33 protein-coding genes (2 of these 33 cut by a window edge) are annotated in these 57,671 nt (G+C 53.9%); 10 read left to right on the top strand and 23 right to left on the bottom strand.

The genetic code is table 11. The annotated features are described in order from the left end of the window. The 3 genes in view from Q4E93_RS31495 to Q4E93_RS31485 are tightly spaced (at most 46 nt apart) and all read right to left on the bottom strand, a layout consistent with a single transcriptional unit that may run on beyond the window. Positions 1-1,361 carry the 5' portion of a DUF1501 domain-containing protein gene (locus Q4E93_RS31495; protein ID WP_303591926.1) on the bottom strand. The gene continues 85 nt to the left of window position 1, outside the view, so only the first 1,361 of its 1,446 coding nucleotides appear in the window; the start codon lies at positions 1,359-1,361; its stop codon lies off the left edge, out of view. Positions 1,362-1,369: 8 nt separating this feature from the next. Then, the gene (locus Q4E93_RS31490) at positions 1,370-3,697 is read right to left on the bottom strand and encodes a PSD1 and planctomycete cytochrome C domain-containing protein (protein ID WP_303591925.1); all 2,328 of its coding nucleotides are present in this window, start codon (positions 3,695-3,697) and stop codon (positions 1,370-1,372) included. Between the two features lie 46 nt (positions 3,698-3,743). Continuing rightward, positions 3,744-6,575, bottom strand: coding sequence for a DUF8487 domain-containing protein (locus tag Q4E93_RS31485; RefSeq protein ID WP_303591924.1), 2,832 nt, complete (start codon positions 6,573-6,575; stop codon positions 3,744-3,746). A gap of 242 nt (positions 6,576-6,817) precedes the next feature. Between Q4E93_RS31485 and Q4E93_RS31480 the strand changes: the two genes are divergently transcribed. After that, positions 6,818-9,160 carry an ABC transporter permease gene (locus Q4E93_RS31480; protein WP_303591923.1) on the top strand — a complete coding sequence of 781 codons (2,343 nt, stop codon included), beginning with the start codon at positions 6,818-6,820 and terminating at the stop codon, positions 9,158-9,160. Here the strand turns inward: Q4E93_RS31480 and Q4E93_RS31475 are convergent. The 7 genes from Q4E93_RS31475 to Q4E93_RS31445 form a co-directional block, all read right to left on the bottom strand. After that, positions 9,114-10,139 (bottom strand): GlxA family transcriptional regulator, encoded by a 1,026-nt coding sequence (locus Q4E93_RS31475; RefSeq protein ID WP_303591922.1) that lies wholly within the window; start codon positions 10,137-10,139, stop codon positions 9,114-9,116. The genes Q4E93_RS31480 and Q4E93_RS31475 overlap by 47 nt on opposite strands. 203 nt (positions 10,140-10,342) lie before the next feature. Continuing rightward, positions 10,343-11,794, bottom strand: a complete 1,452-nt coding sequence (locus tag Q4E93_RS31470) for an alpha-L-fucosidase (RefSeq protein WP_303591921.1) — start codon at positions 11,792-11,794, stop codon at positions 10,343-10,345. Further along, positions 11,784-14,963, bottom strand: a complete 3,180-nt coding sequence (gene lacZ / locus Q4E93_RS31465; RefSeq protein WP_303591920.1) for a beta-galactosidase, LacZ type — start codon at positions 14,961-14,963, stop codon at positions 11,784-11,786. Before lacZ ends, Q4E93_RS31470 begins: the two co-directional genes overlap by 11 nt. Position 14,964: 1 nt before the next feature. Then, positions 14,965-16,644, bottom strand: coding sequence for a RagB/SusD family nutrient uptake outer membrane protein (locus Q4E93_RS31460; RefSeq protein ID WP_303591919.1), 1,680 nt, complete (start codon positions 16,642-16,644; stop codon positions 14,965-14,967). Positions 16,645-16,666: 22 nt separating this feature from the next. Continuing rightward, the gene (locus Q4E93_RS31455) at positions 16,667-20,155 is read right to left on the bottom strand and encodes a TonB-dependent receptor (protein ID WP_303591918.1); all 3,489 of its coding nucleotides are present in this window, start codon (positions 20,153-20,155) and stop codon (positions 16,667-16,669) included. A gap of 148 nt (positions 20,156-20,303) precedes the next feature. After that, positions 20,304-21,596, bottom strand: a complete 1,293-nt coding sequence (locus Q4E93_RS31450; RefSeq protein WP_303591917.1) for a FecR family protein — start codon at positions 21,594-21,596, stop codon at positions 20,304-20,306. 122 nt (positions 21,597-21,718) lie between these two features. After that, on the bottom strand, positions 21,719-22,318 hold the full coding sequence (locus Q4E93_RS31445; protein ID WP_303591916.1) for an RNA polymerase sigma factor: 600 nt from the start codon (positions 22,316-22,318) through the stop codon (positions 21,719-21,721). Positions 22,319-22,612: 294 nt separating this feature from the next. Here Q4E93_RS31445 and Q4E93_RS31440 point away from each other — a divergent pair, with 294 nt between their 5' ends. Then, positions 22,613-23,635, top strand: coding sequence for a hypothetical protein (locus Q4E93_RS31440; protein ID WP_303591915.1), 1,023 nt, complete (start codon positions 22,613-22,615; stop codon positions 23,633-23,635). Between the two features lie 33 nt (positions 23,636-23,668). On the opposite strand, the gene Q4E93_RS31435 is transcribed toward Q4E93_RS31440, so the two are convergent. From Q4E93_RS31435 to Q4E93_RS31410, 6 genes are all read right to left on the bottom strand, one after another. Beyond that, a complete protein-coding gene (locus Q4E93_RS31435) occupies positions 23,669-25,045 on the bottom strand; it encodes a DUF4302 domain-containing protein (protein WP_303591914.1) in 1,377 nt (458 codons plus the stop codon). A gap of 20 nt (positions 25,046-25,065) precedes the next feature. Then, the gene (locus Q4E93_RS31430) at positions 25,066-25,971 is read right to left on the bottom strand and encodes a putative zinc-binding metallopeptidase (protein WP_303591913.1); all 906 of its coding nucleotides are present in this window, start codon (positions 25,969-25,971) and stop codon (positions 25,066-25,068) included. 43 nt (positions 25,972-26,014) lie between these two features. Next, positions 26,015-27,502, bottom strand: a complete 1,488-nt coding sequence (locus tag Q4E93_RS31425) for a RagB/SusD family nutrient uptake outer membrane protein (RefSeq protein ID WP_303591912.1) — start codon at positions 27,500-27,502, stop codon at positions 26,015-26,017. A 2-nt stretch (positions 27,503-27,504) separates the two neighbouring features. After that, positions 27,505-30,864: a SusC/RagA family TonB-linked outer membrane protein gene (locus tag Q4E93_RS31420; protein ID WP_303591911.1), complete on the bottom strand. Its 3,360-nt coding sequence runs from the start codon at positions 30,862-30,864 to the stop codon at positions 27,505-27,507. 91 nt (positions 30,865-30,955) lie between these two features. Next, the gene (locus Q4E93_RS31415) at positions 30,956-31,549 is read right to left on the bottom strand and encodes a hypothetical protein (protein WP_303591910.1); all 594 of its coding nucleotides are present in this window, start codon (positions 31,547-31,549) and stop codon (positions 30,956-30,958) included. A gap of 210 nt (positions 31,550-31,759) precedes the next feature. Beyond that, the gene (locus tag Q4E93_RS31410) at positions 31,760-33,079 is read right to left on the bottom strand and encodes a M24 family metallopeptidase (protein ID WP_303591909.1); all 1,320 of its coding nucleotides are present in this window, start codon (positions 33,077-33,079) and stop codon (positions 31,760-31,762) included. Between the two features lie 85 nt (positions 33,080-33,164). Between Q4E93_RS31410 and Q4E93_RS31405 the strand changes: the two genes are divergently transcribed. The 4 genes from Q4E93_RS31405 to Q4E93_RS31390 all read left to right on the top strand — a co-directional run bounded on the left by Q4E93_RS31405 (position 33,165) and on the right by Q4E93_RS31390 (position 42,483). Further along, a complete protein-coding gene (locus tag Q4E93_RS31405) occupies positions 33,165-36,137 on the top strand; it encodes a sensor histidine kinase (RefSeq protein WP_303591908.1) in 2,973 nt (990 codons plus the stop codon). Between the two features lie 2 nt (positions 36,138-36,139). Next, positions 36,140-39,109 carry a sensor histidine kinase gene (locus tag Q4E93_RS31400; protein ID WP_303591907.1) on the top strand — a complete coding sequence of 990 codons (2,970 nt, stop codon included), beginning with the start codon at positions 36,140-36,142 and terminating at the stop codon, positions 39,107-39,109. Positions 39,110-39,119: 10 nt separating this feature from the next. Beyond that, positions 39,120-39,875 carry a LytR/AlgR family response regulator transcription factor gene (locus tag Q4E93_RS31395; RefSeq protein WP_303591906.1) on the top strand — a complete coding sequence of 252 codons (756 nt, stop codon included), beginning with the start codon at positions 39,120-39,122 and terminating at the stop codon, positions 39,873-39,875. 109 nt (positions 39,876-39,984) lie between these two features. Then, positions 39,985-42,483: a choice-of-anchor Q domain-containing protein gene (locus tag Q4E93_RS31390; RefSeq protein ID WP_303591905.1), complete on the top strand. Its 2,499-nt coding sequence runs from the start codon at positions 39,985-39,987 to the stop codon at positions 42,481-42,483. Here the strand turns inward: Q4E93_RS31390 and Q4E93_RS31385 are convergent. Together Q4E93_RS31385 and Q4E93_RS31380 are read right to left on the bottom strand one after the other, a co-directional pair. Further along, positions 42,434-43,294, bottom strand: a complete 861-nt coding sequence (locus tag Q4E93_RS31385; RefSeq protein WP_303591904.1) for a 5'-methylthioadenosine/adenosylhomocysteine nucleosidase — start codon at positions 43,292-43,294, stop codon at positions 42,434-42,436. The two genes, Q4E93_RS31390 and Q4E93_RS31385, sit on opposite strands and share 50 nt — an antisense overlap. A gap of 1 nt (position 43,295) precedes the next feature. Beyond that, a complete protein-coding gene (locus tag Q4E93_RS31380) occupies positions 43,296-44,582 on the bottom strand; it encodes an NCS2 family permease (RefSeq protein WP_303591903.1) in 1,287 nt (428 codons plus the stop codon). 68 nt (positions 44,583-44,650) lie between these two features. Between Q4E93_RS31380 and Q4E93_RS31375 the strand changes: the two genes are divergently transcribed. After that, positions 44,651-45,745 carry a hypothetical protein gene (locus Q4E93_RS31375; RefSeq protein WP_303591902.1) on the top strand — a complete coding sequence of 365 codons (1,095 nt, stop codon included), beginning with the start codon at positions 44,651-44,653 and terminating at the stop codon, positions 45,743-45,745. A 46-nt stretch (positions 45,746-45,791) separates the two neighbouring features. Here the strand turns inward: Q4E93_RS31375 and Q4E93_RS31370 are convergent, their stop codons facing one another. Beyond that, positions 45,792-48,161 (bottom strand): ABC transporter permease, encoded by a 2,370-nt coding sequence (locus Q4E93_RS31370; protein WP_303591901.1) that lies wholly within the window; start codon positions 48,159-48,161, stop codon positions 45,792-45,794. Between the two features lie 167 nt (positions 48,162-48,328). On the opposite strand from Q4E93_RS31370, the gene Q4E93_RS31365 reads away from it, so the two are divergent. Continuing rightward, positions 48,329-51,565, top strand: coding sequence for a S41 family peptidase (locus tag Q4E93_RS31365; RefSeq protein ID WP_303591900.1), 3,237 nt, complete (start codon positions 48,329-48,331; stop codon positions 51,563-51,565). Here Q4E93_RS31365 and Q4E93_RS31360 read toward each other — a convergent pair. Continuing rightward, positions 51,552-51,953 (bottom strand): winged helix-turn-helix transcriptional regulator, encoded by a 402-nt coding sequence (locus Q4E93_RS31360; protein ID WP_303591899.1) that lies wholly within the window; start codon positions 51,951-51,953, stop codon positions 51,552-51,554. The two genes, Q4E93_RS31365 and Q4E93_RS31360, sit on opposite strands and share 14 nt — an antisense overlap. 90 nt (positions 51,954-52,043) lie before the next feature. Between Q4E93_RS31360 and Q4E93_RS31355 the strand changes: the two genes are divergently transcribed. Both Q4E93_RS31355 and Q4E93_RS31350 read left to right on the top strand, forming a co-directional pair. Next, positions 52,044-53,021 carry a quinone oxidoreductase family protein gene (locus tag Q4E93_RS31355; protein WP_303591898.1) on the top strand — a complete coding sequence of 326 codons (978 nt, stop codon included), beginning with the start codon at positions 52,044-52,046 and terminating at the stop codon, positions 53,019-53,021. A 12-nt stretch (positions 53,022-53,033) separates the two neighbouring features. Then, a complete protein-coding gene (locus Q4E93_RS31350) occupies positions 53,034-54,026 on the top strand; it encodes a quinone oxidoreductase family protein (protein ID WP_303591897.1) in 993 nt (330 codons plus the stop codon). 22 nt (positions 54,027-54,048) lie between these two features. Here Q4E93_RS31350 and Q4E93_RS31345 read toward each other — a convergent pair whose 3' ends face one another. The 3 genes from Q4E93_RS31345 to Q4E93_RS31335 all read right to left on the bottom strand — a co-directional run. Then, positions 54,049-54,459 (bottom strand): nuclear transport factor 2 family protein, encoded by a 411-nt coding sequence (locus Q4E93_RS31345; RefSeq protein WP_303591896.1) that lies wholly within the window; start codon positions 54,457-54,459, stop codon positions 54,049-54,051. 112 nt (positions 54,460-54,571) lie between these two features. Continuing rightward, entirely contained in the window at positions 54,572-56,224 is a 1,653-nt protein-coding gene (locus Q4E93_RS31340) for a SusD/RagB family nutrient-binding outer membrane lipoprotein (protein ID WP_303591895.1), read from the bottom strand. Positions 56,225-56,261: 37 nt separating this feature from the next. Beyond that, positions 56,262-57,671, bottom strand: the 3' portion of a protein-coding gene (locus tag Q4E93_RS31335) for a SusC/RagA family TonB-linked outer membrane protein (RefSeq protein ID WP_303591894.1). 1,962 nt of this gene lie beyond the right edge of the window; only the last 1,410 of its 3,372 coding nucleotides appear in the window; the start codon falls outside the window, past its right edge — the gene reads right to left on this strand; its stop codon occupies positions 56,262-56,264.

Here is a 57,671-nt window from a genome sequence, read left to right as displayed (position 1 = left end):
TGGTCCAATCCCATTAAATAGAGAATGGTTGCGTGAAAATCATGTACGTGAACGGGGTCTTTGGCGATGTTGTAACCGAAATCATCGGTCTCGCCGTATACGCCGGGCCGCACGCCTCCGCCGGCCATCCAGACCGTGAAACAGCGGGGATGATGGTCACGGCCATAACTATCCTTTGTCAGCTTACCCTGGCAATAATTCGTCCTTCCGAACTCTCCGCCCCAGATGATCAATGTCTCATCCAGCAAACCCCGTTGCTTGAGGTCGGTGATCAACGCGGCGGAAGCCTGGTCCACATCTTTGGCCTGCCCCTTTATCTCCCCGGGAAGGTTGTTGTGTCCATCCCATCCCTGGTGGTAGAGCTGAACGAATCGAACACCGCTCTCGGATAGTTTCCTTGCCAGCAGGCAATTGGCTGCAAAGGTGCCTGGCACCAGGCATTCGGGTCCGTAAAGCTTCAGCGTATCTTCAGGTTCTTTGGATGTGTCTGTGATCTCAGGCACGATGGTCTGCATCCGGTAAGCCATTTCATACTGCTGGATCTTGGTGGCGATCTCGGGGTCGCCGAATGCTTTATAGGACTGATCGTTCAGCGCGGCGATCTGGTCGAGCATCTTTCTCCTGTCCTGCCGGGTAATGGAAGCGGGGTCATTCAGGTACAGTACTGGATTTTCCCCGCTGCTGAACTGGACGCCCTGGTAGATGGAATCTAAGAATCCATTTGACCATAGTTTGGAATATACCCCCTGGCCATTCCCTTTTCCTTTTGAAAGCAGCACGCAAAAAGAGGGGAGGTTCTTATTTTCGCTGCCGAGACCGTAGCTAAGCCAGGAGCCCATGCTGGGACGATTGCCCTGCTGCGCTCCTGTCTGGAAAAATGTCAGCGCGGGATCATGGTTGATGGCCTCGGTGTACATGGTTTTTATGAAACAGATGTCGTCCACCACCCGGGCAGTATGGGGTAAAAGCTCGCTAAGCCATGCCCTTGATTGTCCATACTGAGAAAATTGAAACACCGTACCTGCCAACGGGAACTTCGCCTGGTCGGCCGTCATGCCCGTGAGCCGCTGACCCTGCCGGATGGAGGCAGGCAGGTCTTCTCCCTGCATCTTCTGGAGCAGGGGCTTATAATCAAAGAGGTCCAGTTGTGACGGCGCCCCGTTCTGAAAAAGATAGATGATGCGTTTAGCACGGGGAGCGAAATGGGGAAGGCCTGTGATAGCAGCCTCTTCCTCTCCGCCCTTGAACAGATCGGGGATAAGCAGGGAGCCCAGGGCAATGCTGCCGATGCCAAGGCTCAGCCTGGACAGGAACTTGCGTCGGTTGATATGAAGGGCGTGCTCTATGATCTCTTTTTCCATATGCACTGTCAGGTTTTTGTGATGGTTTCCTCCAGGTTGTATAATACGGTGGCGACTTTCATCAGGGCCGCCGCGCTGTGCTCATCGATATGCTGCTCCTGTCTGTATTCCCCCACGTCCAATGTTTTGCGGGCATCCAGTTTCCGGCTGGTGAATTCCTGCAGTTGTTGGTCGTAATAATCGAGTAAGGTCTTTAATTCCTGGTCTGCAGGCGTGCGGCAAAGGATCAGCCGGAAAGCCTTTGTTATTTTTTCCTTCGGCGCTGACTGCTCCAATGACAATCGTTCTGCCAGCACCCGGGCGGCTTCCAGCACCGTGGGATCGTTCAGCATGATCAAAGCCTGCAGGGGTGTATTGGTCTTCAATCTTTTTACTTCGCATTGATCCCGGTTGCTGGCATCGAACATGACCATGGAGGGCGGCGGGACGGTGAGCTTTATAAATGTATACATACCGCGCCGGTAGAGAGAATCCTGGTGGTCCTGCCGGTAGGTGGCGAGCACTCCCCGGCCTGAAGTGGCCCCTTCCCAAAGTCCGTCGGGTTGATAAGGCTTTACGCTGGGTCCGCCCACCGTACGCACCAGGAGCCCGCTGCTGGATAAGACAAGGTCTCTTATGAATTCGGCCGGCAGCCTGTTGCGCGGTCCTCTCGACAAATAAATATTTTCCGGGTCCCGGGTCAGTTTTTCAGGTGTTATTTGTGCAGATTGCCGGTAGGTCGCCGACAAGACGATCTGTTTCACCAGCCTTTTTATGTTCCATCCATGATCCATGAAGTCCACTGCCAGCCAGTCCAGCAAGGCCGGATGCGTGGGCAGCTCGCCCTGCATGCCGAAATCTCCCGTGGTCTTTACGATCCCTCTGCCAAAGCATTCCTGCCACAGCTGATTGACAAAGACCCTTGCCGTCAGGGGATTGTTCCTGCTGACGGTCCATTTTGCAAGCCCCAGCCTGTTGCGCGGGTACTGGCTCGTGTCGAACTTCATGACGGCAGGTAAGGCGTTGGGTTGTACCTCGGCGCCGGGCGCATCATAGCGGCCCCTGTTCAGCAAATAGGTTTTCCGGAGCGTGTCCCGCTCGCCCATCACGGAGACCGACAGGGTCGACGTATCTTTATTGTACATGAACGACAGGATATTCTTCCTGTCGTTGCTGTCTATGGACAGCTTTGGCATCTTGGCGGGTTTCGATACGCCGACGTCGCCTTCATAGCCGACCTCTTTGGTATTGTTGAAGAAAGCCAGCAGGCTGTAATAATCCTTTTGCTTAAAAGGATCATATTTGTGGTCGTGACATTGCGCGCATTCGATGGTAACGCCGAGCATGCCTTTCCCGTATGTCTTGGTCTTGTCGACCAGGTATTCGATGCGGTATTCTTCGGGGACGACCCCACCCTCTTCCGTGTATTTGTGGTTGCGGAAAAAGCCGGTGGCCAGTATTTGCTCCTTCGTCGCATTGGGCAACATATCGCCTGCGATCTGCCATGACACGAATTGATCGTAGGGAAGATTTTCGTTGAATGCATGGATCACCCAGTCCCGCCAGGGCCATTGTGTCCGTATATTGTCGTCCTGGTAGCCGTAGCTGTCCGCATAGCGCGCGACATCCAGCCAATGCACGGCCATTTTTTCACCGTATTGAGCTGTGTTCAGCAAACTGTCGACTATTTTTTCGTAAGCATGCTCATCCTGTCCGGACAGGAAACGGTCCATCAATTCAAGGGAGGGAGGAAGGCCGGTGATATCCAGGCAAAGCCTTTTGAGCAGGCGTTCCTTGTCGGCCTGCGGGTTCGGCGTGAGTCCCTCCGATTCCATCCGGTGGAGGATAAAATAGTCGATCTCGTTCTTTGGCCATGTCTTGTCGCGCACTTCCGGGAGAGGCGTCGCGGAAGGGGGCGTAAAGGCCCAATGCCTTTCATATTTGGCGCCCTGCTCTATCCATTTGGTAAATAGCTTTTTCTCAAAGTCAGTCAGCATCCCCAGATGTGCATCGGGAGGGGGCATCATATAGGTCAGGTCGGTGGAGGTGACTCTTTTCACCAGTTCTGACCGGCCGGGTTTACCGGGTACGATGGCAAATAACCCTTTCGAATTTTTCAGCGGCGCATACGCGCTGTCGGCGATGTCCAGCCGAAGGCTCGCCTGCCGGTGACTGGCATCAGGGCCGTGACACTTGAAGCACTTGTCGGAGAGAATGGGGCGGATGTTGAAATTATAGCTTACGATGTCCGGTAAGGACTCGGTATGTTGTATATTTTTGTCACTGTGCAGGCACGAGGAAGCGATGCAGATTGCTACCGCTATGATGGCAAGTATCGTTAGTCTTCTGGAAGGCATGTTCTATTGTATGAACATGACGAATATAGTGAAAATTCAGCAATTATCAGCGGGGTGCAGGAACACGGCTGACGAGCCGCTCCAGCTGCCCGGCGCTCAGCTCGACGGCGGGATGGAAAGCATCTCCGCGCATGTATCGTTCCAGGCTATACCGCAGCTGTCTTGCTTCCGGCCTGCGTTCCAGGTCATGCGATATATCGGCGGACACGAGGACGAGCCTTCCTTTGCCCACTTTGGCTTCTATCACTTCGGCCATCTTCCTGTTCTTAAAAAAATTATCGATCACTCTTACGATGGGATCGATGACGGGCAGCGAGTCCAGTATAATCGTCTTTGAGGAGGTGACCAGGTCCCACCATTGCCAGTCGGAGTACGACCGGGTGGGAAAATCCTTCAGGGCAGGATGGCCGGGATCGCATAAGAGGCCCATGGTACCGGGCTGGTTGGGAAAATGCACGGGGCTCCAGAACACGGGCGCAAATCTGCCCGTGACGCCATTGACGACAGCCGTGTCGGGATTGAGCAATACATTTTTCCCTTCCTGCAGGTGTCGGAGCGCGTCGTCCAGTGTGGTGTCGAATACGACCGGTGGTTCAGCGGCGCCGGGTCGGGCAAGATCGGCGGTCAGGGCCAGCCTGGCCGGGTATACCCAAATGTTCCATTTGTTCTTATAGGGAGTCCCTTTCAGCTGCAGCGTGATGGTCAATTCGGTGGCCTGCCGTAAGGTTCCCAGCGCCACGGAAAAAGCGCCCAGTTGACGGCCATTGCCTGTGGCAATATCCTGGCGGGGCAGGACCCCACCGGCGACACGTCGACCTGCCTGGTCCTCCACCATCCATTCCGGGATCACGCCCTTCAGCACACCCTTGCTGAAATTGGCGACCTCCGCCATAGCCGTAAACTTTTCGTTGCTGGTATAGACGGCTTTTTCAAAGCGGATCAGCGGCGCCACGGCCGAGCAGTACATCCGATGCTCTTCCGGCGTCACCAGTCCCTTGCTATCCCAGAAAGCATCCAGGATGCCGATGAGCGCCGTACCCTGCCCGGGGAAATCATGCAGGTCCAGCAGCTGGAAACCACTGGTCCCGGGTGTTCGCAAAACTCTTTCTATCTCCTCTTTATAAAGGCGTGCGGCAAATTTTCCGCTGGCTTGCGTAAAGGAGGACGACAGGCGCAGCATATCCTTATGTTCCAGGTCCCTGCGGATGGCCTTAAAGTTCAGTGGGTCCAGCACGCCCGTATATTTATCTATCTCCCGCATGTCGGGATAAACGGAATACTGTCCCATCTCATGGACGATCAGGGGCACCGGCAGACTGTCTACCGCCGTAGTATAGTCGCTTTTAAAGTCGGGCGGATAGGTATTGAAGATCCCCTGTCCTCTCACCCACCCTTTCTTCGTGTATTGCGTGATATAAAAATCATCCCCCGGCTCGGGCCACTTCCCATGACCGGCCTGAAAGCTGAAAGAGGTGGCCGTATACAGATGACGGGGATCGGCCTGTTTTAAAGTGCTTACCATGCCGTTGAGCCAACCGAAGTCGCCTTCCAGCTCGTTGCCCATCGACCAAAGGCAGAAAGAAGGATGATTGCCGTATACGTTGCTGATACGATGAGCTTCTTCTTCCAGGAACCTGTCCATGGCCGTATCCCTGCCGGCATTCTTATTCCAGAAAGGCAGCTCCACCTGGAGATAGAACCCCATGGAGTCGGCCACTTCGAAGGCCGCCGCCGGCGGGCACCAGGAATGGAAACGGAGGTGGTTGAGGCCATAATTTTTTGCGGTGACGAATTCTTTCAGCCAGCCTTTCTTATCCATGGGGGGATGGCCGGTCAGCGGGAAGATATTGCATTCCAGCGTACCCCGCAGGAACAGGCGATGACCGTTGATCCACAGGACACCGTTGCCATTGCCGGATGAAGCTCCCGGGTCCGTGGAGATTTCCTTTTCGATGCCCAGCTGTCGCATGCCCCATGTGACGGAAGCTTCATCTGCTCCCCCGGCAGTCACCAGCCTGGCGCGTACCTTATACAGGCGGGGAGTAAATTCGTCCCATTCCTTACTTGCGGGAAGGGAGATCGTACAGGATTGTTTAGATCCTCCGGCAGCGAGGGCTACCGTCATTTGCCGGGTGGCCACGAGGTTTTGGAGGTTGTCGAGCACCTGGAGGAGCAGGGTGCCCTTGGCGGGAGCTCCGGATGGATGGATCAGCGTGGTGGTCACCGAGATCTTTTTATCCTTCACCGACGGATACACCTGCACCGCATCTATATGGTCCGGGCTCCGGGCTATCAGCTGCAGACTTCCGATGATGCCGTTCCACACTATTTGGGTACCCTCCGTATAAGCATGCGCCATATCCAGGTGGGAGATGTCGTATTTTTTGCTGTTGTCCACCTGGATGGCAATGATATGCCTGCCCGGTGTCAGCCATTGTGCCAGCTCGTAAACATGGGGAGCAGAGAGGCTTTCGCAGGCTCCGGCCTCCTGCCCATCCACCCATACCCGGGTGGTCCATAGGACCCTTTCCAGGAAGAGCGAGATACTTTTCCCTTTCCAGCTTTGTGGAATATTCACCTCCCTGGTATACCATGCGTATCCTATATACGTATGCTTGCGGGTAAGATGCAGCAGCACGTCCCTGGTCAGCCGTTCATCCGTCAGCGCGGGTGGCGTGCCGATGCCCGCGTCATCCAGCGTCCCTGGCAAATGGATCTTCCTTTCAAAGGTCTGCTTGTACCATTGCTCCCGCTGCCCTGTCTTTTGCTCGTCCAGCCGGACGCCCCACTGTCCCGCCAGCGACATCGCCTGTTGCGCATAGGGCTGAAGGCTTCGGGTGAAGAGATAGACCAGCAAGCATGCTATTTTGGTTTTCATACCGCAAAATAGGCAATCTGTATCCTATAGAAAGTGCTGTCAGGATGGAGATTTTTATGAATTTGCTGGACAATATTATTGCAGCGACAGGATGATTGTGAACACACGGTGTATCGAAACTGTACAGTCATCGAGTGTGATGTGTCTGTTATATTACTGGTTTTAAATCACTTAATACTCTGGCACTCTCTTGGCGCCTTTGGCTCAACACCCTCTACAAACAAAACAGCACCTACAGATTTATGCTGAAGAACTACATCAAGCTCGCATGGCGCAACCTGGTACGCAACAGGGTCGCGTCCGTTATCAATATCGTCGGCTTATCTGTCGGACTGGCGACCAGCATTGTGATGATGCTTTGGATCGCCCGTGAGCTGGGCATGGATAAATTTCATGCCAACCTGCCTGCTATTCACCGGCTGATGCTGAACCAGGACCGGGGCGGGGACATCCATACGGGAGACAATGTTTGCGGACCGCTGGCGCCGATGCTGCGGCAGGAGATGCCCGAGCTGAAATACGTGGTGCGCACCACCGGCGAGACCCCCCAACTGATGCGGGTGGGTGACAAGAGCCTGTATGAGCGGGGCATGTATGCCGAACCGGACTATTTCAATATGATGACCTTTCCGGCCGTCGCGGGCAATCCGGTGACGGCGCTGCAGGATGCGGGGTCCGTGGTGATCACGCAATCTACTGCCCTCAAGCTTTTTGGCAATGAAGACCCCATAGGAAAGGTGCTGATCCACAATAATACGCACACGCTGAAGGTGGGTGCCGTCATTCGCGATGTGCCGGAGAACAGCACCAGCCGTTTTGGCATCATCCTCCCCTTCTCACTTTTTGAGAAAGAGAATGACTGGGTAAAGCGTTGGGATTATAATGCACTCGCCACCTGGATGCAGTGCAAGCCCGGCGTCAGCCTGACAGGATTGAATAAAAAATTGAAGGAGCTCTTGAAGCAGCACGGAGAAAATGGGACGGAGCTCTTTGCCTATCCCCTGGCTGACAAATACCTGCATAGCCAATTCAAGAACGGCCATCCACAAGGAGGAAAGATCATCCTCGTCGGGATCTTAGCCGCTGTCGGGCTTTTTGTCCTGTTGATAGCCTGCATCAATTTTATGAACCTTACCACGGCCCGCAGCGAATACAGGGCAAGGGAAGTGGGGGTACGGAAAACGCTGGGGGCGTCCCGGGGCCGCATCGTTCTCCAGTTCCTTAGTGAAGCGCTGTTAATGACCTTCCTGGCGCTGGTGCTGGCCTGTTCCCTTGCATCATGGGTCCTCCCCTATTTCTCTGGTTTTGTGGACGTGCATCTTTCTTTCGACGCCTCGAATTTCTCCACCTGGGGAAGCATTCTGGGTATGGGGCTGTTCACGGGCCTGGTGGCAGGCAGCTATCCCGCGCTTTTTCTCAGCAGCTTCCGGCCTGTGAAGGTTTTAAAGGGACCGGGCAACGCGCGAAAAGGCGGATCTCTGGTCCGTAAATCTTTGGTGACCTTCCAGTTCGTCATTTCCATTTTCCTGATCACCAGCATTCTCGTCGCTTACCTGCAGGTGAAGCATGTGGAAGATCGCCCTATCGGGTATGACAATACGAACCTTATCGAGCTGCCGGCGCGGGGAGACATGGCGGATAAATTCGACCTGGTGAAGCATGAACTGGTAAAGATCCCCGGCGTGGCCGATGTATCCGCGGGGAACGATAACCTGGTCCGTTTTAATGGTGCTACTGATGGCGTCGAATGGCCGGGAAAAACGCCGGACCAGAATTTCCTCATCAATATCAGCGCGGTGCGCTACGATTGGGTGCGTACGGCAGGGTTGCGGCTGGTGGAGGGAAGGGATTTCAGTCCGGCCTATGGAGCAGATACGAGTGCCTGTCTCCTGAACCAGGAGGCGGTGAGAAGGATGGGACTTAAGGGACCGGTGGCGGGCACCAAATTGGGAAGCTCCACCGTCATTGGCGTGTTGGAAGACTTTGTTTTCAACGACCCCAGCCGGTCTTACAAACCCTTGTTCATTTTTCTCAGCAAGGGTAGGATGGACCATTTCTTTGTGCGATTGCAAAACGATGCGCATTGGCATGAGAACCTTGACCGCATCGGACAGGCGATGAAAAAGATCGACCCCAACTACCCTTTTGAATTTCATTTTATAAAGGAAGAATACGAAAAAGAGTTCGAGGGCGCCCATTCCGCGAAGCTGATGCTGAACATCACCGGAACGTTTGCCATCTTTATCTCCTGTTTGGGGCTATTCGGTCTCTCCGCTTTTCTCACGGAGCGGCGTACAAAGGAGATCGGCATCCGCAAAGTGCTGGGCGCGACGGTGGCAAGGGTGTGGTTCCTCCTGACCAGGGAGTTCCTTCAGCCCGTGCTGCTGGCCTGCCTGATCGTGATCCCGATAGCTGCATGGGTGCTGCATGCCGTGCTGCAACAGTTGGATTATCGCATCGGGCTGGCCTGGTGGATGTTCGCGGCCGGTGGGCTGCTATCCATCCTCGTTGCCCTGGCCACCGTCAGCTTCCAGGGTATCAGGGCTGCCGTGGAGAATCCTGTAAAGGCGCTTCGGACAGAGTAAGCGACTGTCGTGTGGATGTCGTACGTAGGTTGTATTTATCCCGGTAGCTGCTGGGCGTCATGCCCACTGTCTTCTTGAACAATTGCCGGAAAGTTTTTTCATCATTATATCCCGAGGCGATCATGGATTCCAGGACGCCGCCGGAAGCCTGCTCCAGCACCCTTTTGGCCGCCTCGATCCTTGTCCGTTGTAAGTATTCGATAAAGGTCACGCCCGTGGCCTGTTTAAACCTGCGTGCGAGGTTGCGACGGCTGGAAGGGATGTCATTGATCAGCTCCTCGATGGTATTCACATCCGCATAGTCCTTACGGATACGCTGCTGCAGCTGGCTCACCAGCTCGTCATTGTGCGAAGGGGCGGGCCGGAAAGTGGCGAAGTAGGTCTGCTGCTCCCTGTCCATGTCGATGGCGAAATACTTCGCCGTACGGATGGCGATCTCCCGGCCGCAATATTTTTCGATCAGCAGCAACAGGAGGTGAAAGCTATTGGTGGAACCACCGCTGGTATAAATGTCCTGGTCCTGGGTCACTACGGCATGCGCCTGCAGCTTTACGGAAGGAAAGGAGGCTGCAAAAGAACCGGAAGCGTCTACATGGGTGGTAGCCGTCTTATGATCCAGCAGACCCGTGGCTGCCAGCAGGAATGCGCCGGTGCAGACACTGGCAATGGAGGCGCCCTGGCGGCGCTGGCCGCAAAGCCATTCTATATATTCCTTGTTATCCCGGATGGCTTTCCGCATATCGGTGCTGGCGAAGGCGGGGATGAGGATCAGGTCATAACAGACGCTGCCATCCAGCTTCTGCAGCTGATAGGCGCCGTAGGTGGAGGGGTGTGTGCCGTCATTGATCACATGGATCTTAAAAAAGGGGGCGCGGCCTTCCTCTTCATAAAAGCCGTTCACCGTCTCGAAGACATCCAATATGGCGGCCACACTCAACAGGCGGTGATACTGCGTCAATAAAACTCCCAGCTGTACCATCTCAATCGTTTTAGCAGTTTAAGCAATGAAACGTTATTCGTATTGCAATATAAACAATCCTGTCCCAAATACCCCCGAAACTCCCAATTCGTTATCAGGAGCATGACAATGGGATAGCTAAAAGGGTTGCATGAGATGGTAAGATTTCAACGGATCGGGCTTTTCACCCGGTGATTGAGGGCGTTCGGCGTATCAGCGTGACATCAATAGGGCTGCCGATAGATACCGAAAGTATGAATGGCCGGACATGCCTTACCGGCAGTGATCCGCAGCCGGACCTTGGTGGCTGTAACAGGCTTGCACCTGACAAGCCATTTATAGCCAATGGATTGTTTGCCTGTCGCCTCCGGAATAGGTGTCCAGGTCTTGCCATTGGTCGAATAATCCACTGACCAGCCTGTGGTGCGGTGGCCCAGCTCAATTACCTCCTGCAGCATCAGGACGTCGAACGTCTTTGCCCTGCCGAGGTTGAAGGTGATGGTATCCGTATGGAATGCATCCGTTGTTGCATAATAGGTCTGTTCAAGGCCGTCCACCATATTGGCAGCCGCATATTTTCCGCCGCGGGGATGCTGCGTCTTTATCGTCGCGCCGGCAGCCAGGTTGGTCCTGAAAGTACCATTGATCAGCTGGCGCAGGCTGTCGGCCCTTCGCGCATCGATATCCGGGATCAATCCCCGCTGGTCGGGGGGGAAATTCAGCAGCAGCACGCTGTTATGTCCTACCGAATTGAAATAAAGGTCCCATAGCTCAGCGACGGTCTTCACTTTTGCATCTTCTTCAGGGTGGTAGAACCAGCTGGGACGAATGGATACATCCACTTCCGCAGGAATGAAGGCCGTCCCATCGATCTCGCCCTTGTTCAGCTCGTTGATATGGGCCGATTCTTCCCGGATGGAGGACGGGTCGATCGTGGACCAGCAAGGGTCGCCCGCTATGCCCGACTCATTGCCTACCCAACGACAGTCGGCGAACTGGTAAGAGTTCTTTGTTCCGAAGATAACGCAGCCGGGCTGTAGCTTTCGTACGGTGTCCGCCCAGCGGGTATACATGGGGGTGGTGAGCTTATCCGCCCCTGCCCCATCCCACCAAATTTCCCAGATGGGACCATAATTCCTTAAAAGTTCCGATAGCTGACCGGCATAATAGTCGGCATACAGCGGCGTGCCATACCTGGCGTCATGCCTGTCATGGGGTCCCAGGTAGACGGCCGCCTTGATACCTGCGGCCCTGCAGGCATCCGTAAATTCTCTTACAATATCTCCCTGGCCATTTTTCCAGGGGCTGTTCTTCACCGAATAATTGGTATAGTATGATGGCCAGTTGCAAAAGCCATCCGCATGTTTGGCCACGAAGATGGCGCAGGGTATGCCCGCCTTTTTGAGGACGCCCGTCCATTGGTTGCAGTCCAGGGCCGTAGGATTGAATAGTGCCGGGCTCACCTTTCCTTCGCCTTCATTGACACCTTCAAAAGTATTCATGCCAAAATGAATAAAAGCGATGATCTCCCGGTGGTACCATTCCATCTGCCGGGCATTGGGTATGGGGCCCGAGGGGGCGGGTGCGTTTTGCGCATGGGCTGCAGTAAAAGTTCCAATGAAGGCCAGAAGCGTTAGTGATGTGCTTAATTTCGATACAAGCTTCTCAATTCTCATTATTCAACGTTTTTAATTTATAATGGGGGTGGCAGGGCTGCATGGTGAATGAGATCTCCGCAGGTGCATCCGGAATATAATATTGAGGCAAAGGGGTCGGTCCGCAGCTGGCGTTGCCGATCCCCAGCTGTCTGTAATCCAGGCTTAGTATGGTCTCTTCCCGCGGATGCAACTGGTATAAGTGCGGCGCCTGCCACAGGTCCTGGTCGGTGAAATGGAGCGCGGTGAAATTCATTTTACCGTGGGCGACGATCCGGATCCCTTCCTCCTCCTCATCCGTCACCCTGACCCATCGTACATCTTCCCGGTTAGCCATTCCCTGCGGCCGCTCATAAGGCTCCAGCATCCCCGTAACGGTCCTGCTATACTCCCCGAATGCAGCCGACTCCTTCCTGTCGGCGTAATTTTCATGGGGGCCTCTTCCGTACCACTGCACTTTTTCCAATCTGTGGTGAAGGGCCATCCGAATTCCCAGCCGGGGTATGTCCAGGTCGCTCTTACGGGGAGCAAACCGGGCGAGGACATCGATATACCCGTTGCCGTATACCGTATATTGCATGGTGACGTCCACACTGAACCCTGACCTCGTCCGGGCATCGGTGACGGTGGTCACGATCAGCGATTTGCTGCCGGCCGTATCCACCCTAAAGCTTTTCAACGTATATACAAGGCTGTCATATCCCGCCTTCATCCATTCGATGGCCGGGCCCCGCTCCTCTGTGCGATCGTTGTCCAGACGGGCCCGGTAGAGGTTGAACATGGGACCATCCGATGCACGGGTGATCACAGGGCGCCGGGCATATACCAGCGAGGAAATAGTCCCGGTCGTCTTATCGAAGCTGCAATCGAATGACTGGCTGTGGACGGCCAGCTCTTTATCATTTTGCGTCGTGTGCAGGTCCGGCAGATCTGCAACAGCCAGGGCGGGCTTCGGCGGCACCGTAAATGGAACGGCTACCTGTTCCCAGGCCACTATATGTCCTTGCTGCGCCCAAGCAGCATCTTCAGACAATTGAAATTCTACCCTCAGCCAGTATTCGGCGCCGGGAAAGATCTCCGGCTTATGGAAAGGAACGGTGATCTTTGCGGACCTGCCGGGTGCAAGGTCCAACGGCGGCATTGTCCCGGACTCCACGATCTCTCCATCACGCGCCAGCGTCCAGTGGAGGGTAAACTTGTCCAGGCTGGTAAACCCATACGTATTGGTGATATTGAGCGTGCCATGCAGCGGGTCTTCCGGGACGACCTTAATATATTGGTATACTTTTTTTACCTCTTCCAGTTCCGGCTTCACCTGCCTGTCAGACGTGACCAACCCCTTTATGCTGAAAGCGCCGTCATTCGGCAGATCTCCGAAGTCGCCGCCGTAGGCGAAAAAGGTCCTGCCTGTGGTATCGCCGGGTATGCGCTTGTTCACGCCTTGGTCGACCCACTCCCAGATGCAGCCGCCGATGAGGCGATCGTGGGTCCCGATGACATCCCAGTATTCCTTCAGATTGCCGACGGCATTGCCCATGGCATGGGCATACTCGCACATGAAGAAGGGCTTTGAAGAAGTTTTTTCTCCTTCGGCGATAAGCGTTTTGATCGAAGGATACATGCAGGACTCAATGTCCGCGATCTCATTATATCCTTCATAATGGATGGGCCGGGACTTGTCAAGCTGCAGTATCGCCGATCTTCCGGCGACAAAGTTCTCTCCTGCCCAGGATTCATTGCCCATTGACCAGATGATCACCGAAGGGTGGTTCTTATCCCTCTCTACGAGGCGCGTCTCTCTATCGACATATGCGGCCTTCCATGCAGGGTCTTTGGTAAGCCTGTCCCCCATCCCATGTGTCTCCAGGTTAGCCTCATCGATGACATACAGTCCATACTGGTCACAAAGCTTATACCACAGCGGATCATCCGGGTAATGGCAGGTACGCACCGTATTGATATTGTATTGCTTCATCAGCCGGATATCCCGGATCATGGTTGCGGGGGGCACCGTCTTTCCATATTGCGGATGAACTTCATGCCGATTGACACCCTTCAGCAATACGGGCCGGTGGTTGACATACAGCCGGCTGTCCCTGATCTCTATCTTCCTGAAGCCGAAGTCTGCTGACAGCCATTCCAGCGTCTTGCCTTTGCCATCCTTCAGGTGCAGGACCACTTTATACAGAGCCGGGTCTTCCGCGGACCACAAAGAAGGACGGTCAACGGAGATTGTCAACAGGCAGGATCTTTCCGATCCTGCATTGACAGTCGTTATTTCCTTTGCGTTGGGCATCTTATCGCTCAACCATCTTCCATCGGGCCCGTATACGCCGACTTCCAGCAGGCTGGCAGCGGACTTCTGCAGGCCATCGTTCTTCACATCCGCCCTGATCGACAATACGGCGGAGGAAAGGTCATCGGAAAGATGGGATTGCAGGAAGAAATCGCGGATGTGCAGCTTGGGCGCCGCATACAGGTATACACTGCGAAAGATCCCGCTGAAGCGGAACATGTCCTGGTCCTCCAGGTAACTGCCGTCGCTGAATTTATACACCTCCACGGCGATGAGGTTCCTGCCCGGCCTGAGGTATGGGGTAATGTCGAATTCAGCGGGGCTCATACTGTTCTCGCTGTATCCCACTTTTTGACCATTGATCCAGCAATAGAAGGCGCTTTGTACCCCGTCAAAATGAAGGAACGTCTCTTTCTCTTTCCATCCGGCCGGGAGATCGAAATACCTGCGATAGGAACCCACCGGGTTGGGTTCTTTATGCAAAGTCCAATCCGTGGGAACCTTTCCCATCACCCGGGGTGGGTCAGCTGTGAAAGGGTAAGTAATATTGGTATAGACAGGCGTCCCATAGCCCTGCATCTCCATATTGGAGGGCACGGGGATCGCCGGCCATTTCGAATCGTCGAAGCGTGTATTGAAGAAGTCAAGCGGTCTTTCGGATGGCTGTTTCACCCAATTGAATTTCCACTGACCGTCCATCGTCAGATAATAAGGCGATAACGACGCCTCGTCTTTCAATGCCTGTGCCATCGTTGCATAGGGGGTATAGTCAACGTGGGTAGCCTCCTTATTGATACCGAATACCTGCTCATTTTCCCAATCCTGCTGCTGGGCCCGGGCTCTACAGGCGCCGGCCAGCAGCAGGCAAGTACATAGGGTCCATCTTTTATTCATATCACCAGCCGGGGTTTTGTGGCTTCAGGTTGGGGTTTAACGTCAATTCCTGCGTGGCAATGGGATACAGGTACATTTTATCATCCCAGGTCCGCGCCGTTATGTTGGTATAGATCCTGATATAATTATTGGCATCCACCACTACGCCGGCCACCTGGTTGGGCGGATATTGCGCGCGCGTGGCAGGCAGCAGCTTCATGCCCAGGATGGTTGCCGGGTTGTTGATGATCGTACCCGCTTTCCAGCGCAGCATATCATTATAGCGGAAACCGTCCGCTGCCAGCTCGATCCTTCTTTCCCGGCGGATCTCATCCAGCAATACAGGGAGAGAGGGGAAGATAGAGTTAGGGTCTTTTACCAGGGAGCCGATCACCATATGGGGCATGGCCACCCGGTCCCGCAGGAGGTTGATGGTATTGTCCAGCACCGTTTGGGTACACTGCCCCAGTTCGGCCTGGGCCTCTGCCTCATTCAGCAGTATTTCCGCATAGCGGAATATGAACAGGTCGAGCGTGGACTGGGCTGCATTCCATTGTGCCGGGTCCGGTGACAGGCATTTGATGATCATATAGCCTGTGGGCGCCGTGGCCGTACCGATGTCCGGCAGTGTGAAGATATCTTTGGACCCGTCCGTATTATTCTTCAGGACAAATCCCCGGGTAGCGATCAGCTGGGAGAAGCGGGGATCGCGGTTGGTGGCTTCCGCATCCAGGGAGTCGTCCCCTTTATACAAGGGGCTCAATGCCGTGGGCAATCCATCCGTGCAAAGGAAGCTGCGGGCGAAGTCCTTGGTGAAGCCGGTGCTGCTCTCTCCCAATTCGCGGGTGAGGTTCTGCGTCAGTACGTTCTTGATATATAATTTTGGCAGAATTGCTTCCTTATTATTGGTAAGGTCGTCCTGTATGAAAAGGTTATAATAATCCGTGTTAGGATTTCCTGTCGACCAGATGCCATAGTTCCCGGAGCTCATGATGGCTTCGGAGGCAGTGACGGCTGCATTTAAGAAAGGGGTTTCGTCGCCCATGCCATGGTATTTCCGGTAAGTGCCTTCCCATAGACATATGCGGGACATCAATGCGAGGGCCGCATATTTATGGAGGCGTCCTGCTTCCACCGCGTCCAGGTCGGGCAGGTTGCCGACGGCGAAGTTCAGGTCGGCCAACACGGAATCCATCACCTGCTTATGCGGGTTCTTCGGACCATACAGCAGCGCGACGGACGTATCGGTGAGGTCCTTACTCAGCCAGGGCACATCCCCAAACCGGATGACCTTCTGCCAGTAGTAGTACGCCCTGAAAAACCTTGCTTCCGCGGCATACTTATTCAGCGTGGCCTGATCCGCGTTCGCCCGCTGATACCGTTGTAAAAAGTAATTGACATTGCGGATCTGTCCCCAGTCCCAGCCGCCACCGGAGACCGGCACCACATAGGTGCCGTCCAGGAAGCCGTCCCCATGATCCAGCGACAGCTCGTTGTCGGAGTATCTGTCGGACCAGAAAGAGTTCTGATGGGGAAGGTCCTGATAGAACTGGTTGCAATATAAGGCCAGGTCGGTGGCATTCTTGAAGAAAGTGGGCTCGCTCAGCGCATCTTTGGGATAAAGATTCAGCTGCTTGTTACAGGCGGAGAACAGCCATCCTGTAAGGACGAGGATATATATAGTAAGATGTTTGTTTGTCATACTTGAAATTTTACATGTTGTATCATAAGCCTAACTGAAGACCGAATGAGACGGAACGGCTCAACGGATAAGTCCCGAAACCGATGGTCTCCGGATCATATGCCTTGAACATTTTGGTGATCTCGAAAAGATTCTGCCCGGTGACATATACCCGTATGCTTTTTATTTTGGCGCGGCTGAGCATCTCTGCCGGCAGGGTATATGCGATGGAAAGGTTCTTCAACCTGGCGTAAGCGGCGCTCTGCAGATATTTGGTCTGGGTCTGGAAATTGCTGCCTCCGCCAAAACGCAGCCGGGGAAAATAAGCGTTCGGATTCTGCTGTGTCCAATGGTCTTTCATATAGACAAAGGGTACGCTCCATTCCGACTGGAAACCCCAAAAGGCATTGTCGCCGGGCATATAATCCCTTTTCCCCACACCCTGTACGAATACGGCCAGGTCGAAGCGCTTATATTGAACCTTGAGATTGAGCCCGTACTGGTAGCGGGGGGTCGAATTACCGATGACCCGCTGATCGCCGGGATTGGATACGGTATTGTCTCCATAGGAGATCTTCCCATTCTTATCCAGGTCGGCGTATTTTATATCGCCGGCCATTTGGGTAACCCCAGACAATTGCGATTGATCATAGGCAGCAGCTTCTGCGTCCGTCTTGAAGTATCCGTCTGTGACGAGGCCCCAGATCTCATTGAATTTCTTCCCTACATAATAGTCTCCCAGGGAGCCGGTGGGGTTCAGGTCATATTTGGTGATCTTCGCTGTATAATCCGACAATCCGACACGTACGGAATAAGAAAGGTCCTTGCCGATCTTGTCGCTCCAGGTGAGGTTAAGCTCCCAGCCTTTCGTCATCAGGCTGGCCGCATTCTTGCTGGGAGGCGCTGTCCCCAGGACGCCGGGTAAGGGCTGACCGCTTACCAGCATATTCTTGGTTTCTCTTGCGTACCAGTCGAAGCTGCCTGTCAGCCGCTGGTTCAGCACAGTGAGATCCAGGCCCGCATCCCTGGTGGTGACCGTCTCCCAGGTGAACCCCGGCGATACCAGGCCCGGCGCACCCACGGCCGTGTTTTGCTGGGACCCGAAGATATAATTGGATTGACCGTACGACATCAGGCCTACATAGGGATAGACCGTTCCATCGGTGGGATTTGCAGGATCGAATTTCTGGTTGGGCAGTTTCCCGTAGGAGACGCGAAGCTTCAGATCATTGACAACATCCTTGGCGGAGGCGAAAAAATGCTCTTCGGAGATCCGCCAGCCGGCCGAGGCGGAGGGGGACCATACATATCTTTTTCCATTGGGGAATGCAGACGTACCGTCATAGCGGCCATCCACTTCCAGGAGATATTTATCGGAAAAAATATAATTCAGCCGGTAGAGCAGCCCATTCAACGCCCATTCAAATTCATTGCCTTTTACCAGGGGCTTCGGGTCGGAGTTCAGCCCGATGAAGGGAGTGCCGGGGTCGATGAGGTTCTTGGCCTGCGTATTGATCATTTTATAATGCCTGTATTCCTGGTTGTAGCCCACGGTGGCCTTGAAATAATGCACCTTATTGAAGGTGTTCTCATAATTGGCATACAGGTTCAGGGCCGTGTAGTTATTGTTATTGCTGATCTCCGTCGTAGCGTCGGGATAGGTCCAGGGATAATAGTCCACGAATACGTGGTCGACGCCATATTCGGAGAATTGTTTCTGCACCTGTTGTTCAAAACCGGAGTAGCTGTTGAAAGTGTAATCGGCATTGACCCTGACATGTTTCACAGGGGTCAGCACGGCCCCGCCGGTGAGCCAGAGATCGTTGGCAGTGAGTATGTCACGGCCGTTCTGCGCCAGGACGGCCACCGGGTTCGTCCAGTTGCCCTGCCCTGAATAGTCGTTGCCGCCGGGGTTATACACCGGCATATTCGGCCTGCCGTCGCCCTGTATATAGCTGTTGGAATTACTGTTGGTGGGTGCATTCGACCTGTCGTTGCGGATATGGTTCAGCGTTGTCTTCAGGTTGAGGCTCAGCCACGGCGTAGCTTCCGTACTTACCCTTATGCTGGGGTTGATACGCTGGTAATCTTCATGCCCCAGCTTCAGCATGCCTTTCTGGTTAAAATAACCGAGGGAGCCAATGTAAGAAGTCTTATCGGAGCCACCGGCGACGGAAAGATTATGCTGCTGCTGAGGGGCCCAGCCGGGATAGAGCACTTTTACCCAATCGGTGTTCCCCACGTAACGGTATTTGGAGGAGTTGCCGGGATCGGGATAACCTGTGGGATTGTTTTTCGGATCGGCAAAATATTTGGCCGCCATGATGGAATCCTCTTCGGTGAAAGGGAAGGATGCGGTATTCCCTCCGCTCAACTGGCCGTTCCTGTCCGCCTCCCGATGCATATTGATATAGTCTACCGAGTTGAGGTGTTTGGGCAGCCGGGTAGGACGAGTGATAGCGTAAGACCCGGTGTAATTGAGATGTGTCGGGCTGTTCTTCTTACCGTTGCGGGTGGTGATCAACATGACGCCATAAGCCCCGCGGCTTCCATAGATAGCAGCAGATGCGGCATCTTTCAATACCGTGACGCTTTCGATGTCTCCGGGATTGATGAGGTTAGGGTCCATCTGTACCCCGTCCACCATTATCAGCGGGCCGCCATTGTTGCCACTGCCGGAGTTGATGGAAGTAACGCCTCGTATATTGAACGTTGCGGAAGCGCCTGGCCGGCCGGTGCCCAGGTCGATATTCAGATTGGGGATCAATCCCTGCAGGCCCTGCGCCACATTGACCAACGGCCTATTTTCCAGCTCTTTGGCGCCTACTGTCGCTACAGCGCCTGTGAGGTTCTCTCTTTTTTGCGTGCCATAGCCGACAATGACGATGGAGCTGAGGTCTGCGATCGCTTCTTTCAGCACTACCCGGAGCGAGGTCTGGCTACCCACTTTTACTGTCTGTGATTCATACCCTACGATGGAAAATTCCAGCGCCAGGTCATTCGAGGCGGTGACGATTATTTTGAAGTTCCCGTGCTCGTCGGTGGTCCCTCCTTTCCTGGTGCCTTTAACATAAACGGTGACGCCTGCCAGGGGCTCGTCTTTTCCATTGGTCACCGTACCGGTGATCTCGATGGGTGGAGCTGCGACAGGAGCTGGAACAGAGGCTTTTGCTTCTTCTATCTTCTTCTTTACAACCACGGTCCTGTTGACGATGGTATAGGTGAGGGGCTGGTCCTTGAAGCAGAGGTCCAGCGCCGCTTCCAGCCCGGCGTTGTTCACCGTGATGGTCACGGGCCGGGAATTTTTGAGGTCTTTCAGATCGTAAAAGAACAGGTAGCCTGTCTGTCGGTGCATTGCCGCAAATACTTTTTTCAGCGGGGTGTTCGTCTCCGAAAGCGTAACCTGTTGCGCGCGCCCGCTGGCGGATACTTCCAGGCAGGCAGCAAGTAATAAAATAGCAGTCAGCTTCATGATCAGCAGCGTTTTAGCCCCTGGATAACATCCATGGCGGATCCTGGCATTTAAATGCATACATTTGTTGTGTTTGGGTTAAACAATAAAGCAGTCCGTAGAACGATTGAAATAAACGGGTTAACCCAAGCTACTCGCCGGAAGTGGTCTCACTCACTTCCGGTTTTTCTTTTTAGTTAACCACTTATTTTATGTGGTCCGCTTTTGGCTATGGCATCACCACTAATTTTCTTCCTTCGATCCTGAAATGAACATTACTTTCTTCCAGGATGCGCAGAACTTCCGACAAGTTGACCCCGCGTGGCATCTGGCCGCCAAACTGTCTTTCCGTGACGGGTCCTTCGTACCTTACGTCCACATCATACCATCGGGCCAGCTGGCGCATCACCGCCTGGATACCTGCTCCTTCAAACTGGAAATACCCGTTCTTCCATGCGATGGCGGCGTCCACATCGGCATCCGGGATGACGCGGATGGCGCCTCCTGACTTAGCGCTTATGGCCTGCTGCCCCGGCCTCAACAGCACCTGTTCATTTCCCTTTTCCAGTTTTATACTGCCTTCCAGCAGCGTGGCCTCGAGGGCAGCCTCGTCTTCATAGGCGTTTACATTAAAATGCGTACCCAGCACTTCTATCGTATGTGCCGGATGTCCGTCACTACCCGCGGCAATGCCGGTCGAGGAGGAATAGATATGCACTTTGAACGGCGTTTTTTCTTTGGCCACTTCAAAATAGGCCTCCCCTGCCAGGTCGACGGCGCGTCCACTACCATTAAAAGCGGTGGGGAATCTCAGGGAAGAAGAGGCATTCAGCCACACCCTGGTACCATCGGGCAATACGAGCTGGTATTGTCCGCCCCTGGGCGTCGTGATGGTATTATAACCAACCAAGCTTGCAGCTTGCAGCTTGTTGCTTGCAGCTTGTAGCTTGTTGCCTGCAGCTTGTAGCTTGTCGCTTGCAGCTCCCCGTTCGTCGTCCGTAGTTGCCTGGTAGGCGAGCTGTCCGCTGTCCAGCTTGATCAGCTTTGTGGTGCCTTGTTGGCGGAGTGTCCCGTTGTGTGCGCTGTCCAGCAAAATGGTAGAGCCGTCGGCCAGGGTGAGGATGGCCTTATTGCCGCCGGGGCTGACATCCTGTTTGATACCTGCCGGAGTCCCGGCTATCTTTTGTGGTGACTTGAGCGTGAGATAAAAGTAGGCGCATGTCCCTGCTATAAGGATAAGCATGGCAGCGGCCGCCATCCGGCGAGGCCACCAGCGCCTTTTTTCGGAGGGCAGGAACGCAGGGTCGCTGATAATATGGCTGAATACGCGCTCTTTATCGATGGAGGGCGGTGTGCCGGAGCCTGTCAGGTCCAGCCAGATGGCTTGCAATGAATCTTCTATGGCCTTGTCTTCCTTTCCTTCATCGACGGCCCGGAGCAGCTCCAGCAATTCTTTCCTGGTACAGCTGTCAGCCGCATATTGTTGTAGTAAATAACGAAGTCTTTCGGGAGAAATCTGCATAAGTATGGCATTGGTTACCCTGGCGGATAAGGTTTACAATCGTCCTTGTGAAGTAGACGGCGTAGAAAAGGAAACGTACTGCCTGGTGGGAAGATTTTTTTGCTCCGCGGAGGCGCTGCGGGTCAATGAAGCGCGAGGAGCAGGAAGATCAGCAGGGTGGCTTCCGAGTTGGGCTGCTGGCTGAGGTGTTCCCTGATATGGCGGAGTGTTTCGGAAAGGTGGTTCTTCACGGTACTTTTGGAAAGTTGCATGATGGCTGCTATCTGATCGTGATCAAGCCCTTCGTCCTTGCTCAGCCGGAAGATGGTCTGCTTCTGCACGGATAATTGCCCCAGCGCTTCTTCGATCAGGCGCCGGAGATCTTTGGCGTTCAACTGTTCCTCGATGTCATTATTACATGCTGATGGTTCCCCCGCCAATACACTCATAAGGTTCGTGTCCTTTGCCAGCCGGCGCAGATAGTCGATGGTCCCGTTGCGCGCCATGGAAAAGATGTAAGCTTCCGGGGAGTCGAACCGAGTAAGCGATTGGCGGTTGATCCAAAGCTTGACGAAGATGTCCTGTACGATCTCTTCCGTTGCCGCCGGCGATTTGCACATTTTAAAAACAAAGGCGGAAAGATGGTTGAAGTACGCGTCATAAAGGGCCCTGAATGCCTTTTCATCACCTTTTGAGATCTGTTTCAAAAGGCGTTTCTCTTCATATGACAGTAGTATGGCCAAATTTTTGTCCGTTGGTTCCGGCGCATAAAACTACAGAAAATGTTTTGAAATAGATTATTTCCATCATTCCGGGGGGATAATTAACTGATGACCAGCCATCTGTGGCAGGTTATTGCAAATACCGGTTTCAATGTGTATTTTGTTGGTCACTTCAGTCCTTTCAATATCCCTCTTCAATATCCCCCTGTTTTCTTCCATATCCGCCTTCCATTCAATATTTATCTAAAACCGGAAAGAATCCCATTGTAAGTCCTGGAAAAATCTTGCGATCCGTAAACCCTACAAGCAAGATATATGAACCTTTTTTCCGTGTCTACACTCTCCCTTGCATTGATCATGTCAGTGCCTGCCCCTGCGCCCCGTGAATGGGTGAAGGAAAAGGATCAGATCAATGGACGCATCTCCCGCACGCAGCTTACAAAAATGCAGCGCACAACGGATGACATGATTGCCTTCCTCCATGACTCCTGTTTTTCGGACATAGACTTTTCGCCCATCTGGCATGGTGAATATTCCTCCGGGAAATTCGGCATACAGTGCAGGACCGCGAACAATAAAAGCCAGCTCGCCATTATGGCCAATGACTTCTCTCCCCTGCTGCGTTACCTGACGGTGAATGGCAAGGAGGTCGCCGGCATCCGGCCCGTTGCCGGCATACAGGATGACTGCCGTTATTTTGAATACGAAAATGAGGACCAGGTCCGGACCATCACCTGGCTGGTGACGAACAAACGTGAGCAGCTCCCTTATATCGAGATCACCCGGAAAGAATATTTGCAGGAGGCCCGTGCGGAGCTGAACAAAATAAAGGATGGCATCATCGCAGACGTCAGGCTCAAAACGCCTGTCCGCGGGGCAGCCATCCAGGAGGCGGAGAAAAAAGCGTCCATCGATGAGCTCAGCAGTCACTATTCAGGCACCGATCTGCAGGTGAGGATGCGGCTCTTTCAGCAGAACTACCAGAGCGATGAGGCCTATCTGCAGGGCGCCATTCATCAAGCGACGGCCCATCTGGATAAAACGCTGCGCCTGATGGACAGCCTGGCCCTTCGCAGCACGGCCGTGGAGCTCAACAAGCCCGCAATGGTGTCCGTGGAGGCCATCGACTTCCGGGGATTTGAGGATAATGCCGCCGACCGCAATATGCTGGTGCGCATGAACCCTGCTTATTTCAATGCCAGTCTCAGCGGCGAGCGTGCACAGCTGTTCCTTGTCAGCTGGAGCTATGATCCGGCGGACGCTGGCTCCGTCAGCATCGATCGTGCGATCCGGGAGCACATCGACTTCGGGCAATTACAAGAGATGCTGGGAAAATAGGTAATAGGTAAAAAAAATATTGGTTTCAATGCCCTACCGCGGCCAAAACCACGATATCCACGTCTTCGCATCCGTCGCCAGCACCATATCATAGCTCTTATCCCCCGTCTGGATCAGGTAATATCCCGCCGGGTTATACAACATCTGCTCCGACTGATCTATGGGGCCTCCTGGCGGAGTGGGGGTAGCTGTTGCGTCCTGTAATTTTGTGAAAAAGGCCTTCCCGCCTGCGAACTGGGGCGTTCTTGGCTCCGATCCATAATTATTGAAGAACAGAGAATTGCCGCTAAACATGATAGGTATGAACAGGTCAATATTAGTAAAATAATTAGCCCAGTAGGAATAAACATAAAAATCACCCGCGGCAGAAGAGACGCCCTCCACACCAAACGCATCATCCACCCCATTGATATGAAAACCTTGCCAGGAACCCCAGAAATACCCGTTGTCACGGGAGTAGGTCCACCATCTCTGAGGCGCACCGACATCCACCTTCACGGGGGTCGTAGCCCCAACGATCTGCCCCTGCTGCCCATTGATGGTGACAGTGACGGTGGAACCATTCAAGGTAATATTTTCTATGCTGGTAATGGTCTGGCTGCCGTTGACGACGGGGGTAAAAAAGAAGAGCCCCGTGGCAGTTACGTAATAGTTGACAGTCTGGCTTTGGATATTGCCGGAACCATCCGCCCATGTAAAGGTAATGGTCTTGTTGGCCACATCGACCCGTATATCATAATTGACACCTCCGATGGAAAGCCGTTTGAAATAGTTCAATATGCTATTGATATTCTCTAACCCAGCCATTTCATCCTTCAGCTTCCCCTGCAGGTAGGCATCGTGCTGTGCCTGGGTGGCCTTTATCAGCAGCCCCTGCGCGCCGTTGAGATTACCCACCAGCCGGAGCGTATCGCCTGCATCCGTGGGCACCGTGCTGTCCGCGAATGTATATTCGAAATCCGTCCCCCAGCCATAACCCGTGCCGAACGGGCTTTTCGATATCCTCGGGTCGGGATCGCAGGGTACATGGAGATAGTTGTAGGTGTCGAAGATCAACGCGGGCCTCGTCAGCGCCTTTACACGATAGCCGGAGGTCTTGGGCGTAGCTGCCATCGATGTGTCGAAGTCGGAAAGCATGAGCACCTTGGTGCTGTCGACGAACTGCATATAATAGGCCAGCACGATGCTGGGGCCCGTCTGGCTCACTCCCTGGTTATAGGCGATGCCGGTGGTGCTCTCCACGAAGATCCAGCCGTAGGTCGCGCCCATCAGCTTCTTCTGGTAAGCGGCCATTACTTCGGATACCCGCTGGTCAGCCGTCTTGCCCCCAACCGTGTCGTCATATGTTTTTTTACAGCCGGCGTTTACGATCATCGCAGCAGCCGCCATATATATAATTGCTCTTTTCATTTGCATCAATTTAAGCGATCTTATTGCAGATAGTTCACAAAGGCGGTGCGGCATTTGGCCCTCAGCGCATAGAAGTCGATATTCCATACCCTTTGGAAATAATCTACCACAACGGCTTCTTTCTGTTTGATGGTTGCATAAGCTGTAGTTCCGGGGCCGCCTGTTTGTGTCAGCAATGCTTCGTATTCGTCATATCCCCCGCTGGGCCCACCCTCGCCGCCGGCCAGCATCGTGCTGATCATCTCCACGAAGTCTTCATCGGGGGCTGCCTGGGCATAGGAAGTGATGAACCCCAACGTCCGCGCTTCGGCATCGGAAATATTGTACCAGTTGCCCGTATATCCCGTGGAGATGGTCTTGAAGGACACGGGATAGAGTACATTCTGGTGTAGGATGTGCCCGAACTCGTGGTGCATGGTGTGCATCATTTGCTTGAATGCGTTGGAATCCACTTTTTTCCGGCTGAAGTAATTCACCTCGTACAGGAGCATGGACGTTCCGCCTTCGGCCTGGCCAAGGAACCGGGCGCCATTCGGCAGGTATTCCGCGCTGCCGGCCATCTCCAATGCTTTGGGAAGATATCGCCGTAAGAACACGGTACTGCCCGTCTGCTGGTTGTAGGGGGCATACGCTACGTTCAGCAGGGCCTTCAGCACAGGTATCACCTTGGATGCGTCAGGCGGCGTGATGTCGCTGGGGAAGTCCAGCTGGCCGGGCAGCCATTTATAATAGACGGCCACGTTGTAAGGCACCGTCATGCTGTCGTAGATGAATTTGTCTACGGAGTCCTGCGCCCATGTATCCCCGCCCAGGCCCGGCGGAGGCGTGGTCAGCGGCGTAAAGGAATCTTTCTTACAGGCGACCATGCCGGCCAGCAGGCCGATGCATAGCACTGAGAGAAAACTATTTTTTGCGCTCGATTTCATTTATAAAAACATTTTTATCATTATATTTTTAGTTTCACAGGAGCTACCTTGGATTCAGTTCAAGACCGGCATTGACGGCTTCCGGAGGCAGCTGTAGTACCCTTCTTTTGTCATCATACCGGATGACCTCCACGACAGTCGAAAAGTCGGAGCCGGCATATCTTACCACCGAGATCCCCAGGCGAATGACGTCGAACCATCTTAAACCTTCCTGCATATACGTAAAGCGCTTGAAGTCCAGGGCCGCCAGGACCAGGGCGAGCGAAGTGTTGGATGTCCCGTAAAAATTCCTGGCTTTTGTCGCGGTGACGTTATGGCTGGACGGATTGTAGTTATTGATGTTCCTGCTTACCCATGTGTTCAGATCAGCGAGGGCGGCAGTGGTATTGTTCGTCCGGGCGTAGGCTTCCGCTCTGTTCATCAACACTTCTTCCATGCTGAAAAGGGGAAATAATCCATATCTGCCGTTGCCTGTGGAATAGGGGCTCCATTTGGGGAAGTTGAACACCTGCGGCGTAGCGCCATAGGTGATGATGCCGATTTCGCCGCCGGTGACGTTGGGCCCGTTAAAGAAATTGGCATTCAGGCCCTGGCCGTAGCCATACCTGTATTGGGCGTAGTTGTCGAAATAGCTGCTCTGGGCTTCCTGCAGCAGGATATTGGCATTCTCTGAAGAGGAGACATACTTGATGGCCAGCTGCTGGTACTGCAGGGTCGCGTAATCCACCACCGGGTTCCGGATCAGGCTGGCGGGATTGGCAGTGCCGAAGACGGCCGATGCATGGGTGATCACCCGGGCTAAGTCCTGCTTGAACAAATAGAACCTCGAAGCAAAAGCATGCGCTGCCTGCAGGGTGAAATGGAACTTGGGAGCCGTCCCATAGGTTTTATCCTGTATAAGGCTCAGGCCCCGGGTGAGGTCGCTCTCTATATTGTCGTATACGGACTGGACGGTGCCTCGCTGGTATTTCTCAAATACAGTGCCCTGAGGTTTGGTGACATAAGGAATGCCGGGATCAGCCGCCGCAGTGGAGGGATCATACGGCTTGGCGAACAGGCATACCAGCATAAAATGGGCATAGGCCCGGCATACGAGCGCCTCCCCTTTCTGCGCCGCAAAATTTGCGGAATCCGGACCATTGCAATAGGTGAGCGCCTGGTTGGCGACTGCGATGGCCCTGTAGCAGGAATCCCAATAAGCGATGGGGGAATCGTATTTTACGCTGGTGACATCCTCATAACGATAAGACTGCGAATTGATCTGGTAGGATTCCGGATCGGCTGACGCAGGCGCCGTGCCTTTATCTTCCGCGTTATCGCTCAGCGGTTCCGTGAATGCCATATAGACCGCATGGGGATAGGCGGATGTCAGCAACTGTGTCACCTGGTCTACATGGCTGATGACGGTCCTGTTGTCCGGGAGCTTATCCAGCTGTTTATTGCAGCTTGCAAGGCAGACACCCAAACAGAATATCGGATAAAATATTCTCTTGTTCACGGAGTTATTTGTTGTCTTTTCAATGGTGTTCATGATTACAGCCCAAGCTTTAGTGAAAAAGTGATCTGTTTGTTCACTGGCAATGCGACCCCGCCAGTGGTGAAAAATTCCGGGTCCTGTCCATGCAGGCGGCTGTCGGAATAGATCAGCCATAAATTGTTGCCTGTAACGGAGACGGAACCGGTCCTCAGCCCCACCCTGGTCATAAGGGCTGGCGGCAGCAGGTAAGAGAAGGTCACTGCCTTCAGCCGGACAAATCCGCCGTCCGCCACCCTGTCTGTCGAATAGTTATAATTATTATAGGGGAATGCCGATCGCTGCTGTAAAATATAGCCGGCCTGCGGGTACATCACCACAGACGGGATATTGGTCAGTTTGTCATCCCCCATCACTTCAAACCTTCTCTTGAACTCGTTGGGCAATGCATCCAGGTCGGAATAATAGGTGCTGTAGACGGGCCGGAGCCGCACCTTATTGCCGGCCTGGTAGGTCACGAGCGCACTCAGGGAAAAATCTTTATACCGTATGTTGTTGGTCCAGCCGCCCGTAATGGTCGGATCGGCGGGCCCGTCGTACTTCAGATAGGAAGTGTTCAGGCTTAACAGGTTGACCTGCGGGCTTACATTGCCGCTGTCATTGACGAATAAGGGGTAGCCCCAGAAAGGGTCCAGCCCTCTGTTGGCAAGGGAGAACAGGCCGCGGACGGGAAATCCCTGTTTGGCGCCGCCGCCTTCCGCCACCAGTTGCCAGAGGTTGGGGGTATTCCTGAGATTGGTGATCTTTGTTACATTCCATCCGAAAGTGAGTGTGCTGCTGAGCCCCCAATCCTTTGCCACTACGATCCTCCCCGTGATGGATACATCCAGGCCATGGGAGGTCATATCGGCATAGTTGGCATATTGATTCACCTGCCCCCCGATGCCGGCCGTCCGTACCAGGCCGATGAGGTCGAAGCTTTTACGATGGTACCAGTCGACGGTGAGACCGACCCGCTCTTTCAGAAAGCCTGCGTCCACACCTACGTTGAGCTCATATTTCTTCTCCCAGGTGAGGTCCTTGTTCTGCAGGTCCTGGATATTGATGGCAGTCTGCTGGTCCACCTGGTATTGCCTGTTGGTGATCTGGGATTTTAAGATGGTAGTGCTGTTGATGGCATTGCCTACGCTGGCATTCAGCCCGTAGCTGCCTTTCAGCATCAGGTGGCTCAGCGTATTGTCCACGCCTTCCATGAACTTTTCCTGGTCGATATTCCACACGCCTGCCACCGTCCAGGTTGGCAGCCAGCGGGCCCGGGAAGAATTCCCCATCCTGTTGGACCCATCCGTGCGCACCGTACCCATGACGGTGTATTTGCCCGCATAGGTATACTGGGCATTGGCAAAGAAGGCCGCCGCCCGCTCGTACTCATAGAACATGCCGTAATAGGTATCGTTGCTCTCGCTCATCTTCTTGAAGAAAAGATAATTGATGAAGGGTGTGCCGCCTGTGTTATACTGGTAGCCTACGCCGATGTTATTGGCCGTCTGCCGATCCACAGAACGATACTCCTGTCCTATCAGGGCCGTGATCTGATGCTGCCTGTCGTCGAAGCTTTGGGAATAGCTGATCACGTTGCGGAAAGTATAGTTGGACAGGGTCCTGTCGACCCGCTTGTAAAATCCGCCGTAGGGCAATACGGACACCGCCTGGTTGAAAGGCAACGCCGGGTCCTGGTAGAGGCGGGTGTTGGCTGCATTGAGGATGGTGTTATATCCCGGCTGGTTCGGATCGCCGACACGGTAAGCGTTGGCTTCATTCGCATTATCCAGTACGTCATGTTCTTCTGTGGTCTTGGCATAGCGAAGGGCGCCGACGAAGTCATAGGTGAGGTGGGGGGTGATCTTATAGGTCAGGCGGCCTTGCAGCTTGCCGTCCAGGACGTTCAGTTTGGTGAAGTTGTTCTGCAGCTCATAGAGGATATTGAAAGGAGCATAGTCCTTGGTCGAGTAGTTATAGGAGCCGTCGTCATTACGGGCGGGCAGGGTCCGGGAAGTGTTCAGGGCATAGCTGAACGGGTTGATATCGAAATCCCGTGAATAGGCCCCTACGAGCGGGTCCGAATTCCTGTTCTCTGTCCCCGAGGTCCTTTGCTGGCGGACGTTGCCATTCACTAAAAAGCCGAAGGACAATTTATTGGTCAGGTTATAATCCTGGCGGAAGTTGAGCGTATAGCTTTTTACATTGTCGGCTACACTCCATCCCGGATCGTAGAAAAAGCTGGTGGAGATGTAGGACTGGGCCTTGTCGTTCCCGGAAGAGACGCTCAAGGTGTGTTGCTGGGTGATGGAATTCCTGAACAGGAGCTTGAACCAGTCCGTATTGATATTGGCATATTTCATCAGCCACGCCTGCCTGGCTGCGGGGGTGTTGGCGACCCCGAAATTGCCATTGGCATCGGGGGTTTGCAGCAGTCTGGCCAGCTCGCCGTATATCCCCGAGCTGGAGGAATTCACCAGCTGAGGATAGGAAATGATCAGTTTTCGCTCCAACTCCGCGTTCAGCGATGTCTGGTCCGCTGAATTCATGATGTCGAACGTGGTATAGGAAGGTCTTAACTGAAGGCCGAAGTTACCTGTGTATGCGATGGCCGGTGTGCCTGATCTACCTTTCTTCGTAGTGATGACGATGACGCCATTCATCGCGCGGGCGCCGTAGAGGGCTGCGGCAGAAGCGTCCTTCAGGATGTCGAAGGTTTCGATGTCATTGATGTTCAGCCCTGCGACGGAAGAGCCGAGCAACGTGCTGGCATCGCCGCTGGTCAGCTGCTCGTTCGAGACATTGACGATGTCTTCCAGCACCACTCCGTCGATGACCCAAAGCGGTTTATTCTCCCCGTTGATGGAAGTGGCGCCCCTGATGCGCACCTTGGGCGCAGTACCGAAAGTGCCGGACACATTTTGTATGGAAACGCCCGCCGCACGGCCTTCCAGCATCCTGCTGATGTCGGTGACCCCGTCGATCCTGATGCTGTCTGCTTTCACCGTTACCGCCGATCCCGTGAACTTTTTGCGATCGATCCGCTGGAACCCGGTGACGACAACGTCTTCCAGGGCCGCTACTTTCCGCTTCAGGCGGGTGGTCAGTTCGGCCCTGCCGTCTACGGCCAGTTCGATCTCCTCGACATTGACCCCGGAAAAGACAAGGACCGCACCCGTCGGAACACTGTTGATGGTGACATCCCCTGAGGCATTGGTGACATATTTTCTCGGCGTCCCCTTCACCTGGACAGTAATGCCCGCGAGCGGCAGCCCGGCCTCATCCGCGACATGCACCTTCACGGTCTGGCCAGGGGTCTGGCCGGCTGCATGGAGGCAGAACAATAATAAGAGAAGTACGATTGTGCTGGCAGGTCTCATATGCTAACAGCAGTTTTGATTGAATGACTGGAAAAACAAAGAAAGGCGACCTCCGGGAGGAGGCGCCTGGTTTTTTCTGCAACGGGAAATCTTATTGCAGATGATAGTATTTTTTGACCTCTTCGTAATTCCCGAAGTCGATGTTGGGCAGGCCGCGCCGTCTGCCGGTGCTGCCTGTGCCACCGGTGCTGTTGGTAATGAGGTCATTCGTCAAAATGCGCACCAGCTTGAGCGCTTCGTATTTTTCGCCGGGGCCCGAGACCCTGTCTATGAAAAAGAAGGCCGAATCCACGGGGTTAGCCCGATCCAGGTATCCGAACGAAAAGCTGTATTGGCTGGCATCGTTCTCGCCGTGTCCGGGAATGGCATACCAAAGGGGAAACTTGTAAACGTACATGAACCAGGCAGAGAGGTCCAGCGTATCGTTGGGAAGTGAGAGAAGAAGACCGATGCCATTGTTCGGCGACGGCTGCGTAAGGTCGATGCTGTCATTAGGGATAAAGAAATATTCCATCACATTGGCGTTGCCGGACTGTCCGGTCGGCCCTATTGCGCCCGCTACGCCTGCGGGGCCCGCGGGTCCTGCCGGTCCGGCCGGGCCTGTGTCGCCTTTTTTACAGGAGATCATACTTACCGTTGCTATAGTGATAGCGCAGGCAGCCAATAATCGGGAAAAACTTTTCATTTTCATTCTCATTTAGCAGTGAATAAATTAGATTGTAGTTTAACGACAGGCCGGGTTAATGCGTTCTTTACGGATATTGGGGATGTTTAGGAGAGAGCTTCTTCTCGATTGAATTTAAGGAAATTTATTCACATAGCGCCTCTCCGTCGATATTTCAGCTTATTATTTTGACTATCAGAGGGTTTGAAACGTCCCAAGAGCACCCCCTGATCAGGCAAAAGGCTGGTCGATGGATGGGCTCGGCTCCGAGAACCACCGGGGGCCATCTTCCGTCATATAAGCGCAATCTTCCAACCTGATGCCGAACTCACCATAGATGGCGATGGTGGGCTCTATACTAAAACACATTCCAGGCTGCAAGGGTTGCCTGTTCCCCAAAACCATATTTCCCCATTCATGACCGTCCATCCCAATGCCATGACCCGTACGGTGGGGGCAGCCCGGGATCTTATAGCCCGGTCCGAAACCAGCGTCCGTCAACACCTTCCGCGCTGCGATATCCACATTCTCACAAGGGGCGCCGATCCTGGCTGCGGCAAAGCCCGCCGCCTGCGATCTTTTCTCGATGTCCCATACCTGCCGTTGCCGGTCGGTCGGGGCCGCGCCGAAAACGATGGTCCTGCTGATGTCGGAAGAATATCCCTGCACCTTGCAGCCTCCGTCCATCAGTACGATGTCACCTTTTTTCAGGTGCTGCGGTTGTATGCTGCCGTGAGGGAAGGCGGATGCCTGGCCGAAGTTGACGCCGATCTCCCCCTCTGCGCCCAGCCTGGAATGCGCGTCTGCCGTGATGGCCCCAAAATCCGCCGGGCTCATCCCTTCATGCAATAATGCGACGCCCGCCTTATAAGCTGCAATGGTGATGTCGTTGGCCTTTTTCATCAGGGCGATCTCGGCGGGTGATTTGATAAGGCGGCATTGCATCGTGACGGGATCGCCGCTGACATAATTCAGATGGGAGGCTTCTTTTTTCACCCCGTCGAAGATGAAGAACCGCAGCCGCTCCTCGATCCCTATGTTACCCATGCGGATACCCATGTCCTTTATGGCGGTGGCGATCTGTTTGTAAGGGCTTTCATGCTCTTCCCATACGCGCAGGTCCGTACCTATCTTCATTAATTCACGGAGCCGCTGAGCCTCGAAGGCCGGACCGACGTATTTGATCTCGCCTTTTGCCGGGATGATGGCCACCATCGTCCTCTCGCTGGGCCACCATCCGACGCCTGTAAAATACTGCATGGAAGTGCCGGTGTCCAGGATCAGGGCCTCGATCTTATTTTCCGTCATGAGCCGCTGTGCCTTCTGGATGCGGGCGATGCGCTCCTCCAGGGTAATGGGGACGACGTCGTCCGTCATGGGACGAAGGTCGTCGAGGATGCGGGCGCTGTCAGGTCCGCCGGGGGAGCCGGAGGATCTTGTGGAGGATGGGCCGGAGGTCTTCGTAAAAGAGGACAAGCCGGAAAACAGGGCCGCGCCGGTGGCTGCGGTGGATGCGGACAGGCGGAGAAATGATCTTCGTTTTAAGCTCATGAGACAGTCTTTTAAAGTATGGTGTACTAAAGTACAAAATATTCGGGGGCAACATTTGTTTTCCACATACATTTGTTGCATCCTTATGCGTGGCTCACTGCTCCTGACACTTATCCTCTCCTGCCTCAGCTGCTGCTGCCAGGAACTCTCCTACAGGCAATTCACTGTGAAGGACGGGCTGCCGGGCGCTATTGTTTATCAAAGCCTGCAGGACAGGAATGGGTTCATATGGTTTGCCACGAACCAGGGCGTGAGCCGGTTTGACGGCAGGACATTCAGGAATTTCTCCAAAGAGGACGGGCTCCCGGATAATGAAATTGTAAAACTCTACCTGGACAAGCACAATAATGTCTGGTTTATATCCCTGATGGGTATCCCTTCCGTATTTTATCATGATTCCATCATCCGGATCGACAGCTGCTCCTGGATAAATTCCATATGTGAGGATGGATTGACGGATGGCATCGTAATGGTACAGTTCAAATCCACCGGAGGAGAGCAAGGATACTACCAGTCAGTCAACAGGCCTGGTCAATGGAAGTTTGTATTCCACTCATGCGCTATCATGGCTCGTACGGATTTTTTTGTGCTGCGGTCATCCGCTGCCGAAAAGATAAATGTCTATTTTTCTGGTACGGGTGGCGACTCGATCCAGAAATTGGTCGTAAAAAGCCTGTATAAGGAAAGCCACTATCAGTTCAGGGCCATCACAAACCATACCTGGCTGTCCTTCGGATGGCCGCAATTCAGCAGTATTTCCAGCGATCAGAAAGGGGTATTCTTCATAGGCACGGATTCACTTTATTACGCAGATATCCACCAGCTTCTCCCATTGTTGTGCCTTAAAGACATCGGGTTGGATGAAAGGCTAAATAATGATTTCAGCTCGTTGTTCAGCGAAAATGACTCGACGCTGTGGATCTGCAGCAGGAATAGAGGTTTACTGCGCATACGCTATCCGCTTAGCCGGGACAGGGTCATCCAAACCTATTTCCCCAAAAGCTTCTGTACCTCTTTGATAAAAGACCGGGAAGGCGGGTATTGGATCACGACCCATAGCGATGGGGTCTACTATCTGCCCAACCTTTCTTTTTATTCCGTGTCCGGTTTTCCCGACCTGGCTGCTCAGAGCGTCCTCTGTATCCGGGCGTTGGATAGCGGGAAAGTGGCGGCAGGGTTTTCCGATGGCAACGTAATGCTTATCGATCATCGCCAGCTCAATAGCAGCATACTACCCGGGTTGGTCGCGCAGAAAAAGAACAACCGTATTATGGATATAGGTCCCTGGGGGACGCAGGAATTGCTGTTGGGCACTGATGGCGGGTTGTACCGCGTCCAAAAGAATGGGAACAGGAAGAGGATATTAACCCTGGCCATTAAGGAGTTTTATGCTTCCTCAGACAGCACCATGATGGTGGCTGCTCATGATGGAGTCTTTTTAGCATCTGCGGACGGAGAATTGAAAAGAAAAATAATGCTAGCCCGTGCCACCTGCGTCACGGGATGGAATGAGACCTATTGTTATTGGGGTAGTTTGCAGGGCTTGTATCTCACCAGGGGGGATTCTACCACCAACCTGGGTAAAAGAATTCCTGCGCTTGCCGGCGTCATCAATCACATCGATATAGCGCCTGACTCATCTGTCTGGGTCTCCACCGGGCAGGGCATCGTGATCCTGAAAGATGGCGGGACCTTGCAGCTCACCCGGGAACAAGGTCTCCCGAGCAATCTATGCAAGCACATTTCTTTCAATGACAGCACCTGCTGGGTCTCGACAGACAAAGGCCTCTGCAGGATCGACTACCGCTGGGACCACGGACACCTGGTGCATACGACGTCAAACATCACAGAAGAAGACGGCCTTACAGCCAATGACGTCAACCAGACCGTTGCCGCGGGCAAGTATATCTGGGCAGCTACGGCAAGAGGCATTTCATTTTTTTCAAAGGACTACGTCAGCCATTCCGCCTTACTGCCGCTGATCAATATTACCCGCATCGTGGCAGATAACTCGGCATTGGCGTTAAAAGACACCCTATCGCTGGGACCGCAAAAAACGAGGCTGTTGATCGAGCTGTCCGGCATTTCCTTCCGCAGCGGGAGGGAAATATCCTATGAATACAGGTTAAAAGGACTGGACAGCAGCTGGAGGCACATCACCAATAGCAGTATCGAATTCCCCGCGTTGCCCTTCGGCACCTATACGTTGGAGGTAAGCGCCATCGATAGATGGGGAAAAAAGAGCGATAGTCCCCGTATGATCTATATCCGACATTCCCCCCCTTTCTGGCTGACCACATGGTTCATCTTATCCTCCTATCTTCTGATGGCATTGGCGGCAGGCGCAGGCGTCTATATCTTCCATCGCTACAGGCGGCAGAAAAGAGAAAAGGACTACCAGCTGAACAAAAGAATGCAGGACCTCGAGATGATGGCCCTCCGTGCGCAGATGAACCCTCATTTCATCTTCAACTGCCTGTCATCCATTCAATATCACATCATGAACGCGGACGTAAAGAATGCCAGCGCCTACCTGCATAAATTTTCCACCCTGATCAGGCAGACCTTGCAGAACAGCACGGCCTCCATGATCCTGCTTCGCGATGAGATCAAACTATTGCAGCTGTACCTTGACCTGGAAAAGCTGCGTCTGGGCGACAGGATGGAATACCGCGTCGAAGTCTCGCCGGAACTGGACCCCGACCGGCAGCAGATACCCACTATGATCGTTCAGCCTTATGTGGAAAATGCGGTCAAACACGGTATCAGCCCCCTGGAAGGCGTCAAAGGGATCCTGCTGGTCGGGTTTAAAAAGGTCGACAACGGCATTTGCTGCACCATCGAAGACAATGGCCCGGGAATAGACGCATCCGGGTATAACGCGCCCGGGGAGAATGGTCACCAATCCATGGGAAGAAGCATTACAGAAAAAAGGATCCATACTTTTAATGCATTACAAAAAGAAAAGATCCATATCCTGATCACCGACAAACGTTCGTCCGGATATCCTACCTGCGGAACCCTGATACAACTATTCTTTCCTATTTCAAGTACCTGACTATGGCTGCATTACGTGGTTCGTTACTCCTGACGTTCATACTCACCGGCCTCAGCTGCTGCTGCCAGGAACTCTCCTACCGGCAATTCACTGTAAAGGATGGGCTGCCGGGTTCCATCGTCTATCATAGCCTGCAGGACAGGAACGGGTTTATCTGGTTCGCCACGAACCAGGGCGTAAGCCGGTTTGACGGCAGGACATTCAGGAACTTCACCAAAGAGGATGGGCTGCCCGACAATGACATTGTGAAGCTGTACCTCGACAGGCACAATAACGTCTGGTTCATTTCGGTGATGGGAACGCCGTCTGTCTTCTACAATAATTCCATCATCAGATTTGACAGCCTCCTGGGCGTCAGAACTGTCTGCGAGGACGCGCTGACAGATTCCCTCGTAATGGTAAAGGTCGACTGGAAAGCCCGCCTATGCGGGTATTACCAGTCTGCCAACAAGCCCGGCAAATGGAGCTTCACTCATCATACGCGTCCGACACCTGATGGCCGTGGCTTGCCTTGCCTGCGGGCATCCGCCAAGGATATGGATGTCTTTTTTACAATTGTAAACAACTCGATCGAGACGGTGACACTAAAGAACAGGGAGGGTGAAGCACATTACAGCTTTACGTCTGAAATTCTCCATACATGGCTCCCTTACTGCTGGCAGCAATACGCCAGTATTTCAAGCGATGCGAAGGGGGTATTCTTTATAACCCGGGATTCACTTTATCATGCGGACATGCGAGATATCCGCCCGGTGCTGCTGTTGAAGGACCTGGGGTTGGAGCAATCCAAAAAGGACGATCTCAACCGGCTGTTCAGTGAAAATGACTCGACCCTGTGGATCTGCAGCCGGAGCCAGGGGTTACAATGCATCAAGTATTCCTCCGGCCGGAGAATGGTTGTCCTCAACTATTTCCGCCAAAGCTTCTGCACCTCTATCATGAAGGACAGGGAAGGCGGCTATTGGATCACCACTCATAGCGATGGGGTTTATTATTTACCCAATCTTTCTTTTCATCCAGTGTCCGGGCCTCCCGATCTGGCTATTAAAAGCGTCAGGTGCATCCATGCCCTGGACGGGCAGCGGATAGCGGCGGGCTTTTCCAACGGCAATATCATGATCATTGACAATGCGCGGCTCAACGCGAGCGTGCTGGCTCCATGGGCTGTCCTGAATAAGAACAATCGTATCCTGGATATTGGTTCTTTCGGCACCCATGGCATGGTGGCAGCCACGGATGTAGGACTGTACCGGATCGGGCCCGGAGGAAACAGTAAGGCCTTACTTCAGCGGGCGGCCATCAAAGCATTATATACGTCGTCCGACAGTATTATCACGCTTGCCACCGCCACCGGGATAATTGTACTGAAAACAACCGGACGGTGGACAGGCTCGATAAAGGGAATTCGCGCCACCTGCATCACAGGATGGAATGAGCACTACTATTATTGGGGCAGCCTGCAGGGCTTGTATCTCACTACCGGAGACTCCACCACCAACCTGGGTGAAAATAACCTTTCGCTCGCCGGTGTGATCAATCACATCGATATAGCCCCCGACTCTTCCCTCTGGGTCTCCACCGATCAGGGTGTGGTAATCCTGAAAAACGGCAAGACCTTGCAGCTCACCCGGGAACAAGGTCTTCCCAGCAACCTTTGCAAGCACATTTCTTTCAACGACAGCACCTGCTGGGTTTCCACAGACAAAGGTATCTGCAGGATCAATTACCATTGGGATCACGGGCGGCTGACGCGTACACTGTCGAACATCACTGAAGAGGATGGCCTTACTGCCAGTGACGTGAACCAGACCGTTGTCGCGGGCCAATATATCTGGGCAGCTACTGCAAGAGGCATTTCATTCTTTTCAAAGGATTATGTCAGTCATTCCGTCTGGCGCCCCCTGATCAATATTACCCGCATCGTAGCAGGTGACTCGGCATTGGACCTAAAAGACACCCTATCGCTGGGGCCGCAAAAAACGAGGCTGCTGATCGAGCTGTCCGGCATTTCCTTTCGCAGCGGGAAGGAAATATCCTATGAATACCGCCTGAAGGGCCCGGACAGCAACTGGAATCACATCACCAATAACAGCATTGAATTTCCCGGCCTGCCATTCGGAAATTATGCGCTGGAAGTAAGGGCCATCGACAGATGGGGAAAAAGAAGCGAACGTTCCAGGACGATATTCATTATGCATCCGCCTCCCTTCTGGCTGACCACCTGGTTCATTTTATCTTCCTATCTGCTCATGGCATTGGCAGCAGGCGCCGGCGTCTATATTTTCCATCGCCACAGGCGCCAGAAGAGAGAAAAGGACGATCAGCTGAATAAGAGAATGCAGGACCTTGAGGTGATGGCGCTGCGGGCGCAGATGAACCCGCATTTCATCTTCAACTGCCTGGCATCCATTCAATATCACATCATGACCGCGGACGTAAAGAACGCCAGCGCCTACCTGCATAAGTTTTCTACCCTGATCAGGCAAACCCTCCAGAACAGCACGGCTACCATGATCCTGCTACGCGATGAGATCAAACTATTGCAGCTGTACCTTGATCTGGAAAAATTGCGCCTGGGAGACAGGATGGAATACCGCATCGAGCTTTCCCCGAAACTAGACCCCAGCCAGCAGCTGATGCCCCCTATGATCATTCAGCCTTATGTGGAAAATGCGATCAAGCACGGCATCAGCCCCCTGAAAGACGTCAAAGGGATCCTTCTTGTCGGGTTTACAAGGGTCGGTAACGCCATTTGCTGCACCATCGAAGACAATGGTCCCGGAATGGACGCATCCAGGCAAAACGAGCCCGCCAACGACGGCCATCAATCCATGGGGAAAAGTATTACGGAGAGAAGAATCCATGCCTTAAATGCATTGCAAAAAGAAAAGATTCATATCTTAATAACCGACAAACGTTCGTCCGGGTCAGCCACCACCGGCACCCTGGTACAAATATTCTTTCCTATTTAACTGACTGACCATGTCCATCAATACCGTTATCATCGAAGATGAAGAGAAATCTGCTCATGTGCTGCAGCAGCTCATTAAAGAATATGCCGCGGAGTGTAATATATGCGGCACGGCAGGCCATGTGAGCAATGCTGTCCGGCTGATAGAAGACGTTCGGCCCCAGGTCGTTTTTATCGACATCCGTATTGCCGACGGTACGGGTTTCGATGTTTTGCATAAGCTATCTTCCCATCAATTCGAGCTGGTATTCGTCACGGCCTATGACAGCTATGCCCTCGAGGCCATCAAGCACTCAGCCATCGACTATCTCCTGAAACCCATCGGCGTCGTCGAATTCGAAACGACTGTGGAAAGGCTGCGAAAAAGGCTGGCTGAAAAGGTGCAATACAATACGGTGGAAACCCTGCTAAAAAAACTGGTTCAACAGGGGGGACAGGAAAAAATAGCCATCCCCATGGCTTCCGGCTTTGATTTCATCCATCTGGAAGACATCCTCTGGTGCAAGTCGGACGGCATGTACACGACGTTTTATCTCTCCAATAAGTCAAAAGTGATATCCTCCCGCAACCTCGGCACGTTTGAACACCAGTTGGCTCAAAACAACTTTTTTCGTATTCATCACAGCATTATGATCAATATGCGCTGGGTAACACAATACGTAAAGGGGAAAGGGGGTTCCGTTGTCCTGGCGGATGGCATGAAGCTACAGGTGTCCCAGCGGAGGAAGGCGGAATTCATGGACAGGTTCCTGCCCAACGCCGGATAAGTTGCAGTTATCAGGCAATAGGCTCACTTAGCCGGGCAACAGCGGCGATTGTCAAACGGACTCCATAGAAGTTCCTGATTAGCATAAATTACATGGCATAAAACCTGCCATGAAAAAATCATTACACCTCCTCTTATTTTTACTGCCATTGTCCTGCCTTTCGCAAGCTCCTGGCAGTCAGTATGCCCGCACGATGACAAATGTGTATGGGTCGGGAACGACGGACTTCCTGCTTTTCAAGCCGGCGGATTCCGCCAGTTCCACCAAACATCCGTTGATCATTTTTTTACATGGCGCCGGAGAAGTGGCGGGCACTGATCCTTCCGTCATTGCCTCCGTCAGCGGGACCATCCCCTATTACTGCGCCCACGGCGCTTCCATGCGGTTTACCGCAGGAAGCGTTACTTCCACCTTTTATGTACTGTCCCCAAAGAAATACGCCGGCGGCAATGGCTCCTGGGATCTCGCACCGGTGAAAAACATGATCGCCTATGCGAAGGCCAACCTGAATGTGGATACCAACCGCATCTACCTCACAGGATTGAGCCTCGGTGGCGGAGGCACGTGGAATTTTATCACCGACAGCCTGTCCTGGGATCAGCAGATCGCAGCGGCGGCACCCGTAGCCGGCCTCCAGGAAATGAACGACGCTAAATATTGTTCTACCATCGGGACATCCCACTTGCCCGTATGGGCTTTTCATTGCAAGGATGACGCCACCGTATCTGTAGGCGCTACTCAGCATGGGATGTTGGTGGAAGCGTATAACTGTCCTTCGGACAGTCCCCGGCTGAGGACAACCTACTACACTTCAGGCGGACATGCCGGCGCCTGGATCAATGCTTACGATACAGGGCATATCACCCGGAGCGTTGACAGCTCCAGCTCCTTTTCCGGGGGAGGACCTGCTGTAGCTTATTTCACTGCAGCCCCTAACCTGTACGAGTGGTTCCTCAGCAAGAACAGGGGGACCACGTCCCCTCCGCCTGCCACACACGCTTCTTATAACTGGCCCGGATGCGGCACCAGCCTGACGATCAACCCCGGTAGTTTGTCGGCAGCCGGCATCAGTCTCCAGGCCGGCGACACCCTGGTCTTCTCCGGCAGCTGTACCTGGGACCACCTGAGCGTCGATCATATCAATGGGACATCCGCCGACACTATCGTATTCAAATTTTTGCCGGGCAGCGTATTCACCACCACCTGGGGTTTCGTTTCAGGCACCTGGGACAGCGTGTCTTTCGTAAAGGTGCTGGGGGTCAACGTGAATAATTATGCCGGTATTTTTGCGCAAATAGACAACTATTGCCATGACATCTCCTTCTGGAACGGGACGTTCCGGAACCTTAACAATAACTATATGTTCGCCCTGGGAGATAAATGGGCCAGGCTCTATTTCGACGGCACAAAAAAGACCACCATTTATGGCATCGGCTGGTATAACAATATCTTCGATGGCGCCACCAACGCGACTTTTATCCAGAACAATGCCGACAGCACCTGGAACCTGCTGCTCGATATCAGCATTGTCGGCAATACATTTAAAAATATGACCAATACGGGCAATATAGCCCCTGCGGCCGTGGTAATGAAGGCCTTCAATGTCAGGTTCATCAACAATAAATGCGATAATATCCTCGCCGACAACGGGTCATTTAAAGGCACGCATACGGGCTTTGTCGTTCTACATGGCTGGGGAGATCTCAGCAACAACGTATTTTCCAACAGTTATGCCAACGATCTCAGGCTGGTGCCCCTCCAATTCAACGGGCTGCCGGGATATAGTGGTACCAGCGCCAGGTACAGGATCTATAATAATATCTCGCACCATAAGCTGTCCTATAGCATGGTGGAGATGTCGCCCAATAATGGCGTAGGCGACATAGATCATGGAATGGGATATATCTCACCCTGTAAGAGCGAGATCTATCATAACACCGTTTACAGCACACACCGGTCGTCCTACAACGGTGACTATTACGGAATGGTGGTAGACCTCTACTCAGACAGTTCAACCGTCCGGCATAATGTCATCGTAGCGCCGGAGATCGACCGGTCCTATGATCCGGCAGGCAGAGGCCGCTATGTCATCTCCTTCCCTGCGGGTCCAAAGGTTTGCGACACGAGTAACAACCGGGTGTATCAGACAGCGGCTGCGGCAGGTTTGGATACGGCCAACTGGCAACTGCTGTCCGGCAGCCCCCTGATCGATGCATCGGATGGCGCCAGTCCCACTGTGTCCTATGACTATTACTATGTCACCCGCCCGCAGGGGCCCGCCAGTGACATCGGTGCATTGGAATATGTGTCCGGCGGATCTTCTGCAGCCCATGTCCTTCTTTATAATAACTCCATCGGGCTGCCAGATGTGCAGCCAGCCTTAACCGTAACACCGAATCCCGTGACCGACATGGTGCAGATCACTGGCGGCAAATATATCCGGTCGGTGACGCTGTACAGCACCGCAGGACAAAAGCTGCGTGTCCTGGCGCCGGCGGGCGATGGAAGCATACTATTCAATATGGGCTCCCTGCCGAAAGGTATTTACCTGCTGCAGATCATGGACGTGAAAGGGAATGTGCGGACGGTGAAGTTGGTGAAGCATTAGGACGGACCAGCATCTCCACCATGTTCATCACCAGGTTGGCGGAATTGCGCGCCGCGATGTGATAAAAGGATTCCATGTCGACATGGGCATTGTTACCCGCCTTGTCGCTCATGCTGCGGATGATGACGAATGGCACCTGCTGCTGCCGGCAGGCCTGGGCCACCGCGGCCCCTTCCATCTCCGTGGCCGAAGCCTGCAGCTGTCTGTATAACGCCGCCGTGGCTGTCTCCGAAGAGATGAACTGGTCGCCGGTGACAATACGTCCTTTGATGATCCTGGGCATGACGCTGTCCTTTTCACCGCCCGTCTTTTCCAGCTTCGTCGTCTTTGCGGCGATGAGGGCCAACTGTACCAATCGCGTATCGCAGGGGAAATACAAGGGGTTTTGCTCATTCGTCACCGGGTTGCGCGTGCGCCAATGTTCCAGGCTATCCGGCCGTAAGGCGCCATAATCATGATAGCCGACCTCCGTCCCGATGACCAGGTCGCCGGGCGATAAGGCCGGGTCTACCGCCCCCGCTATGCCCGTGAAAATAATTTCCGAGGGGTGAAAATGTTCCAGCATCAGCGTGGTGGTGATGGCGGCGTTCACTTTGCCCACGCCGGAAAGGGCTACGACCACCGGGCGTCCTCTCAGCATTCCCTGTGTAAAATGGATCTGTTGAATGACAACATCTTTCTTTTGCCGTACCTGGGTCAGCAATAAGGTGGTCTCGTCGCCAAACGCGCCCAGGATGCCCGTGACCTGCGCGCCTGCGCCGGTGAAGATGATGCATGTCAGCGTGAGTAAAAGAAAAAACTTAGGTCTCATGTTATGCGAGTATTAATGCTGCGATGGCAAAAAGGTCTATTGTCCACAATGCGGGGCTGATGGTGCGTCCCTTTCCGGCCAGCACCTGCATGACTGTCCAGCTAAGGAAGCCCCAGGTGATCCCCTGGGTAATAGAATAAGTAAACGGTATCAGCACCATGGCCAGAAAAGCGGGGATGGCTTCCTCCAGCTGCAGCCAGTGGATCTTTATCACGGGGCGGATCATGAACACTCCCACCAGCACCAGGGCCGGCGCCGTTGCGATGGCAGGCACTGCGGACAGCAGCGGCGCTAAAAATAAAAAAGGCAGGAACAACAGTCCGGCCGTCACTGCCGTCAGTCCACGCCGTCCTCCCGACTCGATGCCTACGGCCGACTCGATATAGGCGGTGCCCGGGCTGGAGCCCACGAGTCCCGCCAGCGTAGTGGCCACTGCGTCGGTGATCAGGGAGCGCTGGATATGGCGTGGTTCCCCATTGTCATCCAGCAGGTCGGCGGCTTCCGCCAATCCTACAAAAGTGGAGAGGCTGTCGAACATGTCCGTGAACACAAAGGCGAAGATCACGGGCGCTACGGACCATTTTAGAGAATGCACCAGGTCCAGCCTGAACAAGAGGCTAAAATCCGGCGCTGCCACGACGCCCTGTCCATTGACCAGCGTCTCCGTCCCCCACCAGCGCCCCAGGGGCCAGGCCAGGAAGGTCGTGATGAGAATGCCCAGCAAAAGGCCTCCTTTCACTTTCTTCAGGAGCAGGCCGGCCGTGATCAGCAGTCCCGCCAGGAAAGTCAGCAATGCCGGCGTCAGCCGTCCTATCCCTACGATGGTGGCGGGATTGGCGACAATGAAATGCGCATTCACCAGCCCTATCAGGGTGATAAAAAGGCCGATCCCGGCGGCAATGGCATAACGCAAGGGCCGGGGAATGGCACGCACGATGTAGGTACGTATATTGAAGACCGATAAGAGCAGGAAAATAATGCCGGACCAGAAGACGGCGCCCAATGCAACGGGCCAGGGAACTTTCATTCCGATGACGGCCGAGAAAGTAAAGAAGGCGTTCAGTCCCATACCTGGCGCCACCAGGATAGGGTTGCGTGCGTACAGCCCCATCATCAGGCTGCTGAAGCAGGACACCAGCACCGTGGCGGTGAGCACGGCTGAAAAGGGCATCCCTGTCTGACTGAGGATCGATGGGTTGACGACGATGATGTAGCTGGCAGCCAGGAAGGTGGATATCCCCGCTAATATTTCGGTCGAAGCTTTGGTGGGTGGTGTAGTACCTGTCATGCGGATGCTTGCCGCTAAAGATACAAAGTAATATCTTTACGGTCGAACCCTCATCCCAAACCCCTGCTATGTTTAGACGCTGGACCCTATTTACGGCTGTGAGCCTGCTATATCTCACTGTACAAGCCCAGGATGACGACGTCACACCGGAAAAGCCGGACACGGTGCGCTTCGCCCTCTCCACCCCCGCCATGAAAGTATCCCATAGCCTGTACCGGCGTATGCAATTCATCGACAGCAGGGTGGATACATCCAACCTGGGCATTATTGCCGCGAATGCGGCTTTTGACAAGGTCGTCATGCCGGCGCGGCCTTTGGGCGAGCAATTCAGCCAGCTGCTGCACGACATGACAGATTCAACGGCCCGTGATGTGGAGCTCCTGCTGCAGCTGAAGCGGTTCAGCTTTTTCGACCTTCCTACCCGATTCTCCCATAAAGGCTGCTCGTTCATCAGGGCATTCCTGTACGTGCGCAGCGAGAATAGCTATCAGAAGCTGGCCGTTCTGGATACCTTACTGGAGATCAACTATGGCACCATCTTCAAAAGCAGCCTGCGGAAACGTCTCTTTGCCGCCAGTGACAGCATCTTCTGTCGTTTCATATATAATAGCCTCCGCCTGGAGACAGGCAATACAGACTATCTTGGCATGGACGATATCAGGGATATTGACGAAATAGAGAAAAAAAGCATTCCTCTATACAAGCTGGACAGCCTTCCGGACGGCATTTATAAAGATTTCGCCGCTTTTTCCTCCGCCCGGCCCAGCTATCCCGAATTCATCGCGCCGATGGACGGTGAGAATGTCCTCGAGGTCCTTGCCAATACCCCTGCAGAGCGAAACAAAAATCTGGAACATGATGACTTATATGCGTTTGTCCGCCATGGAAAGATCTATCTATCGACCTCCTATGGCTATTACCCGCTGGTGAAGAAAGGCACTGACTTCTTTTACATCGGCAAGATAAAAGTTTCAGGAACGAATTTTGCCAGCGCAGGTTTGTTTATGATATGGACCATCAGCCAGTTGGCTGTGGGCATGCCCATTGCGGTGGCTTTCTGGAATACTTCCGTGAAAAAGACCTTTTTGATGAAGCTGGACTACCTGGACGGCGCGTTCATACCGGTGGCCCAAAAGAAAAAGGGGGATACTACGATCCCCTGACGGGTACGCGCATAGAATGATCCCCGCCGGCTCATCCAACAGAGAATCACTCCGCCCGTAGCTTCTTCACCGGGTTCTCCGTAGCAGCCCTGATGGCCTGAAAACTAATAGTAAGGATGGTCAGCACCACTGCCATGAGGCCTGCCAGGATAAAGACGCCTGCTCCGATGCTGATGCGATAATCATATTTCGCCAGCCAGCCGTGCAGAAAATAGAATGCAAGCGGCGATGCGATGACGCAGCTGACGACCACCAGCAGGAGAAAATCTTTGGTAAGCAACAGCCATACCTGGGAGACGGAAGCGCCCAGCACTTTCCGGATACCGATCTCTTTTGTCCGCCTTTCCGCGACATAGGCGGCGAGACCGAGCAGCCCCAGGCAGGAGATGAAGATGGCCAGGCCTGCGAAGAGACCGGCCAGTTTTCCGATGAGCACTTCCAGCTTAAATTTTGCGGCATAGCGCTCGTCCGCGAAAGTATATGAGTAAGGGAAAGCGGGATTATATTTATTAAAGATGGCCGCCGATCGGGATACGGCCTCCTGCGTTCCCATGCGAGCGGACAATCGGTACAATATATTGCCCTGTTCCTCCGGGCTAAAAGCGAACATGGTCGGGTCAGCCCCCGCAAAAGGAGATAGCATCAGCGCATCTTTCACCACCCCGATGATCCTGAATGGCCTGTCGTCCAAAGTCATCACCTGGCCTACCGGGTCCTTAAGCCGAAGCCGGCGGACGGCCATCTCATTGAGTATGATTTTGGATGTATCATTCACTTCAAAATCCCGGCCTTCCTTCATCACCATGCCCATTGTCTTAAAATAATCTCCGCAGACCTGGATCGCTCCCATTTCCACGGTCTCACCCGGATGTTTTCCCGGCCAGTTATCGATGTCCATATGCCAATGGATATCCGTGGCAGGGCTGGTGGCCGAAGTGACGCTCTCTGCTACGCCTGTTTGCAGCAATTCATTTTTAAGCGCTGTGAAATTTTTATGAAGGTCCGGACTTGCCTCCGTCTGCACCAGCCTGTTCAGTTCATAGCCGCTGGGCCTGTTCTTCGCATATTGGATCTGCCTGTAAACGATGATCGTACTGATGATGAAAGCGACGGAGCAGGTGAATTGCAGCACGACCATGATCCGTCTCGGCCATGAGGCCGCCTTACCGATCTGTAAGGCGCCCTTTAACACTTTTACGGGCTGGAAAGAGGACAGATAAAAGGCGGGCCTGCTGCCGGCGATCAAAGCCGTAATGACTACGAAAACCAATGCCGCTATCCAGAAAACGATGCTGCCATAGGGCATGGTGATCTTGCTTCCCGTCAACGTATTGAACGGTGGCAATGCCAGCTGTACCAGGATCATCGAGAAGGCAAAGGATATCAGCGTCAGGAAAAAGGATTCCGTGAGGAATTGGATGATGAGGTCTATCCGTCGGGAGCCGATGGCTTTCCGCACCCCCACTTCCCTTGCTCTCCTTTCACTCCGGGCGGTGGTCAGGTTGATAAAATTGATGCAGGCGATCAGCAGCACCAATATCCCGATGATGCTGAACATGCGTACGTATTCCAGGAAGCCGGCCTGGTCCTCGCCGTTCTTATAGTTGGAATACAGATGCCACCGGAGCAGGGGCTGCAGCGTGACGTAAGAGTTCATCGCGTTCCTGTTGCCCTTCTCCGTATGTTCGATATCGCGTATTTTAGCATAGACCCTTCCGTACTCCGCGCCCCTTTTCAACTTCACAAAGATCTGGTAGCCATTGCCGCCAAAGCTGCCCGTCCTGCGGTTCTTTATGTCGGGCTGCGTCTGATCCAGGTAGCTGAATGGTACGAGGAAATTGAATGAAAAAGATGAATTGGCGGGTAAGTCCTTCAGGATCCCGGTGACCTTCAGATCGTGGCTATTGTCGAAGCGGACCATTTTGCCCATGGGATCATCCGTACCGAAAAGCGCCGTTGCCGTGGATTGGGTGAGCACGATGGAATAGGGATCATTCAGGATGACGCCGGCATTGCCCTGTACCAGGGGAAATTGAAACATTTTCAGGAAGTCACTGCCGACCGTACCGCCGGCCTGGTAAATTTTCCTGTCTCCTGCCATGAGCCCATGCGAACCCATCCAATCGCTCTCGGCCACATATTCGATCTCCGGGATCTGTGTCCGAAGCACTTCCGCCAGCTTCAGGGAAGTAGTCAGGAAGGTCAGCGTATCGCCGTTGCTGTCGAAGTTGCGCTGGACACGGTACAATCGTTCATTGTCCGGGAGGGACCTGTCATAGGAATACTGATCGTATACCCACAGGCCGATGAGCAGCGCCACGCCCATGCCAATGGCCAGGCCGAGAATATTCAGACTGCTGTAACCGGGTGTGCGCCGGATATTCCGCCACGCCGTCTTCACATATGCTTTAAACATGAGATCATTGCGGCCAATAAAATGCCGGATTTATAACCTACTGTACCACAAAGCGCTATCTCGACAATAACAGGGCCGGCTGTCCGGATACGATACAACGGGTGTTCCACATTGATCAATAATCTCTATATTTATTACGCTTCCTTTATCATTCTAAAACCCCCTTTATGTCCATTAAAGTCGTAATGAGATCGTTCGTATTCCTTGCATCCCTGGCTGTCACCATCGGCGTCAGGGCTCAGGGTACAAGGCTGCTGCGCCAACCCAGCCTGGGCGTTGCACAGCTTGCGTTTGTATATGGCGGTGATATCTGGGTCGTGGACAAGAATGGCGGTGAAGCAAGACGCATAACCAGTACGGGTGCCGTGGAAAGCGATCCCCATTTCTCTCCTGACAACAAATGGATCGCCTTTACCTCCAATCGCTGTGGCGTTGCAGAAGTGTATGTCGTGCCCACGGAAGGAGGGATACCTACCCGGCTGACCTGGTACCCGGCGGGATCCAGTGTTCGCGGATGGACGCCGGATGGCAAGCATATCATATATACCTCCACGCGCGAAACGGCGCCGGTGGGCTATGCCCGGCTCTGGTCCGTGCCGGTGACCGGCGGACCGTCCACCTTATTGCCCGCCCCCTGGGGCTTCGACGCATCTCTCTCACCCGACGGAAAAAAAATCGTGTTGGATCGTGTGGGCCGGTGGGACAGCGAATGGAGGCATTACCGCGGGGGGCAGAATACGCCGCTGCAGATCATGGACCTGGGTTCCCTGGCGGAACAGGCCCTGCCAAATGAACGAAGCATGGACCTGCACCCGGTGTGGATGAACGACAACATTTATTTTCTTTCCGACAGGGATTTTATCATGAATGTCTGGGCCTATAGCACTGGCAACGCGGCCCTGAAGCAGGTGACCCAATTTACAAAGGGAGATGTCAAATGGCTTACAGGCAATGGCAAGGAGCTGGCGTTTGAGCAAGGAGGTTATATCTTTCTGCTGGACCCCGCCACAGGCAAAAGCAAACAGATCGAGATCACGGTGCATGGGGACTTTCCCTGGGCGGAATCGCATTGGGAAAATGTCACCACCCGTATCAGCAACGCCTCGCTCTCCCCCACCGGCAAAAGGATCGTGCTGGAGGCCCGGGGCGAGATCTTTACGGTACCGGTGGAGAACGGCACACCCCGCAACCTTACTCATAGCTCCGATGTAGCTGACCGGCAACCTTTATGGTCACCCGATGGACGGCAGATAGCCTGGTTCTCCGACAAAGACGGGACCTATGCATTATATCTAACAGACCAGGAAGGGAAAGAGGCTCCCCGCAGGATCTCCATTGGCGAGTCGAAGATGGCCTGGGAGCCTGTCTGGTCGCCGGATGGAAAATACATTGCTTTTGTCGACAACGCGGTGAGGATAAGGATCGTGGAGCTGGCCGGCGGCAAGGTCAGCACGGCTGACGCGGGCGGCAGCAACATCGAAAGAGGGAATATGAACATCAGCTGGTCGCCCGACTCCAAATGGCTTGTCTATTCCAAAACGGCGCCCAATAATTTCCGGCGGATCACCGTCTGGTCGCTGGCAACGGGAAAAGCCACCGCACTCAGCGATCCCATGGCGGATGCGATATCGCCCGCATGGGATAGGGGCGGACGACACCTGTATTTCCTGGCGAGCACGGATCTTGCATTGGGGTCCGGGTGGGCCAATACCAGCGCCATACAGGCGAAACCCACCTTTGGCGCCTATGTCGCGGTGCTGCGTGCAAAAGACCCTGCGCCTTTCCCGCTGAAAAGCGATGAGGAGCCTGACACCACGAAAAAGACCGATGTCAAAAAAGATTCCGCCACTGCCAAAAAGAAGGATTCGACCGATGCGAAGAACGTCGTCATAGACTTCGAGCACCTCGATCGCAGGATAGTGGCGCTGCCCATTCCCGTAGAGGAATATGACCGGATGATCAGCGGGCCGAAAGGTTCCGTATTCATCGGGGCGGGCCAGACCCTCAGCAAGTTCACCATGGAAAGCAAGAAGCTGGACGAATTTGCAAAAGGCGTCTCTGCAGCCGCCGTGTCCGCCAACGGGGAAAAAATATTGCTGCGTATGGGAGGAAGCTGGAAGGTGGTCTCCACCGCCAAGCCACCCAGCCCGACGGAGGGTGCTGTAGCTATGAACATACGCATGGAGCTGGACAGGCTGGCGGAATGGAAACAGATCTATACAGAGGGGTGGCGCTACGAGCGGGATTATTTTTATGATCCTTCGCACCATGGCAGGGACTGGCAGGAAGTGTGGGATTATTATGCGCCGCAAATACCGTTTATACGCCACCGGAGCGACCTTAGCTATCTGCTCGATCAGCTGGGAGGCGAGCTGTCCGTGGGTCATAGCTTCGTCTTCGGCGGCGATTATCCTGCGCTGGATACTTCACGCGTAGGCGTGCTGGGCGCCGACCTTGTACAAAATCAAGGCAGGTGGCAGATCAGGAGGATCTATACCACTGAAAGCTGGAACCCAACGCTGGCGGCGCCGCTGGCGCAACCGGACCTGAAAGTCTCGGAAGGAGATTATATACTCTCCATCGACGGGAAGCAGCTGACGGCGGATGAGGATCCCTATGCGCTGCTGGATGGCAAGGCTGGTCAGCAGACAGTCCTGCAGATCAATCACCAGCCTTCGGCTGAGGGAGCCTGGACCATCCGTGTAGAACCGGCCCAGAATGAGAATGCGCTGCGCCAGCGCGCCTGGGTGGAGGACAACAGGAGAAAGGTGGATGAATTATCGCACGGCAGGCTTGGCTACGTATGGGTGCCCAATACGGGCGGCGGCGGCTTCGTCAGCTTCAACCGCTATTTCTTTGCGCAGCAGGATAAGGAAGGGGCCGTCATCGATGAAAGGTTTAATGGCGGCGGATCGTTGGATGACTATATGGTAGACCTGATGATACGGAGGCTGCGAGCGGCCATCACCAATGAAGTGCCGGGTGGAAAGGCCTTTCGGCTGCCCGCCGGCATCCTGGGACCAAAGGTGCTGTTGATCAATGAGCTGGCGGGCTCCGGCGGAGACTTCTTTCCCTGGGCCTTCAGACATCAGCAGGTGGGGCCGCTGATCGGCACCCGCACCTGGGGCGGGCTGGTAAAATCTTCGATCCATTACGCCTTTGTGGATGGCGGGGCGATGACAGCGCCGGACAATGCCGTATTCGATCCTGTACAACATATATGGATAGGCGAAAATGAAGGGATCGCTCCCGACATCGAACAGCGGCTGGATGCAATATCTCTTTCAAAAGGGGTCGATCCCCAGTTGGCAAAGGCCGTGCAGGAATGCCTGCGTTTGCTGGAAAAGGAGCCCACCCCTACTGTGGAACATCCGCCTTATTCGACGCCGGCTAAGAAGAAATAGCCCTGTGCTTGTATGGCATTACGGGGATATTATTTTTTTCCATCTGGATCCTTGCCCAGCCACTGAGGAGCTCGATGGCGGGAACGAGGTCCCTGCCGCTGCCGTCCAGGCTGTACTCCACCTTCGGAGGCACTTCGAGATAAACCTGTCTTTTTATCAGCTGATCGGCTTCCAGCTCGCGTAGGGCCTGGGTCAGCATTTTAGCGGTGATGTCCGGCAGATGCCGCCGCAGCTCCCCGTATCTTTTCGTGCCGTCGTACAGGTGCCAGAGGATGCGGGCCTTGTACTTCCCCCCTATCCGCTGAAAGGCGTAATCGACGCTGCATTGCTCCGGCCGGCCGGGTGCCACCGGCACTTTTTCATTTTTTATTGTATTGGTTTTCAGCATTAGTATCTTTTTGGTGTGTAGATCACTATTTGGTGCATACTTGTTATAAAGATACAAACTAAATAATTTCGAGGTTCTAAAAATGGAATTATGCAAGCAATCGCGTTTAATAAAGTGGGCTCACCGGCAGAAGTGTTGACCCTCATCGAAAAGGAGCAGCCCGTTCCGGCGGAGGGCGAAGTGCTGGTAAAGATGCTGGCAAGCCCGATCCATCCGGCCGATACTTTTTTCATCCAGGGCACCTATCGTTTCCAGCCCGAATTCCCCGATGAGACGGCGGGCTTTGAAGGTGCGGGTATCGTAGAGCGGGTAGGCAAAGGCGTTACGGTCGCTGCCGGGTCGTTGGTGGCTTTTTTTGGCAGGCGAGCCTGGGCGGAATATGTCACGGTACCGGCTGGGGAGCTGGCCGTGCTGCCCGCCGGCTTTCCCGTGGAAAAAGCCGCGCAGTTCAGCCTCAATCCATTTACTGCCTGGGGATTGCTGGAGACGGCCCGTCCCGTTGCCGGGGAATGGATGCTGCTGACAGGCGCCAACTCCTCCGTATCGCAGATCCTCATACAGCTGGCGCATCGAAGCGGCGTGCGGATCATCGCGCTGGTGCGTGACCTCGCGCAGGCGGATGGGTTGCGTGCGTTGGGCGCGGATGAAGTGTTGGATATAGAAGATCAAGGCCTTGGTAAGCGCGTGCAGGAACTGACGGGCGGCAAAGGCTTTAACGTGGCGCTGGATGCTATCGGCGGCGCCATCGGCACGAAGATCTTCGAGCTCATCGCACCATTCGGAAGGTTTGTCCTGTATGGATCGACGAAAAAAGAGCCGGCGCAATACTTCAATGCGCAGATGGTGTACAAGAATCTCCTGGTAAAAGGTTTCGGCGTTCGGGCTTATCTGAATGACCAGACCGCCAGCCAGCGGGCAGCTATGATAAAAGGCCTGGTCGAAGCCCTCGGGGATCCGGCCTTTCAATTGCCCGTAGCGCAATCGTATAGGTTGGATCAATTCAAGGAGGCGATCCGGGAGAATGACCGGAGTGGACGCGGCGGAAAAATTTTACTTAAAATAAATTAAAGCATTCTTTTTATGCAAGCGATCGTATTTGACAAGTCGGCACTGCCAACTGAAGTATTGCAGCTCCGGGAAGTAGAAAGACCGCGACCCGGTCCCGGTGAGGTCCTGGTAAAAATGTTGAGCGCGCCCATCAATCCCGGTGATTTTCTCTTTATCCAAAGTCTCTATCCTGATCCGAAGAAACCGTCCCTGCCCGGGCAGATCGCAGGCAACAGCGGCGCCGGAGTGGTCGTGGAAAAAGGCCCCGGCGCCAGCCTGGCCATAGGAACCCTGGTGGACATTTATTACTACAACACCTGGGCAGCATACGTCGCAGTCCCCGAAGAATGGGCGATCCCGCTGCCCGTGGATTATCCACGGGAGAAGGCTGGTCAGTTGATGACCCTCATCACAGGATGGGACCTCGTGGAAGCATCCGGGGCAAGGCCGGGAGATTGGATGGTGATCACGGCGGGCAACTCCAGCAACGCTGTCATGGCCACGCAGATGGCGGCGCGCAAAGGCATCCGGGTCATCTCTATTGTCCGGAAAATGCCCGCCGGACTTGATTTACGCGCCCTGGGCGCAGCGGCCGTCATCGATCTCTCCGTCACCGGGGAGACCGTAGGTCCCCGCATCCGGGAAATAACAGGGGGTAAAGGCGTGAACGCCATCATCGAAGCGGTGGGCGGCCCCGTCCTGACGGAGCTGGTGCAGAGCGCCGGGTTCGGCGCCAAAGTGATCCTATACGGGGGTCTCAGCGAGCTGCCTTTCCAGCTGCATAATGGTGACATCTACCTGAAGGGTCTTATGATCGAGTCCTATGTCTATCGTTATTTCTTCAGGCCTCCCGCGCCGGAGGAGCGGGAGACGATCCGGCGGATCATCGACCTCAGCAGCGACCCTTCCTTTATCATGCCTGTCAGCGGACGGTATGACCTTGAGGAATATAGTACGGCGGTGCAGAACAGTTTTTATTCCAGTCCGGGCAGCACGGCGGGCAAGACACTTTTCAGCATGGGATAAAATGAGGGCCGGGCCCGGGGTCTTACAGCCGGCGTTCGTCTTCCCGGATAGGCAGATCGTTGATGCTGGCATATCGCCGACGCATCAGCCCATGCTCGTCAAATTCCCAATTCTCATTGCCATAGGCGCGAAACCATTGTCCTTCTTTATTGTGATATTCATATTCGAATCGCACGGCAATGCGATTGTCCATAAAGGCCCATAGCTCTTTTTTGAGCTTGTAGTTCAGTTCGCTCTGCCATTTGCCCGTGAGGAACCGGACCACTTCTTCCCGCCCGTTGATGAATTGGGAGCGGTTGCGCCATTCTGTGTCTATCGTGTAAGCGAGGGATACCCGGTGGGGATCCTGGCTGTTCCAGGCGTCTTCCGCCAGCTGGACTTTTTGTTTGGCTGTTTCCAGTGTGAAAGGTGGTAAAGGATGTTTTTGCTCCATGACTCAAAAGTAACCGGCTTTCACAGCGCGCAATGGTGTAATTCAAGGATTGTGTGGTAAATAATAAAGGGGGAGCATATCCACTCCCCCTTTTCATCTTTCCTCATGTGTACTAAAAATTCCCTTTATCCACATCCCACCAGAGACGAGTGCCTCCATTGTCCGCCGGAACACTCAACAATTGAATGGCCTTTTGTACCTCGGCGTTATTCGTATTGTATTCGTTCTGCGAAAAAGGCAGCCGCCTGATCTGGACGGTCGTGCTGATCGCTCCCCCGCTGTTGTTCTGTACGACGGGGAACAATTTCGGGTAGCCCGTCCGGCGGAACTCGCTCCAGGCTTCCTGGCCTTCGGGGAAATTGGCGATCCATTTTTGCGTGATGATACGCTCCAGCTTTTCTTCGTTGGAGGCCCCATCGTCCCATTTGACGGTGATGGCCGAAGGAGAAGGAGCATTGTTCGCTGCGTTCAGCGGGTCGGTATAAGCATCGGGAACGCTGGCGCCATCCGTGATATAGGTGGATGAGGCAACGCCCCATTGCGCAAAGGAGGTAGTGATCCCCTGCTCATACAGCGCCTGGGGCGTTCCGCCTGCATTGTTCCAGCCTCTCAAGGCGGCCTCGGCCCGCAGGAAATACACTTCCGCAGCCGTCATTAATACGGGAGCGGTGTGCAAATTGTAAGAAGGCGTTGCGCCATCTTTGAAATTGATGGTGGAGTAATTGCCATAATTAAAGAGGCCGACATTGGACCCGATGCGAATGCCTTTGTATTGTCCGGCAGAGGCAGCATCGGTGGACACATCAAAATATTTGCCGATGCGCGGGTCATTGTACCCTGTCATATAACATTGAATGGATGCGCCGATGCAGATATTGGCCCAGTTGATGGTGATGGCTGCCAGCGGGTTGCTGAAGTTGCCGCTGGGGACGGTGACGCGTGGGATCTCCGAATTAGCAGTGATCACGCCTCCGTTGGCAGGGTCCAGCGCTTTTTCTCCCTGCGTCTTTGCGGTGGCGGCATCTACTTTCACCAGGCGCAGGGCCAGCCGCAGCCGGAGCGCGTTGGCGAAATGCAGCCAGTTCTGAAGTTCTGTGCTCTCATCTCCGCCGTAGATGAGGTCCATGGGAGGAAAATCAAACGGTAACGTCTTCACACCTCCCGCGGCAATAAAGGTCTTCAACGCGGCCGTTGCCGCATCCAGGTCACTAAAGAAGCTGGTGTAGATAGCCTGCTGGCTGTCATAAGGCGTGCCGGTGGCGCCATTCGCCAGCGGTCCTGCCTTGCTGTATGGCGTGGGGCCGTATATGTCGGTGAGGCGGCTCATGGCTTCCACCTGTATGATCTGGGCGATGGCCCAGATACCGGGATAGTTTTGGTCCGTGCCCATGCCTTTTATAACGGCTACATACCGCATGATGTCGAGATAGCCTACTTTAAATGGCTCTCCATTCCAGCCCTGCACCAGCGCATAGTTCAGGTTGTTGGTCCCGCTGGCAAAATTTATCTGGCTCATGAAATAGCCGGAATAACAGTCCGCGTTCAGATTTTGCTGCAGCTGGTAAGAATTGGGATCTCCTCCGCCTGAAAAATTATACACCCCCATGGCGATGTGCCTGTAGGCAGCCGCCAGATCTATATTGGCGGAGAGGTTACTGGTATTGTATTCCTGGAATTTCTTGGTACAGCCTGTAGACAGCAGCACAAGCGCTGCAAATACGGGCAACAGGCGGAAAGATATATATCGATTCAGATAAGTTGTCATTGTTGATGATTTTAAATGATGCACCGGTGACGGCTAATTAAAAACCTGCGTTCAAACTAATTCCAAAGCTGCGGGTCGCGGGCGGCATAAAAATGTCCACGCCTGACATTCCATTGCCGGTGGACATGGTGAGCTCAGGATCAAAGGGCGCTTTTTTGCTGAAGTAGAACAGGTTCCTTCCTGTCAGACTGACCCTGAGATTCCTGATGACAGTGCTCTTGAATGGGATATTGTAGCCCAGCGCCGCTTCGCGCAACCGCACCACCGTGGCATCGTACATATATTCTCCCGAAACGCCGTTGCGTCCGCCGATGGTGGTGTACCATGTCTCCGCACCCACCGTATTAACGCCTTTGTTGTTCTGATCGATCCCATTTACCGCAACGCCACCCGCTTTGCGTGCATTGCCCGTAGCCTCGGAGACGCCATAGGAATCCAGCAGCTGCTGCGTCACGGATAATACCTTGCCGCCAAATTTCCCGTCGACCAGGACCGAGAGGACAAAATTGCCATAGGTGAAGCTGTTGCTCCAACCCAGCTGCCACCTGGGGTTGGGGTTGCCCAGGAGCGAAGTATCCGCGGTGGTCGGTTTCGGCGTATGGAACTCCGTGCCGCTGGGCGCCATGGCCGTATTGATCAGCAGCCGTCCTGAAGCGTCCCGCCGCAACACTGTCCCGTAGATGTCCCCGATGGATCCGCCGACCTTTACCTGGGATACATAATTTGCTCCCGAAGCACCGCTGATCACCGATTGCTTGACGCCGGGCGCCAGTTCCAGGACCTTGTTCTTATTGAAGGAATAATTGATACCGGTGTTCCAGCGGAACTTATCGGTCCTTAGCACCTGGTAGTTTACCATCAGCTCGATGCCCTGGTTTTGAATATTGCCGGCCCTTATATAACCATTGTCGTAATAGCTGGCATTCCCCTGCTGGATCAGGATGGTTTGGTTATGCGTATGTGTATTGTAGTAGGTAAGATCCAGGCTCAGCTTGTCTTCTAAGAACCGCCATGCCGTACCTATTTCAAGTGACTTTGTCTTTTCAGGCTCAAGGGCGGAGAAGGGAGACGTATTATTGAACACGGGATTCCCGCCTGCCCCCACGGTGAACAGCGGAGGATTGCTTTGATAGGCCAGCGGCGCGTTGCCCACTTCGGCGTAAGAAGCGCGTACCTTGGCAAAGCTGACCACTTCGGGGAAGCTGATCAGGTTGCTTAAGATAGCATTGGCGCCTACCGACGGATAAAAGAACGAAACGCCTCCTGTGGTGTTGGTAAGCGGCGAAGCCCAGTCATTACGTCCCGTCAGATCAAGATAAAGGGCGTCGTTCCAGGCGAGGCTTACGCTCCCGAACAGCGATTGGAATTGCGTATGGTTATGTGGCATGTCCGAGGACGTCCCGGGATCGGTGATGGTATTTTGCAGGTTAAATATATTGGGAAAGTA

Origin of the sequence: Flavitalea plasmicola, from assembly GCF_030546645.1 — a bacterium.
GTDB lineage: Bacteria > Bacteroidota > Bacteroidia > Chitinophagales > Chitinophagaceae > Puia.
This window is presented reverse-complemented; position numbering and strand designations above follow the sequence as displayed.

Excerpts from the sequence above, each read along its gene's own strand:
- Q4E93_RS31490 (WP_303591925.1), bottom strand. The coding sequence starts at position 3,697 with ATGCCTTCCAGAAGACTAACGATACTTGCCATCATAGCGGTAGCAATC.
- Q4E93_RS31485 (WP_303591924.1), bottom strand. The coding sequence starts at position 6,575 with ATGAAAACCAAAATAGCATGCTTGCTGGTCTATCTCTTCACCCGAAGC.
- Q4E93_RS31480 (WP_303591923.1), top strand. The coding sequence starts at position 6,818 with ATGCTGAAGAACTACATCAAGCTCGCATGGCGCAACCTGGTACGCAAC.
- Q4E93_RS31475 (WP_303591922.1), bottom strand. The coding sequence starts at position 10,139 with ATGGTACAGCTGGGAGTTTTATTGACGCAGTATCACCGCCTGTTGAGT.
- Q4E93_RS31470 (WP_303591921.1), bottom strand. The coding sequence starts at position 11,794 with ATGAGAATTGAGAAGCTTGTATCGAAATTAAGCACATCACTAACGCTT.
- lacZ (WP_303591920.1), bottom strand. The coding sequence starts at position 14,963 with ATGAATAAAAGATGGACCCTATGTACTTGCCTGCTGCTGGCCGGCGCC.
- Q4E93_RS31460 (WP_303591919.1), bottom strand. The coding sequence starts at position 16,644 with ATGACAAACAAACATCTTACTATATATATCCTCGTCCTTACAGGATGG.
- Q4E93_RS31455 (WP_303591918.1), bottom strand. The coding sequence starts at position 20,155 with ATGCATTTAAATGCCAGGATCCGCCATGGATGTTATCCAGGGGCTAAA.
- Q4E93_RS31450 (WP_303591917.1), bottom strand. The coding sequence starts at position 21,596 with ATGCAGATTTCTCCCGAAAGACTTCGTTATTTACTACAACAATATGCG.
- Q4E93_RS31440 (WP_303591915.1), top strand. The coding sequence starts at position 22,613 with ATGAACCTTTTTTCCGTGTCTACACTCTCCCTTGCATTGATCATGTCA.
- Q4E93_RS31435 (WP_303591914.1), bottom strand. The coding sequence starts at position 25,045 with ATGAAAAGAGCAATTATATATATGGCGGCTGCTGCGATGATCGTAAAC.
- Q4E93_RS31430 (WP_303591913.1), bottom strand. The coding sequence starts at position 25,971 with ATGAAATCGAGCGCAAAAAATAGTTTTCTCTCAGTGCTATGCATCGGC.
- Q4E93_RS31425 (WP_303591912.1), bottom strand. The coding sequence starts at position 27,502 with ATGAACACCATTGAAAAGACAACAAATAACTCCGTGAACAAGAGAATA.
- Q4E93_RS31420 (WP_303591911.1), bottom strand. The coding sequence starts at position 30,864 with ATGAGACCTGCCAGCACAATCGTACTTCTCTTATTATTGTTCTGCCTC.
- Q4E93_RS31415 (WP_303591910.1), bottom strand. The coding sequence starts at position 31,549 with ATGAAAAGTTTTTCCCGATTATTGGCTGCCTGCGCTATCACTATAGCA.
- Q4E93_RS31410 (WP_303591909.1), bottom strand. The coding sequence starts at position 33,079 with ATGAGCTTAAAACGAAGATCATTTCTCCGCCTGTCCGCATCCACCGCA.
- Q4E93_RS31405 (WP_303591908.1), top strand. The coding sequence starts at position 33,165 with ATGCGTGGCTCACTGCTCCTGACACTTATCCTCTCCTGCCTCAGCTGC.
- Q4E93_RS31400 (WP_303591907.1), top strand. The coding sequence starts at position 36,140 with ATGGCTGCATTACGTGGTTCGTTACTCCTGACGTTCATACTCACCGGC.
- Q4E93_RS31395 (WP_303591906.1), top strand. The coding sequence starts at position 39,120 with ATGTCCATCAATACCGTTATCATCGAAGATGAAGAGAAATCTGCTCAT.
- Q4E93_RS31390 (WP_303591905.1), top strand. The coding sequence starts at position 39,985 with ATGAAAAAATCATTACACCTCCTCTTATTTTTACTGCCATTGTCCTGC.
- Q4E93_RS31385 (WP_303591904.1), bottom strand. The coding sequence starts at position 43,294 with ATGAGACCTAAGTTTTTTCTTTTACTCACGCTGACATGCATCATCTTC.
- Q4E93_RS31380 (WP_303591903.1), bottom strand. The coding sequence starts at position 44,582 with ATGACAGGTACTACACCACCCACCAAAGCTTCGACCGAAATATTAGCG.
- Q4E93_RS31375 (WP_303591902.1), top strand. The coding sequence starts at position 44,651 with ATGTTTAGACGCTGGACCCTATTTACGGCTGTGAGCCTGCTATATCTC.
- Q4E93_RS31370 (WP_303591901.1), bottom strand. The coding sequence starts at position 48,161 with ATGTTTAAAGCATATGTGAAGACGGCGTGGCGGAATATCCGGCGCACA.
- Q4E93_RS31365 (WP_303591900.1), top strand. The coding sequence starts at position 48,329 with ATGTCCATTAAAGTCGTAATGAGATCGTTCGTATTCCTTGCATCCCTG.
- Q4E93_RS31360 (WP_303591899.1), bottom strand. The coding sequence starts at position 51,953 with ATGCTGAAAACCAATACAATAAAAAATGAAAAAGTGCCGGTGGCACCC.
- Q4E93_RS31355 (WP_303591898.1), top strand. The coding sequence starts at position 52,044 with ATGCAAGCAATCGCGTTTAATAAAGTGGGCTCACCGGCAGAAGTGTTG.
- Q4E93_RS31350 (WP_303591897.1), top strand. The coding sequence starts at position 53,034 with ATGCAAGCGATCGTATTTGACAAGTCGGCACTGCCAACTGAAGTATTG.
- Q4E93_RS31345 (WP_303591896.1), bottom strand. The coding sequence starts at position 54,459 with ATGGAGCAAAAACATCCTTTACCACCTTTCACACTGGAAACAGCCAAA.
- Q4E93_RS31340 (WP_303591895.1), bottom strand. The coding sequence starts at position 56,224 with ATGACAACTTATCTGAATCGATATATATCTTTCCGCCTGTTGCCCGTA.